The organism is Paenibacillus macquariensis (assembly GCF_900156375.1).
GTDB classification, from domain to species: Bacteria; Bacillota; Bacilli; order Paenibacillales; family Paenibacillaceae; genus Paenibacillus_AQ; species Paenibacillus_AQ macquariensis.
Genome location: NZ_FTNK01000008.1, coordinates 230,686 through 288,356, shown reverse-complemented (window position 1 = coordinate 288,356; position 57,671 = coordinate 230,686). Strand labels below are relative to the sequence as shown.

The window sequence follows — 57,671 nt, the reverse complement described above, 5'->3', positions numbered from 1 at the left end:
GTAATGAATTGGTCCATTTGAGAAGTTATTTAGAAATCCAGGAATTCCGTTTCGAGGATAGTTTTAAATATGAGATTCACATCCCAGAGCATCTGCTCGACTATTCTATTTTGAAGTTAACGCTGCAGCCTTTCGTCGAAAACTGCATTCAGCATGGATTTGAAGACATCGAATATATGGGCAATATACGTATTTATGCACAGGAAGAACATGATGCAATTGCTATATATATTGAGGATAATGGTATCGGGTTAACGAATGAACAACTGGCCAGCTTCCACTATAGCTTGGAATTAAACAGGTCTTATGAGAGCAATGATGTAGTCGATGGAGAACGAAGAGGATTAGGTCTAGGTAATGTAGCGGATCGTATCCGAATTAAATACGGTAGTCGTTACGGGATTTTTATTTGTAGTCAACAAAATATAGGCACTACAATTAAATGTGTTATACCGAGATACAGGGGTGAATAGTATGCAATTAACAGCTTTACTTGTGGATGATGAGCCGAATATTTTGCGGAATTTACAAAGTATCATCCCCTGGGAAGCCATGGGGATTGAAGTTATTGGCCTAGCTAAGAATGGTCAAAAAGCTTTGGATATCGCCAAGCAGTTAAGGCCGGATATTATCTTTAGCGACATTCGCATGCCTTCGATGGATGGGATTACTTTCCTCAAGTTCCTTCGTGAATTTAACGGAAATGCTGAAGTTATGATTATTACGGGCTATCAAAATTTCGAATATGCGCGTTCCCTACTTCAATTGGGTGTTTACGATTACATCCTCAAACCCATCGACTATGAAGAGTTGATCGACCTCACCGAGAAAATGGCTATAAAAGTTCGAGCCAAAAAACTCGAGCAAATGCTGCACAAGAAAACATGGAATAAGGTAATCACACTCGCCTATGAGAAAATTCTATATGATATCATCATGGACTACACCACGGTAGACACCAAGGTTCAAATATCCGAAGAATTAAATTTAGAAGACTACTCTTATGTTTGTCTACTTATCGATTGGGATCATTATTCACAAAAGTCGTTAGGCTGGGATGAGAAGGAGCGCAAGCTCTGGAATTTCGCCATCCGTAATGTACTTCAGGATGCGCTGGCCACAAACAACCTGAAATGCGTCGTTCTGCAAATGCGTGAAGGCGAATGGTGTGCTGTAATTGAGCAAGACAAAGAACAATCTCAAGTCGACTTCATCGAAACACAACAATGGACAGAATATATGCAAATCGAAGTGAGTAAAAACCTCCATTTACAAGTCAGCATTGTTATTTATCCGGATCCGGTTGCAGTAACCGATTTATCGCAAGTTTATAAGAAAATGCAACATATGCTGCAGTTAAGTCCAAATAGAGAAGACACGTTGCTCATTTATAATCCGATTACTGCTCAGAATGACTCCATATGGAATTTGATTGAAGAAATGGTCTCTAGCCTTAAACAGTTCGATGGACCAATGACAGAAACCGCCTTCGAAAAATTAATCGCCCAGTTAGCCACAATCTCCGAGCAATCTTTTATTCGTGCCGAACAAATTCTACATTTTTTGGTGCTCCACTTACTACGAGAGATGCGCGAAATCTATACCATCACGATTCAAGAAGAGGAAATCGTCTGGAAAAAGCTAGATCAAAACCTGGGTGTTCAGGGCTTCATTTCACTTATTCAGGGAATTATTGAGAACAGTATGCATTCTGCGTTTAAAAACAAAAAAAGCGATCTGCTTATGCATTCCGCCAATGACTACATCTGTCGTAATTTGGGATCTCATTTCGGTGTAGAGGAGATTTCCGAATATCTAGATATTAGCTGTGGCTATTTCAGTCTTTTATTTAAGCAGCATTATGGGAAGACATTCGTCGAATACTTATCGAAGCAGCGCATTGAAATGGCTCAATCAATGCTGCTATTAAGCGACAAAAACATCACACAGATCGGAATAGCTGTTGGCTATGCGGATAGACGTTATTTCACGAAAGTATTTCAGAAATATACAGGAGAAACCCCTTCAGAATATCGGGAAAAACGCAAGCAAGGCTGAAGCTTTCCCTATTAATCAGGATTCGACAACGGGGTTGGATACCCTTTAATAACAAAAAAAGAAGAGGTACATTATCCCCTTCTTCTAACATGACACAATTATGTTTGTTTGCTTACCTATTTGTACCCAACTGTTCATCAGAACCGTTATATCCTCTACTCTTATAGTCTACTATGGTGCTTTTATAACCGTCCCTTGTTCATAATCATCGACGTCCTTCCAATGAACGCGCAGCGATTTCGTAGTGAATAGTTCCGCACTATTGGCAACCTCGAAATGAAGATGCGCCTCGCTGGAATTACCCGAGTTTCCGCATTTGCCTAAGCGATCTCCCACATTCACTTCGTCGCCGACTTTGACGCTGATCGATCCTTTTTGCAAATGGGCGTAATAGCTGAACTCTCCATTACCATGATCGATAATGACATGGTTCCCAGCAATCTGCTCCTTATTCTCGGTACCGACAGGCTTATTGTCATGGATGTCATTGACGATTCTCACGACTTTTCCTGCTGCTGAAGCTAGAATCGGTTGTCCGAAGGCAAAATAGCTTTCATTCTTAGCAGGGTCGCCTTTATAGCTAAATCCATTCTTCACCATTATGAGGTCATACGCATACCTCTGCTGCTCAGCACCGTAATGATAATTGATTAGCTCATTCGATCCCCCCCAAGTGACAAACCATTCCCCTTGAAATGGAAGCTGAAATGTTGTTTGAGTACGCAACGCATCCGTCTGAGGATACTTTTTCATCTTATTAAATACGATGACCTCTATCTTGTTCTTACTGTCAAACTGAGCTTGAATCGTTTTTTCTCCTTTGGGGTCCGTCCAAGCATAGTAGTTGGTATTATTTAAGGGCACATGACTCACTCGTGTATAGGATGTGGCGTTCTTGTTGTAAAGGATGGCTTCTTTCTTGAAATCCTTAAACGAATAAACCTTCTTGTATTCGGCTCCGATTTGTCCATAAATACGTTCATATTTCTCTTGCTGTAGCAGTCTTAACAGTTGATCCGGCTTGAAGGAAGAAGTTGAGGATTGCGAATAATTTACTGCTTCTACTTTCGAGACAGAGCTTGATGACACTACCTCGGTCTTTGCGGGCGCATCCGAAGCCGAGGCTACAAGTGAGCCCACAGTTAGTGCTCCAACAAGGCTAAACATTACTAGATTTCTTTTGTTAATGATTTTGTTCATCGATTCTCTCTCCTTTATATTGGGTTCATAAATGAGTGTAAGCGATGAAGTTTAACCCTTACGAAACGAGATCTTACCATTGTATTAATCCGAAGATTGTAAATTAAGGCTCTGTTAAGGTAATGTTACGGCCACTGGAACAAAACACATGGTATATTGAATTCATACTATTGAATGGAGAGATATGGAAACGATGATTCAATCGAAGATTCTAATTGTGGATGATGAATCGTCCATTCTGAAACTACTGAGAACAGTGTTACATAAAGAAGGATTCTTATTCATCGATACAGCAAAAACCGGAGAACAGGCGATACTAGCCTGTCAATCGACGAAGTATGACCTCATCCTGTTGGACGTTATGTTGCCGAAGCAAAGCGGCTTCGAAATCTGTCCGTGGCTTCGAAAAACGACGGATGCCCCTATCCTATTCTTAACCGCTCGAATGGGTGATTTCGATAAATTGACTGGATTCGCCGTCGGTGGCGATGATTATATTACGAAGCCATTCAATCCTCTAGAAGTGATTGCCCGGGTTCGAGCGCATCTACGTCGGTATCACAATACTTCTACAATACCTAATATGAACCGGATCCACACTTTCAGGACGTTTCAAGTGGATGAATATGCCGGAGAGCTTCGAGTGCATGATCTGTCGGTCGATTGTCCGGCTCAGGTGTTTCAACTCCTCTTATTTTTGTGTCAGAATCCCAACCGAGTATTCAGTAAAAAACAGCTGTATGAGCATGTATGGGGTGAACAAAGTTTCAGTGACGACAATACCATCATGGTTCATATCCATCGTATTCGTGAGCGTATTGAACCCAATCCCAGTGAGCCGGTATATTTGATTACAGCGCGTGGCTTAGGTTACAAGCTTATACGAGAATCCAATGATTAATCCGATGAAAATCAAGAAAAGGTTTATCTTTCAATATATTAGGCAATTGCTGTTTGTCAGCTTCCTTCTATTGGTTCTGATGTTGGGTACATTTACTTTGAACGTGGTGAAGCTAGAGCGACTTGATCTAGAACTGGACTCCATTAATCCCGGTTTGCCTGTGCTCACAGACTCCATTACTGAACTTGATGGTACGATACAATTCGATACAAAGCTTCTTGCCCAAGTACGCGAACAAGGTGGCTGGCTGCAGGTCATCGATAAAGATGGAATGGCTATTACCGCCTACAATACTCCGGCTGATGTACCTGTACGTTATAATCCTGGTGAATTGATGAGTTATTGGAAAGCGGAGAAGGATTTCCCTTACGGGTTAAATGCATGGATTCAAGAGCTAAATGGACAAACTTACACACTCTTATATGGCGTGAAGAGTGATATTCCCAAGCTCAAATCAAATTTGTTGCAGCAAGTGACATGGAGAGCGGGAAAGATTGAAGTAAATGGGACCTTCAAACAGGAACTCAATGATATTCATGGATGGATCGAATTACTCGACATTAATGGGAGAGTACTCGGGGGTTACGGACAACAAAGCGAAGTGAAAGAAGAGCCAGATCATTATACCGTTCAAGATTTGATGCTACGTAACCACTACCCAGAACGCTATGGCATGCAATTATTTACGGTTTATGATAGCGCGTCTCGAAACACCTGGATTATTCATGCTCCGCTGCCCTCATCCGTGACTTCTTCACTGTATAGCGATCCGTATAAAGAAATGATTAGTGTATTTATCTGGAACGCTATTGGTTTACTTGTGATGATTCTGATTCTCTTCATACTTCTTGCTCTTTGGAACGGTCATCGGTTTGGTTCACCTATTCTACATATGATTGATTGGCTGCATCATTTGGCCAAGGGTGATTTAAGTGAACCGACCGGGCGTAACTCGAAGGGAATCCCTCTAAGCCGTAAAAGATCTGGACGTTTAAAAGAAAGATTCCGTGTACATGCCGAAATGATGGAATCCTTGGCACATTTAACAGGAACACTGAAAGAGAACGAGCATATTCGTAAGCAACTGGAGACAACAAGAGAAGAGTGGATTGCAGGCGTATCGCATGATATGAAGACACCGCTATCTTCCATATTGGGGTACGCACATTTAATGGAATCAAGAACGTACGAATGGTCGCAAGCAGAAATTCGTGAATTTGCAGCCATCATCCGTGAGAAATCATCTTATATGGATGAAATGATTAACGATTTAACCTTAACGTATCGATTGAAAAATGATGCTTTTGTATTTGAATTCATCCCGACAGACATGAATGAATTCATATATCAAACAATTGAAAAGTGGAAACAGCATCCTCCATTCGCTAACGTTTCGATTCATTATGGGGCTTCGGAAGCACCGATTATCTATCCGATAGATGCCAAATACTTCAGACGAATACTGGATAATCTGCTTGCAAATGCTGCCCTCCACAATCCTGAAGGTACGTTGATCAACGTATCCGTAGTTAAGAACAACGGTTCACAATTTGTACTCCAGATACAAGATAACGGGGTAGGCATCGATGAAGAAACGAAGGAGCTACTATTCGAGCGCTACTATCGCGGTACCAATACGGATGAATTCATGCAAGGTACTGGACTTGGTATGGCCATTTCCAAGCAGCTTGTGATCCAACATCGAGGACAGATCGAAATAGAGAGTCAACTGGGAATTGGCACGACAATTTCATTACTTTTTAGTATGACAGATGATAAAGCTCACCATGAAATTCGTTAGTAAAGTAATTATTATGCAGTAAAATTATCCTTATGAATCCGATCGTATCCATGCTAGACGCACGAAAAACCGAGGAGCCCATGTCATGGATGCCTCGGTTTTTTGAGTAGTGAAAATATGGTTAACCCTCACTAACAAGATACATCTCAATCTGTTGCAAGTTACAACGTAGGTTGCTTAATCCACCAATCTAATCAAGCTATATTTCTTCTTACCCTTACGAATAATGATGAACCGACCATCAAATGATTGGTCTGCAGACACTTCTGTGTTCACATCCACTACTTTCTCACCATTCATGGAAATAGCACCATTCGTAATGTCTTCTCTCGCCTGACGCTTAGATGGTTCGATACCTAGATCAACCAACCAGTCCACCAAATTCTTGGTTTCTTTGGTAGCTTCGAACGTAGGCATTTCTTTAAACCCTTGTTCGATTTCATCAGCTGTTAAGGATTTAATGTCTCCGCTGAATAAGGCCGCTGAGATTTTAATGGCTTGTGCTAAGGCATCTTCACTATGAACGAATTTCGTCATCTCTTCTGCAAGTACACGCTGTGCCTCACGTTTACCTGGGTCTGATGTAACCTTATTCTCTAATTCTGCAATTTCTTCTTGGTTCAAGAATGTGAAGTATTTCAAGTATTTAACTACATCACGATCATCTTGGTTCAACCAGAATTGGTAGAATTCATAAGGTGATGTCTTCTCAGGATCTAGCCAGATCGCACCGCCTGCAGATTTACCAAACTTCGTACCATCGGATTTCAACATTAGTGGAATGGTTAATCCGAATGCTGTCGCTTCTGGTCCTTCTTTTTTACGAATCAAGTCTAGGCCACTTGTGATGTTACCCCATTGATCCGATCCGCCAATCTGTAATTGAACACCTTCTTCAGCATATAGATGATGGAAGTCCATGGATTGAAGAATCTGGTATGTGAATTCAGTGAATGAAATCCCACTATCTAGACGACTCGATACAACATCTTTGGCAAGCATCGAATTGATACTGAAGTTCTTCCCGTAGTCACGTAAGAAATCGATAACGTTCAAAGAATGCGTCCAATCATAGTTGTTAACCATTTTCAGTTGAGCATCGTTATCTGTAACGAATAACTTCTTCATCTGCGTTGTTAATGCGTTCACATTGTCTTGTACTTGTTCTAATGTCTGTAATTGACGTTCGGATGAACGTCCACTTGGGTCCCCAATTGTTCCTGTCGCTCCACCAATTAAGATAACTGGTAAATGTCCGAAAGCTTGGAACCTTTTCATCATCATGAATGGAATTAAATGTCCAATATGCATACTATCCCCGGTTGGATCGACACCACAGTACAACGCAATCTTCTTCTTACTAACTAATTCACGTAATCCTTCGGCATCTGTCTGTTGGTTAATCGCATCGCGCCATTCTAACTCATCAATAATATTCATGTTACTCATGATCTTCCATCCCCTTTAAGTGTTAGTCTTGATTCATCCCCAATGCATACGCAAAAAACGCCCCTATGTCTACAATAGACATAGGGACGATTGAATAACCGTGTTACCACCCAAATTGCATAAATAGCGTTACAACACTACTATTCATACCACTCATAGCCATCATATCGTTGGCTAGTCCGCTTAGTGTTACCTAAGATACTCCAGAGTGTAATTCGCAAGACTGTTTGTGCTAGGTCACATCGACCCCTAGCTTTCTGATTAACAGTGACAGTGTGCTACTTATTCCTTCAACGTATACCGTTTATTAGATTAAAATCAGTATAGAGAATGAACCGTCCATTGTCAATTGATCATTTGCCGCAGCAAACCATCTCCCCTGCAAAGAATAAGATCCATCATGTATAGATACAATTATGCCGTGAGTTCTTCCTTAGCGGAAGCTTTCTTCTCTTTAGGAATCTGTAACACGAAATACAGAAGCGTAAGCACAAGGAAGATCGCTGCATAGCTAAGTAAATACATGATCTGTTCTCTCATTACGGTGTAGTCGGCGCTACCAATAATCGTTTTGAAGCCCACGATACTGTGCGTCATTGGAAGCCAAGGATTAATCTTCTGCATCCACTCCGGTAGTAGTTCCAATGGAAAGGTTCCCGCGCTTGAGGTTAGCTGGAAGATCATCAACACGATTGCTAGGAATCGGCCCGGATTATCCAACCAAGTCACCAGTGCCTGAACAATCAATGTGAAGGTTAGGCTCGTGATCAGCGTAAATAGGAAGAAGAACGGCGCACTGTGTACCTCTAGCTTCAGCACATATAATAAAACAACATCCGCAAGGATGGATTGAATAATACTTACCATTACAAAAGTTAGCGTACGACTCCAAAATCTTCCCATCGGCGATGCGCCAGGCACTGCAGATTGTCTCAGTGAGAAGACTGTCGTAAATACAAGTGCACCCATGAACAAGGCAAGCGATAAGAAATAAGGAGCGATACCTAGACCATAGTGGTCCAGTTTATAATCGGTCTTCTCTACCAGCTTCACTGGCTCGGCGAACATATTTACCATATCATCTCCGGATTTCACTTCAGAGGTTTCCGCTGCGGCGTCGTTCAGCTCTTGCGCAAGTTCACCACTGCCGTTGACGAGCTTATCCGAACCATCTTTCAGTTCGCCTGCCCCATCTGTCAGCTTCCCTGCACCTACTGCTAATCCGTCTACGCCCCCGTTAATCTTCGTAAGTCCTTGCCCTAGCTGTGTTGCGCCCTTATTCAACGACGCTGCGCCAGTCGCGAGCTTGTTTCCACCCGCTGCTGCATCATTCAACTTCTGGCCGAAGGCAGTCAAACCTGCGGTAAGCTGTGATCCACCATCCTTAAGCTGCGCGGCACCCTCATAGAGCTGTTGCTGGCCGTTATCCAGCTGGGTGCTACCTGCAAGCAGCTGCTGCTGGCCGGAGTGTAGCTGCACACTTCCGGCTGCTACTTGCTGGCTTGCAGATAGTAGTTGCTTGAGCTGCTCATTCTCCTGCAGTTCAGGAGCAGACGCCATGAATTGCTCAAGTCCTTTTGCTACCTGATCAGCCCCCGCGGCAAGCTTACTGCTGGCCGCTTCGGAAGAAGTTAGACCTTCCTTCAGTTGGCTACTGCCGTCCTTGGAAGATTTCAAGCCTTCCGCAAGCTTAGAAACCCCATTATGCGACTTCGTAGCGCCATCCTGAAGCTGCTTCTGCGCCGTAGTCAGCTGGCCTATTCCGTTTGCCAGATCTTTAGTACCCTGAGCGAGTGTTCCTGAGCCCTCATTCAGATTACTGGCTCCGTTATACAACAACTTCAAGCCGCTTTGGAGCTCAGTCGTACCGCTCGTAAGCTTGTTCAAATTGGTCTTCAGCGTAGTTAAACCATTCGTTAACTTACCTGCCCCATCCTTCAGTTCGTTCGCACCACTGCCAGCGTCCCCAAGTCCTTCGGATATCGTATCCACCTGTTCGAACATACTTCGTGTATACGCCTCTGTAATCTGAGAGGATAGCTTTGACTTCAGCTCCTTCATAGCCGTATTTCCGATCTGCCCAGCGACGAAATTGTAATTGCTGTTCGGCTCAAATATAATCTCGGCTTGCACCGGTTTCTCCTGCGTGAGCGTTGCCGCATTCTTCGAGAAATTAGCAGGAATCGTTATCGTCATATAATAGCGATTGTGGGACATACCATCTTTGGCTTCCGTCTCATCCACGAAATCCCACTTGAAATCATCATTACTCTTCAGTTCTTCCGTGAAGTCTTTGCCCACATCCATGGACTTATTCTCATAGACTGTACCTTTATCCAGATTAACCACGGCAACGGGTAGCTTGTCTGTATTGCCGTATGGGTCCCAAGAGCCTTCAACAAGAAAACCACTGTACAACATAGGTAGCGCAGCCACGCCGAGTAAAGTGAGCACTAACATCGGCTTGCTCAAGAGTATTTTCAGATCTTTCCAAAACACATGAATAGCTTTCATCGTTACACATCCTTTATTTATTCACTTTTGAATTCATGACCATATTCGTAAATCAGTCATATTTGACGAAAAAAAAATATCCCTTACAGCCTAGGATTATTCACAGCGCAGCTATGCGAGATCTCCATTCGAAATAAATAACATCATATGCTCTTTAATTCGACTCTCATCCAGCGACTCTTCCGATTTACCCCTTCGAGCTCTAAAGTGTGCCGATTTTACGTATTTCCCGCCCCAGCTTAACGAATAACTCATGGTCGGAGCGAAACTCCAGTATGGAGTCGAGCAGATTGAGTAGCTTGAGAGAGAATATATTATCTTCCACCACTGGACACTTGGTCCATCTTCATGGCATTATAGCCGAACTGCACAAAGGACGGCGTCGCAATCTGTAGGATTAACACTTCACGGGTGATGGTCATGATTCCAACCCCTTCCCGCCTAAACAACCATATAATTGACCAAAATACCATTTCGGTCAATTGACTATGTTCAAATTAACATATCCCAATTAAGAATACAATAATTTTAATTAAAATTTTATGTTTTGACGCTTATACAGCTTAATACCCTTTGGTTTGTTCAACAGAAAACATTAGACATATATTTATTCAAAAAGCACTCGTACAGAAAAATCGAGAAGGCTTCGATCATGGCTGGAACAACTGCGGGGGACTTGACAGGTGGTGCGTCTATGACACTACAGCAGGTCTCATCACTAGCAATAAAGAAGAACCCCGCCTTCATCTATATGAAGGCGGGGTTCTTGCATACTTATTTAATTCATGAATTGGATCGCTTATAGCACTTGCTTAAACATCACCGCGACTTGCGCCCGGGTAACAGCAACTTGTGCCCACGTGCTGATATTTAACCTCTTCACTCCAACCCTTCATCCCTTGTCATGACCACCGTGTTCATCGTACAATCAATCTATCTAGAACATAAAGGAGTTAACAAATATGAGCTTCCTCAAAGGTCTTGGTCAAATCACCGGTGAAGTTACAGGTAAAGTGATCGGCGGTAGCGTCCGCGTGGTTGGCGAGTTAACGGGTAGCCCTTTCGTGAAGGAAATCGGTAACAGTGTTGAGAAGGCCTCGATCATGGCTGGAACAACTGCAGGGAACTTGGCAAGTGGCGTCTATGACACTACAGCAGGTCTCATCACAAGCAATGAAGAACAGTCACGCAATGGAATGAAAGATATGGGTGGTGCTCTTTCTACAACGGCTAAAGGTGTAGTTGGTTCCGTGAAATATACCTACACCAATGGTAAAGAAGTTGTACAAGGATTATCCGAGGAGGATTATGATAAAGTTAAAAACGGTGCCAAAGGTCTAATCAAAGTGGCTGCTGTAGCGACTTTAGCTATTGGTGTATTGGACCTCGTAGATGGTGCAGATGGATTGGACGACTCTGACGCTATAGCGATGGATGTAGCTGATACAGACCCAGATATTCTATCTTGATTACAAATAAAAGTTGTTCGTGCTCACTATCCCCTAACATAGAAACCCGCCTTCATATAGATGAAGGCGGGTTTCTTGCATACTTATTCAATTCATGAATTGGATCGCTTGTAGCAATTGCTTAAACATCACCGCGGCTTGCGCTCGGGTAACAGGAGCTGTTGGTGAGAAGTTGCCATTACCATCCCCATTAATAATTCCGGCTTGGTGGGTTGCTTCCACAGCATCTTGTGCCCACGTGCTGATCTGGCTAGCATCCTTGAATGCGTCAACGTTACCTGAAGTATTCGATGCACGAAGTGACTTCCCTGATAATTCAGCAGCTTTAACGATCATGACTGCCATTTGTTCGCGGGTCATCGCTTGGTTAGGATGAAATCCTCCGTCTGTAAATCCAGTGATAATACCTGCTTTATACGCGGCGCCTACAGCCCCTGCGTACCAAGCTGACTTGGAAACATCGGAGAAGCTTACCGCTGCTACATTATCCTTAAGCGCAAATGCTATGGACATTAGCATGGTGAACTCTGCTCTTGTCATCGTTGCGTCAGGCGAGAACGTCTGAGCTGATGTTCCTTGAATGATTCTTTTACTTGCAAGCAACTCGATTTCCGACTTCGCCCAATGTTTGGAGATGTCAGCGAAAGTGCGTGACTGTGTATGTGCAACCACGTAGATACTATTGCTCTGGCTATACACAGTTACCTTACCACCCGCGAATGTTGCTGGCATCACAGATACCGTTCCATCTGCATTTATTCTAACAACCACTAATTCGTTCAGACTTTCATTCGATACATATGGAATGACTCTGGATACATAGCGATTGCCGAAATCATTGACCTCAACTTTCTTCCCATTCGCTTCTACTTGGAGAGTGAAGTCGACAGGAACACTTATGCCATTCAAACCAGCTGCTTTCAGACTCTCCTGAACGGCATTGCCCTTCTGTCCAGTCACTTGACTGACATGAAGAGTTACTGTGCTTGTTGCTGTAGGAACGCCAAGTTCCTTCGCTAACTTTGTGAAATCGATCGCCTGAATTGGAAGGCTATAGCTTGCCACGCCAGTATTAAACGTTAATACAGCATTCGGTCTCGCCTTCGATACTTCTTCCAATACTTTGAGCGGAAGTTGCATATTGATGTCTGTATCCTTGCTATTCGTGTTAGGCAGATTAAATACTAAGTTCTGCTCTTTGTTTCCAGTTGCTTGTAGTTCGGCTAATACGGCTTGAATCTTCGCAGCATCAATAACTACCGTATTCTTATTCTGTTCAGCAACCGTCGGTTCTTCCTTCGGCTTGGTCGTTGTCACCGGAACTGAGCCATTGTTTCCATTGTTTCCACTGTTTCCATCATTCCCGCCACCCGTTGCTCCTTGTCGGGTAACTCTGATGGTATATGTCTTGTTCGTCGTTGCGTCTTGCGCGCTCACAACCACGTCGATCACATTGATACCAGTACTCAAGGTTATGGATTTCGGTGTACCACTTGTATAAGTAACTCCCTTAATCTTGATTGTCGCCTTACTGTCTAATGCAGTTGCCGTCACATCAATCGATGCCACGTCTTTACTTACTGCTACGGTGTAGTTCAGCTTGTTCTCATCAAATTCAGGAGCTAAGCTTCCATTACTGATTGTTAATCCATTCAGAACCGCTACATCGATTAATTTACCATCGATCATGTCTTGTTTCATCAGCGTATAATCCGATTTCACCTGCTTATAATAATCTTCGCCAAGGTTGAGTAGTTCCGTCTGGAAATTGTTCCACGTCTGATCATCCTTATAGACTTGATCCAATATGCTTCTTTCAAACGTATCATCCTTGTTTTCAGCCGAGCGCGCGTGTGCAAAAGCATACGCCTTAGAGATATAACTCACATAATCCGCTAGATTTTCTTTGGTCTTGAATATACCCCCAGGTGCATCCTCATAATCACCTTTATATAGCGATATTTTATGAACGAAGAAAGCACCTCTTTTACTTTCAAAATAACCTAGGAACCCTTCTGCATCTAACGACATCTTCTCATATGCTGTCTTAACTTTAGCTCCGTCTCCCCCTGGGAAAGTACCATATGGGGTTGTTTGTGCCTCAGCTGCATTATCAAACATGTCCGGTTGGAATGCTTGTTTCACGTCAAGAATGATATCATCATCATGACTTACCGTCGGTCCTTCAATCAGCACATTGTACCTTTGGGAACCAATACTACCAAGCCCCTGATAGATACGAACAGCAACATCTTTTATCTTGAAATAATCCGCATTCTCCGCAAGTCTAGCATTTGCGAAATCCGGCGTTATTGTCCCAACATACTGTTGCCAATTCAATTCAACTTCTGCTCTCTCATCAGCCGTAGGTTTGCGGTACTTATCCGATTTCCCATCGACATTAAGTACACCTGTCGAATGTTTCTTGTCCGAAGTCGGTACCGTCCACTTGATTAAATGATCCAGTTGCGTCTTCTTCTCAAGCTTAGCCATCAATGTTTTGGTGAATCCGTCACGCATGTTGTTCATACTTAATTTTGAGACGTCAGTATTCTTATTATTGTTACCTACCAATGATTCCAGAGACTTCATATAATCTTCTAGCATTACTTTAGCAATATCTCTTATTTCAGCATCCGTTGCTGGTAGGTTCTCAGCGTCACGAGTCAAATACAAGCTGGACGTCATCCGTAGTAAATCCAGATAAAAGGGTGCGATATACGCTCCATCGTAGTCATTCAGATCAAACACAATTTTACCGAATTTATCGTCGTAATATCCCACATTCGCAACATGCGCATCTCCTTCGATCCACGTCTTCACGTTGGTGAGTTCTTTCCAACTCTTCGGAAGAGAAATGACACTTCCTAGATCCTGATAGTACATATAGGGAGATCCTCTGTAAAAGGCTGCTGAGGAACCCGCCATTCCATCTACACTATATTTATAACTTTTGTTATCCGGATTGTTATAGTACGCATTAGCTTCTTTAATTCGTTGCGTCAATGTTGCTTTCCGAACTTCATCAGCCTGCACTGGCTTCTTATACCGATCTAGCGTCACACCATCAATCGGATCAGAATCAAGAGAAGCCCCGGTTGTTACTGCTGAGGCTTTCAATGTAACTGTTAAAGGCATCGCCGCCGTCACAGGGGAGAGCGTTGCACCACTTATTGTAAATGTTACCGTGTTGGTTGCTGTGTCCCCAGAAGCTTGAATAGACAATCCACTTGGTAATCCAGTCATTGTATAATCTGTATCGAGCAGAGGTCCATTCTTCACCGTTCCCGTAGTTAAATGAATCGAAAGAGATCCGGTGGCTTTCGTAGGCTCCGTCATACTTAACGTATTGGATGTAACCTCACCCTTCACTTTAGGTGTATTACTGTATAAAGTAATACCGCTCACAGTACCCGAATCGTCATAAGAACGAAGTGTATTCGCAGATTTCTTAATCATGACACTCAATGGAACATCCGACTTCACATCAACAGTTGCCGTACCACCAAGTGTAAATGTGATTGTATTGTTCACCACATTTCCAAGCGCTCCAATTACATGGATGCCAGCTGGCAGTCCTGTAATAACATAATCATCGGCGGTGAGTGAACCTTCTTTCACTTCCCCTGTTGTTAGAGCTACAGTGAAATGATTATGAGTAGCACTTATCGTATTCAACGAATCCATCTGAACTCTGATACTATCATCCACACTTACCGACATAGGGGTAAGATAAGAGGCATTTCGAGGCACAATTAAGCTTGAAGAACCGGCTTGCTCGAAATCTTCTGTATTGTTGTGAGTATTCCAGCTGTTTCCATACAATTCCCCTGCACTACCCGCCATTGCGCTTGTCTTCGTCACTAAAGACGGATCAAGAGGATCTAATGCGTAACGTACGATTCCTTTTTGAGCCGAGTTCGCAGGAGCTGCACCCAAACCGTAGAAGCTCTTCGCCGCACCATATCCAACAAAATCAACAAATGAAGCGATCGCTTGCTTCGTCGGATTCACAACCGTTAATGGTGTTGCATCAGATACTAACGCTACTTTTCCATCTTTATTATCCAGATCTATCATTCCTATAGCATCTGGTGTCGGTAGTTCTTTACCTGTAAGAGCTGGCTTCCCTGACTCCTGAATTAAGTAATGACCTCTCGCCGAGATCGTTCCTGTTAGCGGAGTAACCTGCCACGAACTGTCGTCCGCTTTGGCTGAGCTTACTGCATACTGCACCGACCAATTCGTTACATCTACAGGTGCATCCGTAGGATTGTATAGCTCTATGAAATCATATTGATAGAGTGCATCTGCATTCTGGCTTCCACCACCATATATTTTACTGATAACGACTTGACTGGATAGGTTGAAATAGCCGTAGACGTTGTCTGTAACGCTAAGTGGCTCCAATATTTCCGTCTGGGCGATGTTGTCGTCTACACTTTCCGATGTATATGAAGGATCTTGAGGGATGAAGCTTGAGGCATCTGATTGCTCGACATTATCGCTATTGTTGTAGGTACCTTCCGCTGCATTAACCATCTTATTGTTCAATCCCAATACAGCTGCAAACGGATTTAATACGAGAGCGATAGTTAGCGACACCGTTATTTTCTTAGTCCAAGATCTTTTACTTACTAGATATGACATGCTCAACCTCCAATTGTAATAGTTATTCTAATCTTATGTTAAAAGTGTATTGGGAAGATTTACGCATTGTAAATTCTATTACAACTTCATCTTGATGATCACACATAAATAAGCCTCCCTCGAATATCGAGAGAGGCTTGTTGGTATTGCTCAACTATACCCTTTAGGATTGGGTCCATATTCATTATCTTCTACACTATCTAGACACGTGAATACAAATATTATAATGCCGCCAACAAGAGGAATAAAGCTAATGAAGTACCACCACCCACTTCTTCCGGTGTCATGTAGTCTACGAACCGTAACAGCTAAAGTCGGTAAAAGAATGAACAAAGAGTAAAGAGTTGTGAATAATGGCGTTAGATTTGTGATGAGCTGCAGCGTTAGAAGTACAATGGAAACGATGAAGCTAACTAGGGCAAACATCCAATATTCTGTGCGCCTAGCTCTGCCTTCAAATCCTACGTAATTCTTTAACACTTTCAAATACCATTCCATTTATGTTCACCCCCAATATAATCATATTATTAAGCTATCCGTAAATTGGTTCCCTACATCCATATCGACAATACGAATACATAATATTAGACTTATTGGAATTATATTGAATGTGAAGGAGCCTTTCATCCTTACAAAAAAAACCGAGAACTCCATTACAGGACTCCTCGGTTAATCAACCCATATTCTTCAGTTAGCATGCCTTCATCCCATCCACAGTCCAAATAAACCTTCCGTAATTCCAAGATTGTACATATAATACAGACCAAATACGATGCTCACTGTTCCTGTAATCGATGTTAGTGTCAGATTCACACTCATGTTATTTGCGCTAAGTACAAACGGAATACCTAGTATTGTTGTGAAAAATAACATACCCGCAATCGTGCCCAACCCGAAGCATAGGATATATATCGCTCCATCCCACACCGTGGATACAGTAGACATCGTGAGCAATACCATGGCAGCACTTCCCGCGAGTCCGTGGATCATTCCGATGATCAGTGACTTCATATAGGAAGCTTTGTTGCGCAGAACTGATAGATTTGGAGATTTGTGTTCATGTTTCTTGCGAATGAGCAGGAGACTGCTAATCCCAAGATAGACAAGCATAATCCCGACGGCAAACTCTAATGAACTGGCCCATGTATCCGAAATGGCATTTTTCGTTAAGATGAGCACTAATCCTACCAGAAATAACGTCGCCGTATGTCCAATTCCCCAGAATACACCCGCAAGCGTGGATCGGAACAAATTCTTACTTTGGCTAGCGATCGTCGATACAGCGATCACATGATCTGGTTCTATTGCATGCTTAATGCCTAGAATAAAACCTATTCCTAGTATAGATAATAAACCAAGTTCCATGAACACCCTCCTATTCCCCATCGGGGTTTGTACTTCATTCTTATGCATGGATACATGTTAGAATGACACAGGGCCTAATACTTACGAAATGACGTTACCTTTTTGCCGAACCATTGCTCACGAATAAGCTGCTGAACGCTTCTAAAGATCTTCTCGATCTCCTGTGTCGAATAGGCCAGCACCCGCAATGAAAATCCCGGAACCATCAATGTGGACAGACCTATATGTGCAGAAGACGTACAACATTTAAGTGAGTCACTCAATCTCTCTATCAACTCAGGGTCGGTTCGTTCTCCAATAACAATCATGGACCCTAAATGCGTATATCCCTCAAGCAGTCCGATACCCTCCATCGGATCATTCGCAGGACGTAATTGCAAGTGATCGAATACAACCAGCTTGTCTTCTAGATACACCTGCGTTTTGATCTGAAGTGTGTGATAACGGAACCATTTGCCGTCCGGTGACCAACCAGGAGTGATAATATCCCCGTAAATCATCGCCGATCCGGGGTTCATGTGCACGATTGTGTTTTGTAGATATTTAGCATGCTCATAGGCAATGATAGGATCAGGCATATACTCCAGATAACTACCCTTTTCCAGTACGATGTTCATTTCCTGCATGGCTGGACGGTTGATTGTCTTATAGATCTTCGTCGCTGACTGAGTCGTAAGTAACATTTGAGCTTGTTCACCAAGGTGAATCTCTAATTTATATCTATCGCCGCCTACATAACCTCCACCAAAACTCATGAGATAGAAACACGGTTGCTGCGGGTCGTCGAGATAGATAGCTGGGGTCACTTTCAATGCGCCTTGATGAAATACTTCTGAGGGGATCGTTGTTTCTTTCTTTCTCTGAACCGCGAGTCGTAGATACCCTGTCCAAGGTTCCATCTTACTTCAATCCTACTAACAATACATTGTCATCCATCCACTTCAGTACTTTATCTATTCCTGTATCATCTTTTAGATTCGTGAAAATATACGGTTTATTGCCTCGGAAGACGAGCGTATCTGCCTCCATGACCTCGAGACTGGCACCTACATACGGAGCAAGGTCGATTTTATTAATGATGAACAGATCTGATTTGATCATCCCTTGACCTCCCTTGCGAGGAATTTTCTCTCCTTGCGCCACATCGATAATATAAATGGAGAAATCGACGAGTTCGGGACTGAAGGTTGCGGCCAAATTATCGCCACCACTTTCTACAAATATGATCTCAAGATCCGAATGCCGGCTCTTCAAATCCTCAATTGCTGCAAAGTTCATCGAGGCATCTTCTCTGATTGCCGTATGGGGGCATCCCCCCGTCTCAACACCGATAATACGATCGGCAGGTAGTATCCCATTATGAATTAGAAATTTAGCATCTTCCTTCGTATAAATATCATTCGTAATCACAGCCATACTATGATCTTGATACATATGACGAGTCAATCTTTCTACAAGCAACGTCTTACCGGACCCCACCGGGCCACCTACTCCAATTCGAATGGGTTTCATGCTTATCCTCCTCACTTATTGACCACTCACGTTATGACATGAACAGTCGAAAATGTAATTGCTCGTGTCTCATCTGGGATAACTCAATACCAGGGGACACAATTCCGAAATCATCTTCACCTAATCCCTCTATCATTCTTTGCGCTTCTAACAAGTGATATTGAATGTCCTGTAATAGACGTTGACCATCCGTCTGGCCAAGCGGTATTCCGCGCACCCCATTTTGAACAAGACTTGAGATGCAGGAATATAAATGGGACACAATAGCGGTAGACTTCGGAATGTGAAGATGGTGAGCAATGATTGCGTACGTGATCGCCGGGTGTCCATACGACTGTTTGCCCCTAACCCTTTCCTGATACAACGCAAGTGTTGGAATGTCATACAGTTCCATACCCAACTGAATCATTCGCTCACCCATTCTATAGTTCCCTTCCCTCGTCTCCCGAGCAAAGCTTTGAACCGTTATCATCTGATCTAATGTCCAAATCTTATCTAACTCGCCCCTAGTCAGTGCTTCATATGTCAACTTGCAGGCTAGTCCATCAGAATGCACCAACTGACCCCTGACATAGATCTTCAACCATGCTGCAAAAGTTTGCTTATTCACTACTTTTTCATCCTGGATATACGTTTCTAGCCCGAATGAATGACTGAATGCTCCAATTGGGAAATTGGAATCACCCAGCTGTAACAAAGATAGCAGATAGCTATCCATGACTGTGTCCAACATGTCGAAACGGCTGGCTCACTTTCTTCTTCTCATGCGTATGAGGTATCCCAGAATGTGTTAACATCTCTTCAACCAAATAATCATATTGGACTAGCATCTGATCGCATTCAAACTGTGCAGGTAAATGACGGTTCCCGAGTTTATGGGCGATATCGCCCATTTCCTTCATACTTCGTGGGTGAATCACCAGAATATCTTCAGGAAGAACCTCAATCACAATGAGATTATCGTTATCCATATATAGAACGTCGCCATGGCTAAGATCGATGGGTTGGCGTAAGGAAATCCCTAATTCTCTACCATGATCTGTTACGACCCGTTGAATTCTCTTTACTAGATCATCACTTGGTAAGTACACTTTCTCAAGATGACGATTCTCTCTCTCTGTTGAATCCAGTTGTCCAATATGGGTTACAATTTGTTCAATAATCATGCCAAATCTCCTTAAAATAAGTAATATCGTTGGGCCATAGGAACAACGTCAGCAGGTTCACATGTGATATGTTCTCCATTCACTCTCACCTCAAATGTCTGCGGATCCACGGTTATCTCGGGTGTCTCGCCATTATGCTTCATATCTTTCTTCGTTAAATTGCGAATACCATAAACCGGTAGCACCTGTTTCTGTAAGCCCAACTGCTTATGTATACCGAGATCAAATGCAGCTTGGGAGACAAATGTGATCGAACTCTGCTGTAGCGCTTTACCAAAAGATGCAAACATCGGGCGATATAATACCGGTTGAGGCGTTGGAATCGCCGCATTCGCATCCCCCATCAAACTTTGAACCACCATTCCGCTTTTGATAATCATGTCTGGCTTCACACCAAAGAATGCAGGATCCCAGATCACAATATCTGCTATCTTCCCTACTTCGATAGAACCTACATAGGAAGAAATCCCATGAGCAATGGCAGGGTTGATCGTATATTTAGCAATATAGCGCTTGACCCGATTGTTGTCACCGACACCTTCATCACCTGGCAAATTGCCCCGTTGTTTCTTCATTTTATCCGCCGTCTGCCAAGTCCGAGTAATCACTTCGCCAATTCTCCCCATCGCTTGGGAATCAGAACTCATGATGCTAATTACGCCAAGATCGAGCAATATATCTTCTGCAGCAATGGTCTCTGCACGAATTCGTGAGTCGGCAAAGGCAATATCCTCTGGAACCTTCGGGTCAAGATGATGACATACCATCAGCATGTCCAGATGCTCATCAACTGTATTGACTGTATAGGGTCTTGTTGGATTCGTAGATGCGGGCAAGACATTGGGATACCCTGCTACTTTCAGCATGTCCGGAGCATGACCTCCACCTGCACCTTCCGTGTGGAATGTATGGATGTTACGTCCATTAATTGCATTTATCGTATCCTCAACAAACCCGAATTCGTTCAGCGAATCCGCATGAAGCGCTACCTGTACATCATATTTGTCCGCGACGATTAAAGCATGATCGATAACAGATGCGGTAGCTCCCCAATCCTCATGTACCTTTAAACCAATGGCCCCAGCGAGTACCTGTTCTATTAGCGGTTCTTCCGCTGATCCATTCCCCTTGCCAAGAAAGCCACAATTGATCGGAAGACCCTCAGCCGCTTCCAACATCCGATGAATATTCCATATTCCTGGTGTGCATGTCGTTGCCTTCGATCCTTCAGCGGGGCCTGTTCCCCCTCCAATCATTGTCGTAAGACCGGAAGTTAACGCCGTTTCCACTTGTGCTGGATTGATGAAGTGTACGTGGGTGTCCACGCCTCCAGCAGTAACTATCATTCCTTCTGCAGAAATCACTTCCGTTCCAGCACCTAAGATCAAATCCACACCATCCATGAGTAATGGATTTCCACTCTTGCCGATTCCTATGATTCTCCCATCAACAATACCTATATCCGCTTTGTAAATGCCGGTGTAATCGACGATGATCGCATTGGTAATCACGACATCTAAGGCTCCGTCTGCACGTGTCGCTAGCGGATGTTGTCCCATCCCATCTCGAATTGTTTTGCCTCCACCAAATTTGCACTCATCTCCATAATGTGTATAATCCTTCTCGATCTCGATAAATAGATCACTATCCGCAAGACGAATGGCATCACCTGTAGTGGGACCAAACAGGTCTGCATATTGCCTTCTCGTTAAGCGCAGACTCATCTCTAATACCTCCTTAGTCCAAGGACCCTTCTGTTTTGTTATTCAGTCCGTATACCCGTCGTTCCCCTCCAAAGGCTACAAGTTCTATTTCTTTGACATCACCTGGTTCAAAGCGGACCGATGCGCCCGAAGGTATATTAAGATGCATGCCAAATGTCTGATCCCTATCAAATTGAAGTGACGCGTTCACTTCATAAAAGTGATAGTGAGATCCTACCTGTACAGCCCGATCTCCCGTATTCAATGCTTGGGTAATCCGTGTCTCTCTTCCCACATTACAAACGATATCGTCCTCACGTAATATATACTCACCTGGAATCATCCGTTGTCTCCTTTATCTGAATTTAGATATGCTAACTTACTGGGTTGTGGACCGTGACTAATTTGGTTCCGTCAGGAAACGTAGCTTCTACTTGAATGTCATGAATCATTTCTGGGATACCTTCCATAACATCTTCACTCGTCAAGATTTCCCTACCTAATTTCATGAGCTCAGCTACCCTCCTTCCATCTCGGGCACCTTCAAGAATCTCATAGGTAATTAGCGCTATCGCTTCGGGATAATTTAATTTAAGGCCTCTTTCTTTCCGTCGTCTTGCCACGTCGGCTGCCACGACGATCAATAACTTCTCTTGTTCTCGAGGTGATAGTCTCACTCTGATCCTCCTTCTCTTATCGAGGCGTACGCTTCTCATTGTCATCCAATCTACTATGTCGTTACCATTCCCCATTGTGTGGATAAAAATCCCACGTAAGACACTTCCTACCCACTCTTATTTGCCAATAGCTCAGGTAGTATCTGTTCTGTCGTAATAAAGAGCCATGTCACGAGAACAAAGGGTAACGTTAAGGAGGTCAGCCCATAGGGGTTAAGCCATGTCGTTATACCGGCTGTAACCGGTACCGTGAGAATCACAGCAATCATTCCCCTCAGGAGTTCTAAACGGCGACCTGTACTATAAATACCTGATACCGCCAGTATGGTTAACACACCATTAAACCCATAGAGACCTAGATTAAGCGATGTGATTTCTGCTCCTAACCCATAGGCTGTCAACCATGCCAGAACTGTCCCTATCACCGCATAAAGTGCTAATCTCCAACCCGCCCAACAAACTCCGATCAGAATCAGTATGCTTGACCACATATTATCCTGAAAATACACTTGTCCTATCCCATCAATTAGCCCATTCAGCCATTGGATATTCTCTCCCTGGTCCAAATTCAGATGGGTGAGATCCTGTGGCACCAATTCTGGACTCAAATGAAACGTCTTTAAATGGTAAGAAGAGAGTACTGTGGTCCATGTCAGCATGATGTAGGGCAAAGTAAGCACTGGAACCACCGTGCTACTTAGTATATACATCATAGCCGCAGTAATAAGTGTGACTACCGCTGCCCCAACCAGAGCGATTACCCACTGGAGTTCGCCCCCTAAGAACAGAAATAAGGCGATTCCCGCCAATACGGAATTATATCCAAATATGCCCTGATTCACGGCGTCTTTGTCCTTCCCACCAACATAACCAATCCAAGTCCCAATCATTGCCGACAACAACGCCACAATTCCTAACGATATATCAGATATCATTATCGCCACTAATATGATCAATCCGGTGATGGGATTGTCTATCAATATCACTTGAGAGATCCCTTTTAGAGTTGCGGAAATAAATAAACTCTTATTCGTATGGGTTCCCCCTTTTCAAAGTGGTGTGTTAGATTCCCCTAAGTGACTTATTTCATCCATAGTTACGATTTCCATATCTGTTATTATTTATCCATTAAAATAACAACTCCAATAAAACACCATTTGGAATAGATAACTTCCTATCTCTTTCTTTGATATAATGAAGACTAGTTATATGAATGGTAACTATTATTTATGGAAATTAGGTGTGAGAATATGAAAGAAAAGAGCATTATTTTTTTCGATATCGATGGTACCCTTCTAGATGAACATAAAGAACTTCCAAAGACGGCTGAACAAGCGATCTATTCTCTGAAAGAACTCGGACATGAAGTTGCAATCGCAACGGGCCGGGCTCCATTTATGTTTGAAGACCTTCGTAAACAACTTGAAATTGATACCTATGTTAGTTATAACGGTCAATATGTCGTGCTGCGTGGAGAAGTGATCTATACGAACCCTCTGGACCGTGAAAGTCTGCATGATTTAACCCAAGAAGCGCTCCTTCATGATCATGCGGTCGTCTACATGGACCATGAAGATATGAGAGCGAATGTGCCAAATGATGAGTACGTGGCCAAAACAATCAACACGTTCAAATCCAAAGTTATCCCTGCTCATGATCCTTTGTATTATAAGGAGCGGAACATCTATCAATCCCTACTGATGTGCCGGCCGGAGGAAGAAGTCCTATATGAAAAGCTATTTCATGCCTTTCATTTCGTGCGCTGGCATCTCAATGCCGTTGACGTCGTTCCGGCTGGAGGCTGTAAAGCTAAAGGTATCCGGCATATTACGGACAAGCTGGGTATTGCGTCAGAATGTCAATATGCTTTCGGGGATGCATTAAATGACGTAGAGATGTTATCTTCAATCCCTAATAGTGTAGCTATGGGGAATGGGATGCCTGAGGCGAAGAAAGCTGCGAAATATGTGACGAAGTCCGTCGAGGAAGATGGTATACTGCACGGATTACGAATGCTCGGATTACTAAATTAAGTTAACCAAAAAGGCTACCCTATCCGTCACTTTGGAGGATATGTAGCCTTTTTGGTTTGCGTAAAACCTTCATAATAGCTGTTTCAATTCGTTTCTATATTGTTTGATCTTCAGAGCAGTCGGAATTGAGATATGATAACGTTTGTTTCGCATATTCTGTTTCAATGTCCTTAATACGGGATAAGGAACCAACAGCAACGTATGCAATACATGTAGTTCTCCTTTACTTATAGGACGTTTACTGTTGTAATACTCTATCGTTCGCAACATGTCATGACCATGCCAAGCCATATTCCGATGTAAAATATGCGATAAATCCTCCATGCGTACATGTAATGACGTATTATCAAAATCAATCATATGCATAGAACCCACTCGATCTAGCATAAGATTCGGATAATTATAATCCCCATGCGCAAATGCCAAGTGAGACTCTTCATCAGCGATGGCTTTTACCACTGTTGCGTTGTCTATATCATTTAATGCCTCATTACACAGTGTCGTCATTAACTTCAGCTTCGGGTTGTCCGCAAGGAAATTACGATCTAATGTTATTTGTTCTTTCAACTGGTTGTATCTTATTCTTTCTACCGGAATAGATGGAGCATTAAACCCCTCCGCTACGGAATGGAATTTAGCAAGCAGTCGAATCCCTTTTTTGAAATGATCACTCCTGTGGAATCGTGGATGTTCGCCCTTAACCCAGTTCGTCAACATGTAGTGGATACCCTCTCTAGTAATCCAATAAGCGTGGCTTGATGTATAGAGTACCTTGGGCGCAAACCTGAAATCGTTTTGAGACAAATGAGCGAATACTTGTGTAATGAAATGCATCTCCGCTTCTGTTACATTGTAACTTTTTAAACATAGGACCCCATGATTTCTTGTAGATATTTGATATACATCGCGTACCTTAACCTTTTTTAAAATATGAATCCCATACTGTTGTTCAAGATCAGAAGTTAGACTCATTACATATCACCTCAATATAAAATAGATAGGATTACTACCACTAGTGCCTACTCCGCTTTCGCCCATTCATCCAGATGACGTATGGCATTCAAACGATCGTGCCAAGTTTCTCCCAGTAGTGTTAGTCCCTTATGGCTTCTCCCTGAACCAATTCTTCGGGCTACATGCCAAGCTTCCCTTGGAAGTCGAAAAAGAGCACTGATCAGTAAACGTTCAGATGACTTTAAAGGGCTAATCGATTCGTATCCATGTAAAAAGGCATCCATAAGAACCGGCTTATAATACGTTGTGTTGGAAAGAGTCTTCGCCACTTCATAGTACTTCGACCCCGTCCTTAGACAATCCCAGTCAATGAGGACAAGTCCTCTAGAATGAATCACAATATTCGGGATGGTAACGTCCCCATGAATCAGTGCAGGGTGCTGTCGTTCCTTCACAAGAATACGTTTTACACGTGGATCATCGATGATTCTCCAAGCATCATTGGTCAAATGGACACAACTTTCACCATATATATCGAACCATTTCGTAGGCGTTGTCTTCTTTCTTTGGACATTCTGCAATTGTACGCGAAACAAATGTCCCTCACGTTTAAATTCCTTTATTCTCTGGAGTGTATAGGAAGCGGTTGGGGGCTGTTGCACTTTACGAAGTTTATGGAGATGGGCAAGTGCTTTACCTAACGATTCATAGTCGTGGACATCATCAATCTTTCTACCCTTAATCCATTCGGTCATATAATAGGCATTTCCACGAAAGTTCACTGAATACCTTCCTGTTCTGGTCTTTAGCCATCGTGGAGTGTATGGGTATTTCGATGCTGTTAACCTACGGACATAGGAAAAGAACTTCGCTTGAGGTAATGTCGCACCTTGGCATTTAGCATTTAGCGCTTTAACCAGAGATTTACCTTTGTTGGTTTTAGCACAATATACTGCATTTTTTTTGTATAGAGAATCATGAGTTGTGAGATGGATCAGATGTAATCCATATCGCCTCGTAATGGACTTTAATTTAGCCTTCTCGTATCGACTCGGCATGCCATACTCCCCCCATATCGATTCAATAATAAAACTTATTGACAGTTTATTCTTGCACCACGTGTGAAGTGTCTATTTAAGCAGCCAAATGTTGATTGACGAAATATCAAGCCAAGTGCAACAGGACTTGATAATCCGTCTGTTATGAACGCAATAAAAAAGACACCTGCTACTTACGCAAGTGCCTTCTGATTGTGAAATTAACTGAAGGTTTTCCCGTTAAATGAAATTTCTTATTACAACTGTACGATTACTTCTATTTCTACCAAAGCATCTTTCGGTAAGCGTGCTACCTGTACTGCACTACGAGCCGGATAAGGTTCTGCAAAATACCCACTATATATTTCGTTCACGACTAGGAAATCGTTCATATCTTTTAGAAAGACCGTCGATTTCACAACTTGGTTCATGTTACCACCTGACGCTTCTACAATTGCCTTTACATGGTTCAGAGATAGCTTTGTCTGCTCCTCAACTGTTTCAGGAAATAATCCTGTAGCTGGATCCATACCAAGCTGTCCTGAAGTGAAGAGTAACTGCCCCACTTTTACTCCCTGTGAATAGGGTCCAATCGCTTGAGGTGCACCATTGGTTTGGATAATTTCTTTATTGTTAGTCATAGTATATCTCCTCTACCCTTGATAGGGTTATTATTTATTTGAAACTTTCTGCTCTGAATCATACTCTTTCAACATTTCTTGTTGTTGTTCTGGCGTCAACTTCGCGATACCAAATCCTGTGAACCCCCAAATTGTGGCGAATATAATACCTGTCCAACAAAATACTGCCCAAGGCAAGTAGTCTAATGTCGCGACACCGAGCGTTCCTGCCATATAAGCACCGGCAGCAGTCCATGGTAAGATAGGCTCGATAATGGATGCAGAATCTTCGATCGTTCTAGATAAATTCTTAGGGTGTAGCCCTCTACGAATATATGATTCACGTAGCATTTCTCCAGGCATTAGAATTGAAATCTGACCATTACTCGTAATTCCGATCATCGACATCCCCACAAGAATGGTTGTTACGATCAACGAACCGGTGGAATGAACCAATCTCATCAACTTATTAATAATAAGATCTAATGATTTCGTTACGGAAATTGTTCCTGCAAACACTATGGCACTGAAACAGATTAGTAGTGTACTCATCATCGAGTTCATACCCCCGCGGTTGAGCAACCGAGGAATATCTGGAATGACAGTCGCAAGATCGAACCCAGCCACATTCACCATGGATAGATTAAATCCGCCTACTGCAGACACCATAACATCTTGAATCGAGAATCCTTGAAATATCATGCCATTAATCATGGCTACGATAGATGAAATGAGCATAACAGGGATCGTAGGTTTCTTCGTAAGAGATCCGAATAAGATAATAAGGATAGGAAGAAGTAGCAATAGGTTCCAACTAAATATTGAATTTAACGTGCTCATAATTGTTCCGACTTTTTCAGGAATTTCTACGCCCGCACTTCCCATGTTCAAGCCCGTGATAGCGTATACAATTCCGGCAACAATAAACGATGGAAGTGTCGTATATAGCAAGTGGCCTATATGCTCGTACAAATTCACTCCTGTAGCTAATGAAGCGATATTCGTCGTATCCGACAACGGAGAAAGTTTATCTCCAAAGTAAGCACCCGCAACAACTGCCCCAGCTACAGCACCTAGATTAGCATCCATCCCTGCTGCAACACCCATGAAAGCCACACCGATTGTACCTGCAGCTCCCCATGAAGTACCAGTACAGATTGATACAATCGAAGTAACTAAGAACGCTGTTATGATGAGAAATTGAGGATCAATAATTTTCAATCCATAATATATCATCATTGGGATCGTCCCCCCAACCATCCAAGTACCAATCATGAATCCGACGGTTATCAAGATGAGAATAGCGGGCATCGTCTTAGCAATCTTTTCTGATATCGATCCAAGAATAGCGTCATACGAGTGACCCAACTTAATCGCGACGATCCCTGCGACAATGGCTGACATAATGATTAACGGTTCTGGAGGAAGTTCAAACAATACATATCCCAAGCTCAATAATACGATCATCGTAAAAACAGGTACTAATGCTAATAGTAGCGTCGGAGGCTTTATGGCCTTCTGCTGTTGTTGCTTGTCTTGTTTATTTCCCATGATGTTCACCTCGGAATAGTATCGTATGAATGCATTGCTGTTCTTTATTGCATACTTTGATAGGTTACTGCCATACGTTGTAGAGCTTCTTCAAGAGTCACCCGTGACGTTGCTACATTCAAACGAATAAAACCTTCACCTTGAGTACCAAAAGATGTACCGAAACTAACACTAACTTTAGATTCATCGAGTATCCACCGTTTCAATTTCTCATCTTTCTTATCGAAGGAAGTACAATCAATCCATAGCAGATAGGTTCCTTCCGGTTCCACAACATGTAGCTCTGGAAAATGCTTGGCAAAGAATTGCTTCACGAAGTGAATATTGCCTTCAATATATGATTTCACTTCTTCCAACCATCCGTCACAAGCTGTATAGGCCGTTTCACATATCGGCACTGCGAAGAAAGTCGGGTTGTGGATGCCTGCTTCAATCAGACCTTTCTTGAATTTCGCCCGTAGATTCTCATTAGGAATGATAATGTTGGCAATTTCCAAGCTTGCTAGATTAAATGTCTTACTTGGAGAAGTACAAATAATGCTTCGCTGCGCGATTCGCTCGGATAATTTCGCAATCACAGTATGTTCATGACCGGACCGAATAAAATCAGCATGAATGTCATCCGATACAATTAGAACATCGTAGAGCGTACACAAGTCTGCTAGTCGGGCTAATTCCAGGCTATTCCACACTCGTCCGGTTGGGTTATGCGGCGAACATAGCAGAAGCAACTTAATACCCTTTTTCATATGGCGCTCCATATCATCGAAATCCATTTCATAACGACCATTCCGATAGATCAATGGACTCTCAACATATTCACGGTCATTTTCTGTGATTGCCTTGGCTATTGGTTGATAGGCCGGCGTGTGCATGAGCACTCGATCACCGATATCCGTAAACTTTTGCAAAATAATTGAAAAGGCTTGCACAATTCGCGGGCTAAACACGATCCACTCCTGAGGAATATCCCAAGTATAGGCTCGCTTCATCCATCCCTGTACGGCCTCAAAATAAGGGGGATATAATTCCGTGTAGCCGAATATGCCGTGTTGCGCCATTCGAACTGCCTCATCAACAATGGCTTGTGGAGCACGTAAGTCCATATCTGCTACGGACAACGGGATAACCTCCTGGCCATACTCTGCGACTAATCCATCCCATTTGACACAATTTGTCCAGAATCGGTTGATGACCTCATCAAAATTAGTGCTCATGACTTCTCCTCCTACTCAATCTTTAACTTTTTGCAAGTAACGATAAACCGTTGGTTCGGACATATTACACGCCTTCGCAACTTGTCCCACACCGCCCTTTAACAGGAAAACACCTTCGTCGTTGAATTCTTTAATCAATTCCATCTTCTCTTGGGCAGATAATCGATCAGGCGATACTGTTGTTCTGGACATCACCGTTTCTATCATGTGTACTAATAAATCATCCATATTCCCTTGCAAGTATTCAGATACAGGCTTTTCATCAGTAATAACAGCCGGTACTTTCGAGTTGGAAGGGAATGGTCCTCCACCTACTAGCAAATCCTGAATCCATTGAGCTGCGATATCCAAATGGGTTACGTCGATGTTCAAACACATCATTCCGACCAATACACCGCTTTCATCCTTAATAAAATAAGTCGATGAGCGAAATGTCTGACCGAGTGAACCCTTACCTTTATAGTTCGTAATAAACTGTTGCTCGTGATATGCGCCTCCTTTAAGGAGTTTCAATACAAGGTCCGTCGAGCCGTCCCCCACTTTTCTTCCACTAATGTGACCGTTTTCAATATGAACTATCGAACGTTCTGGATTACTAATATCATGCACAACAACCTCGCATTTGGGTCCGACTATCGATGCTATGAAAGAAGCCATTGGAAAATGCTTCTCCAGAAGATGTAAATTGTTAGATTCCATGTGACACCTCCAGATTCTCTAAACTATGAATAAAGTGTTTACTTCGTAATATTTATGATAATTTATTATCTTGATAACATATTATCATCATTAGAAAGCGGTTACAAGTGTTCTTTTATAATAAATTATTATCTCGATAAAATATAATCACTTTTGAGGAGCATTTAGTATTCTTCTATTTTCATTCTAAAAAGGCATCCCTCATTTGTATGAGAGACGCCTTTTGGTATGAAAACACTATGATTTCAAGCGGAGCATGAACCTGTCCTACGCTGTTGTAACTTGTCCATCTTCACGAGCAAGACGCACGATCGCACGAAGAGCAGCTTGAATCTCACGCTCTACGGCTAAGCCAACCGCATCCGTATGTGGATCATATACTTCTGAAAGTTCCGCATCAGCAAATCCATCAATCGCTAGAATTGCACCTGCACGAGCACCACGAAGTGTACTCACGATGTACAATGCTGCGATTTCCATCTCAACTGCAATCGCTCCAGCCTGCTTGTATTGCTTATGAGGAATTTCAACTACACCATTGAAGAAAGCATCTACCGCTACCGTGATTCCTTTGGCAACGACACCAGAAGTGGCACTTGCAGCTTCAAATAGGGCATTAACTACCTGACTATCCCCAACAGCCGGGAAACCTTCAGGTACCAATTGTCGTGTTAGCCCCTCTGTACGAACAGCAGCGATACTGACCACAAGACTACCTGCTGGAATATCCTGTGAGTAAGAACCCGCTGTTCCTACTCGAATCAACGTGTTCACGCCTGCGCGAATCAATTCCTCGAAACATACAGCAGCGCCAGCTGAACCGACACCATGACTAACCACGGCCATCTTCACGCCTTCATACTCGCCTGTAAATGTCCGATATTCACGGCTGAAAGCAAGCTCTCTTGTTCCTTCTAATTTCCCTGCGATCATCTCAGCTCGCTTCGGATCACCACATACAATCGCATACGGTGGAATGTCCTCCGAATTCACTTGCAGTATTGACATTAACATCTTAATCGAACTCCTTTCGTGTCCACTCATCTTCGGGTATTGGTATATCTTCTCCTGAGAACCGTTGTTCTAAGAATGGATCTGCGGTATTATGAAATCCGTTTCTTTCCCAGAAACCTTCGCGGTCTTCCTTCATAAATTCAATCCCTCGTATCCATTTCGCACTCTTCCAGAAATATAAGTGTGGAACAACGAGGCGTAGTGGCCAACCATGTTTCAACGTCAAAGGTTTACTATCAAAGTCAAAAGCTAGCAGAATATCATTTCTCATCAAATCCACTAGGGGAACATTCGTGTCATAATCAGGGTCCGCATGAATCATGACGGACTTCGCTTCAGGCTTGACCTTCAACTCCTTCAACAAATCCGTAAAAAGAACCCCATCCCAAGGTGCATCGAACTTCGACCAACGTGTCACACAGTGAATATCAGACACGACACGCGATTGCTTCATATTCTTCAGTTCATCGTAAGTAAAGGTTCGTTCTTCCTCGACTTCCCCGAACACACGAAGATTCCAAGTGGCTAGATCATAAACAGGTACTTCTCCCTCGTGCAGAATCGGAAACTTCTCCGTTAAGGACTGTCCGGGAGGCAGTCGATGCTGTAGTGAACTATCTATGGGTTGTTGATTCTTAGGCGCTTTGGCCCCTTTCAGACGATCTGCCTTTCCATGCATAAGGTATCCTCCTTAAAGCTGTTATATCTTAACGAGAGCTTCCGCCCGCTTTGCTAGCATCTTGCAAATAGCTACGATCTTTGAAGAAGAACATGGCAATCAGTGTCACGATATAAGGTAACATGTTTGTGAAATGTGACGGAATCGCAAGCCCTTGTAACCGAATACCGAATGCGTCCATAAATCCAAACAATAGACTGGAAGCCATGACTCCAAGAGGGTTAGCCTGTCCAAGCATCGTAGCAACAAGCGCTATGAATCCGCGTCCAGCCGTCATTCCTTCTGTGAACATGGTGACTTGTCCAAGAGACAACTGAGCTCCTGCCAAACCACATAGTACGCCACAAGCCAGTACAGCAGTATATTGATGCTTACGCACCTTAATACCGATACTTTGAGCTGCTACCGGATTCTCACCCACCGAACGAAGTCGGAACCCTGATACCGTCTTAAACAAGTAAAATTGTAGAACGCCCATGAGTATAAAGGCTAGATATACAAGCGGACTTTGTCCGGAGATCACTTCCCCAATCCAAGGGATGTCCTTAATGACTGGGATATCCCATTTAGGTAGTCCGACCATTGTGCTATCGTAGTAGGCTCCTTTTACATTAAAGATGGCTCGTAATAGAAAGGTCGTCATCCCTGTAGCTAGAAAGTTCAATGATATCCCGACAACGATCGGATTCGCCCTTAGATTAATACTCAAATATCCGAAGATAAGCGAGAAGAACATCACGCACAGCACTGCAAACAATACAGCTAACCATACATTACCGAAAAGGTAGTTACCTACAATCCCCGAGAATGCTCCTACAAGGACGAATCCTTCAAGTGCTACGTTGAACAGGCCTACTCTAGAACAAAGTGCCCCGCCTAGTGCAGCTAATAGAATGGGTGTGACCACGCGTAGCGTGGAACTGAATAGAGCGGCATCAAGTAGTTGTTCCATTCTTTTGTTTCCCCTTTCTACGTTTCCAGAATGTATACCCTATTCTTGCAGATACGAACAACGTGAGTACAGCTTGGATAACACTTGCCACTTCCAATGGCACATCGGTATTACGCTCAACACCCATGGCTCCAGTCTGTAGTGCTGAGAGCAGAATCGCAGCTAATGCCGTTCCGAGGGGATGTGAATTTGCAAGCAACGTTGCCATAATCCCACTCCATGCATAGTTGGCTGAAGTCAATGAACCATCTAGGAAGCGGTACTGGGTACCGAGCACTTCTCCCGCTCCAGCAAGACCCGCAAATCCACCACTAACAAGCATTGCAATCATCATCATTCTTCCCCGGCGTACGCCACCATAAGAAGCGAAGAGCGGATTACTGCCTAACATTCTAATTTCATAACCCATAGTTGTCTTCTTCATGAAGAAGTGTAATAACACAGCGGCCACAATGGCAATAATAAAGCCCGCATGAAGCCCCATGCCTTGAAATAACTTCGGTAACCACACACTCTGCTCAATCATCTCAGACTGTGCCATAGCCGCAGAGCCTGTCTTATCCATAAATGGGTAAGCGACCATATACCCTGCAAACAGTGTTGCAATATAGTTCAACAATAACGTTGTAATGAGTAGGTTCATTCCAAACTTCGCATCCAACCAACCTGCGAAAAAGGACCACAGTCCACCCGTAATAATACCCGCGATGATCGAGGCTAGTAGAACTACCCAACCTGGCCCTGGGAAATACAAGGCCGTAAGCGCAGCAGATAATCCTCCGAGAACCATCTGTCCGTCGGCTCCCATATTAAAGAATCCAGCACGAAAGGCAAGTGCTACACCTAGCCCAGCCAAGATAATTGGCGTCGATCTAGCTAACGTATTGGTAAGAAAGTAGAAGCTACCAAATGCGCCCTTCCACATTTCCATATACGTCTCAGTGACAGATCCACCCACGACTAGAATCGCGATAGCCCCAGCAATTAGTCCGATCACTACAGCGATTAAAGGCTGGATCAATCCACGTAAGTTTTGTTTAATAATACTCATGCCTGTCGATTCCCCCCTGACATCAGCAGACTGATTTTCTCTTCAGTTGCATCCTTCGCAGATAATTCTCCTGCAATTTCACCTTCATACATAACGACAATTCGATCAGATAACTGCAGAATTTCAGTCAATTCGGAGGATACGAGTAGAACGCCCACCCCAGCATCTCTTTTACGAATCAACTCGGTGTGAATGGTCTCCATAGCACCAATATCTACCCCACGTGTCGGTTCAGCCGCAATAATGAAATGAGAATCGTGTGCAAATTCGCGCGCTGCGATCAGCTTCTGTAGATTACCACCGGATAAGTTCTGGATCTTATTATCAAGCGAACCTGCTTTAATACCGAACTGTCGGATCCATTCACTTACCTTAGCACGTGCTTCTTTACCCTTGACCAATCCTTTACGTTGAAGCGTGTGATGATGACCCATCAGCCCATTATCGAGCACCGTCGCATCCTTAGCCGCTCCCCAGAGGTAACGGTCTTCAGGAATATGAGCAAGTCCTTGTTCACGGATATCACGTACAGCCATCCCTTTGATATCCACGCCAGCGAGTTGAACGGTTCCATCATCCACTGGACGAAGACCAGAAATAGCCTGTATGAGTTCAGATTGACCATTACCAGATATTCCGGCAATACCAACAACCTCACCACCTCTAACCTGGAGATGGATATCCTTCAGAAGAGCTTTCCCCTTCCCCTTCGGTCCACGTATGCCAAGTCCTTTCACTTCGAGAACAGCTTCACCAAGCTCTACTTGCTGTTTCTCAAGTGAGACGAGCTCTCTTCCTACCATCAGCCTAGATAATTGCTCCGCATCTGTATCCGTCGCTGCAAGTGTTCCCGTTAATCGACCATCACGTAACACAGTAATTCGATCCGCAACTTCCATGACCTCATGAAGTTTATGCGTGATTATAATGAAACTCTTACCCTGAAGAGCTAATGATTTAATATTTGCAAGCAGTTCTTTGACTTCCAGTGGCGTCAAAGCTCCTGTTGGTTCATCCAAAATAATGATATCTGCACCCTGATATAGCACCTTCAGAATCTCAACTCGTTGTTGCATACCCATCGGACATTCCGATACAACAGCCCATGGATCAACAGGCATCCCATATTGCTGTCCCAACTTCTCCACAAGTGCTGCCGCTTGTTTACGGTCAAATACCCCACCTGCTGTTGGCTCTCGTCCGATCACGATATTCTCTGCAACTGTGAAAGAAGGAAATAGCATGAAATGCTGATGTACCATTCCAATGCCGCTCGCCATGGCACTCGCAGGATTAGCGAAAGATACGACTTTCCCCTTCACCTTGACCGACCCTGATGATGGCTGCTCCATCCCATACAGAATACGCATTAGCGTCGTTTTCCCTGCGCCATTCTCACCAACAAGTGCATGAACTTCACCTTCACCTAGATCAAAGTTCACAGCCTGATTAGCGGTAACGTTACCATAATGCTTTGTTATATTCTCCATCTGCAACAGCATAACGTGCTCCCCCTTCTATCCCCGATTGATTCTATCCGTAACAACCAAAACCGGCCCCTTATTGGCAGCCGGTAATGAATTATCCTACATTACTGATTCTAAACTATGGTTGCATTGGATCTTTAATTGTAATTGTACCTGCAATAATATCATCTTTAATCTTCTTCACTTTATCAATGTTCTCTTGACCAATAAACGGGTTAAGCGTAGATTTACTCTCGCGAGTAACAAAAGTCAACCCAACGCCATCTTCTTTCAAGCCATAGTCAACAGCACCGTATTTGAAAGTACCATTAACAAATTCTTTTACCGTCTCGTAAGTCACGATATCTGTTGATTTAAGTATCGACAATACGATATGTTCTGGATCAATAACTGTACGGTCCACATCTACTCCTGAAGTAAAGAAGCCTTTTTCCTTCGCTGCTTCAAATACGCCTAGGTCTCCTGTCGCTGCTGCTCCAGCAATGAAGTCAGCCCCTTTACCTAACTGAACCAACGCCAATTCCTTCGCTTTAGCTGGATCGTTAAATCCACCTACATAGTTCACAAAGAATTCTGCTGTTGGATTTGTTGATTTCAATCCTTCACTAAATCCTTCTGTATATTTCTTAATCAAAGGAATGTCTACTGCTGCTACCATTCCTACCTTATTTGTTTTCGTTGACAATCCTGCTGTTGCTCCTAGTAGATAAGATGCTTCATACTCACGGAAACCTATGCTACGAATATTCGGTAGATCTACCGTTGTATCTACAATTGCGAAAGCTTTATTTGGATTCTCTGCTGCAACCTTCTTCAAAGCGTCTTCCGCTTGAAACGTTGCTGTAATGATCAAATCATAGTTCTCAGCGACAGCTGCACGTAGATTCTGTTCAAATGCTGCTGGATCAGTTGATTCGATTGTTTTAATGTCGGCACCGAATTCTGTACCAGCCTTTTTAAAACCTTCGTCCATTTGTACAAAAAATGGGTTGACTCCTATTTTTTCAGGTAAAACCAATGCAATTTTTTTCGCTTTTGCTTCATTTTCTGACTTTCCACCTGATTGTTCGTCTTTTGCACTATTATTTCCACATGCAGCTAGCATAACTGTGATCAAAACCATTAATAATACGAACGATAAACTTCTTTTCATATGAAATAGTCCCCTTTTAGCCGTTTGAATTCATCGTATAAGAATCGTCGAAATTTGTCAATACAAAATGGAACTCGTCGAACGTTAATCAGTCGAATATTTTCCCCTTTCATGAACACACAAAAAAGCATGCAGTCCAATATCTCACAATACTGGAACTACATGCTTCTGTTATCCATTGAAATGGATTTTATCCGTTATACACTATTTATTCATTCCAAGTCCTAAAGGCCCTTAAACAACTGCTTCAATAGATCTACTAATTTATCTGTTTGCGTAGAAGAATCTACTGGCGTTGCTGGTACTAGCGGTGTCGCAGGTACTCCTGACGTTGCAGGAGTTGTTGGCGTTGCTGGTACTTCAGACGTTGCTGGAGTTGTTGGAGTTGCTGGTACTGTTGATTCAATTGGTGTAGTACTCGTCTTGCTCAAATCAAGGGAGAAGATTCCAAATCCTTTGTCATCTGTTTTATTCAAATATTTGATGTTACTTGTCAACTTAGCAAATGCTTCCGCTTTTGGAGAAGAAGTAAACGTAACCTTCACATCACCGTTAATCGGTGCGATCGACCAGTTGTTATCAATAGAAGGATTAATCTCTTTATTCGCAGAGATATAATCCATCAGGATCTGACGGTTCTCATCTGGACTATCAATGATATAAGTACTTCCTTTGACACCTGGGAAGTTACCACCGCCGCTTGCACGGTAGTTATTTGTAACAATAACGAATTCTTGATCCGGATTCACGGCTTTACCTTCATATTGAAGGTTAAGGATTCGACTCGATGTAGCTGCATTCACAGTGCCATCTGCTTTATATTTCGCTGGTTGTGTTACATCTACTTGATACGTTACGCCATCAATAACGTCAAAGTTATATACAGCGAATGAAGAATTCAATAAAGATTGCTCTTCTTTAATTGTAGGATCGATCTGATTGAATTTGCCTGCTGACATTTCCAACCACTCTTTAACAACAGAACCTTTTACAAGAATAGCTTTAAGCGTGTTGTCATACAGATAAAGATCGCCGGCACTCTTAATCGCTAATGGACCTTTTGCAATATCCGTATATTCTTCTACGCCGTTACGTCCCGCTTTAAAAGGAGCTCCGACGGATAGGATTGGTGTTGACGCATATTTAGGAAGGTTTTTCTTAATATAGTCACTTACATAAGCTTTCTGCGCGTTCGTTACAATCTGAACGGAAGGATCATCTTGTACGAGTGCAAAATAACTATGAATAGGTGAAGTTGTCGTTCCAATAGCACTGTTCGCGTATTTAATCGTAGCTTCGTGATCAGCCGTTACCGCATCTACAATGGCTTGATCCGGTTCTACCATCGATGTCTTAGCTACAGCATCATAGATAGCTCTTGTTGACGATTGCGTAGATTTCACAGCCCATTTGCCATCGTGTTTCTCTAGTGATAGATCGATCAACCCTAAGTTTGCACCACCGTAACCTGCTTGAACGGCTGCTACGCCATTAATTGTTCCTTTGGCATTATCTACGCCTGGATACAATTTACCAGTGCTATCTTTGAAAAGGTTGTCCAACGCCTTCTCAGTTACAGCAGGGAATACTTTGTGCGTATGTGAGAACGTAATAGCATCAATGCCAGGAACTTTACTTAAAGGTAGAATAGCATCTTCTGCATTTACATTCGCCTCTGCATTACCATTAAATCCTGAGTGAGACATTACGATAATAAGGTCTGCACCTTTAGCCTTCATCTCAGGTACGAATTTCACAGCTGTAGCTACGATGTCTTTGGTAATCACTTTGCCTTCAAGACTCGCTTTATCCCATTCCGTGATTTGCGGAGTTACTAGACCCAACACGCCAAGTTTGAGTGTCTGTTCTTTGCCTGCTTCATCTATGAATGTTTTGGTAAGAATCTGATACGGCTTGAACCGATTTACATCATTAGCTGGATTCTTATCTTTATCATCTACATACACGTTTGCATTAATGTAAGGGAAATTAGCACCCTTGATCGCATTATCTAAGTAATCCAGACCATAGTTAAACTCATGATTACCAAATGTTGCTACATCATATCCCATCAGATTCATAGCTTTATATACGGTGTGAACTTCACCTTTCTTAATTGGAGCTATAAGTGCTTTGTATGTTCCAAGCGGCGTTCCTTGAATTAAGTCCCCATTATCTACTAATAGTGTATTAGGGTTCTCTTTCCGTGCTTCTTTAACGATTGTGGCTGTTCGTGCAAGTCCTACTGTAGGTGCAACAGCACTTTTATAATAATCATAAGACATCACGTTCGTGTGAATATCTGTCGTCTCCATAATTCTTAACTGAAGAGATGAGCTGTCTGATTCCGCTGCCGAAACAAAAGTACCTCCGATGGGTACAAGCAACACACTTAATGCCAATGATGATGCCATGATTTTATGAATCTTATTTCTCACAATCTTTTTCATCAACTATTCCATTCCCCTCATTGTTATACTATGTAACTCTGACTGTTACCCTTCTATAATAAAGTAGACAAAGGAAAAAATACACAGTTTTTTAGGAACTCTCACTTCGCTTTATCCCAAGAAAACCAAGGGATAAACCTTTCTTTTCTACTTCACCGCGATACATTCACCTCCATTATTTCGCTCGACCCTTCCTCTTTCATAGGTATCTTTTGGGTTTACTACATGTTTCTTGTATAATGTGCATACTAAACGTATTTCTAAGGAGTTACATCATGTCTAACAGAAAATGGAATATGAGTATTGTGGTTCTATTTGTTCTATTTGCTACGTTAATGCTAAGTTTTTTGTTCTCTACACTACGTATTCGAGAATTAATTCAACCACTAAAGTCCATCTTTAAGAATGATTCTCTTACTCGTCATATCGTGTTAATCTCCCAGGAGTTAGACAACCCCTATTGGCGTTCTATAGAACAAGGAGCCCGTGAGGCATCTCAGAAATATGGTATTACTCTCGAATACATTGGACCATTTCGCATCAATCCTAATGAACAAATGATTCTATTAGAGAAAGCCATCGCTTCCAAAGCGGACGCTGTCTTGATTCAAGGAATCAATGACCCCATCTATCGTTCGTTAATTGATAAAGCCATGGACCAAGGTATCCCTGTTATCACGCTAGATACCGATGAACCCGGAAGCCGAAGATTATCTTATGTAGGTACAGATAACTTCGAAGCAGGTAAAAGAATGGGAAATCTTGTCGTTCAAGCAACGGGAACACAAGCAAGTCATATTGGTGTGTTGATGGGCAATGAGTTGTCCTTTAATCAACAACAACGTTTACAAGGCTTTCGTTACGTCATCGACCAATATAAAGACCTTACGATTGTCGAAGTCAGATCATCTAATATATCTCGGCTCCAAGCTGCTGAGCAAGCAGAGGACATCCTAAGCAATCATCCCGAAGTTCGCTATATGGTTGGTCTGAGCTCACTCGATGGACTGGGCATCTTAGAAGCCGTTCAACGTGTCCCATTGCAAGATAATCATATATTTGCATTTGATGATTTGGACGAGACGAAGGCAGCGATTGCACAATGTCAGATCGAATCGACCCTTGTGCAACAACCGATCCGAATGGGTTATGACGCCATATCGCTCGTCCATGAATATTTCCAGGGCAATATTCTACAAAATCAGCATTTCACAGCAATTACTGTACTTGATCGAAGTACATCCGATGTTAAAGATGGAGTCCGTTGCCCATGACAATTCGTAAAAAGTTGCTCCTCTTTATTCCATTATTAGTCCTTCTCGTCAATTCAGTCACCTTCTTTCTATTTGAAAGTGGAAAAACAGTTCAACAAAGCTACGATATTATGATGGAACGAATACTCATGTATAAGCAATCCTCCCAGAGTGCAGAGCTTAACCTTAGGTTGCTTTATCGTGAAATGATCCATACTGAAGATAGTAACGTTAATGAACTTGAACAAGAGCAGAACAACTTAGCGCAACTTCGTGCTATTCTTTCGAGTATGACGAGTCCCTCACTTGCACCTTCAGATATGACAAGTTATGTCCATATGCTGGAGACACTTATGGAACAGATACAAGCTTCCATTGCAGCAAGCGAAGCACAAACACCTCGCATTGCATTTGCACACTACGAGGATGCAGAGCAAACAACAGGATTTATTCGTGCGGAAGCGCAAGCACTTGTTGATGCAGAGATTAGCTTCTATCAACCCATTTATCGAGAAATCCAACAAGAGAATACACGAATGAATACTTTAAGTTCGGCTATCTTTGTTATCAATACACTGTTAAGTATTGTCCTCGCCTATTGGATCTCACGAAGCATCACCATTCCGGTCAGTCAGCTTGTCGGCATGGCGAGAAGGATCTCGAAAGGTGATCTGCATGTACAACCTCTTACCACACGATCTCATGATGAGCTTGGTATATTGTCAGGTGCCTTTGAGCAAATGACGAGTGATCTATTGGTGTTTATCGAGAAGGATAAAGCAAATATAGAACAAGAGAAATTACTGAAAGAATTGGAGTTACAAGCATTACAGAATCAGATGAATCCACACTTTCTTTTTAACACATTAAATGTTCTGTCTAGATTGGCATTACTCGAAGGTGCCGAGAAGACAAGCGATCTCATCGTATCCATGTCGAATCTTCTACGCTATAATCTGCGGAATTTAGACCAGCCCGTGACACTACAAGATGAGGTAGCCATGGTACAAGAATATTTCACGATTCAGCAAGCTCGCTTTAGAGATCGTATTTCATTCGAGTTAGACATTGATGAATCGACATTACACGTAGCGATCCCTGCATTAACCCTTCAACCTATCGTTGAGAATTCTTTCATGCATGGCATTCAAGGAATGGAGCAAGGAGCTCTGATCCGTCTGGAGATAGGTAAAGTTCCAGAGGGTGTGCTTGTTACGTTATCAGACAATGGCATCGGAATGAGTGAAATTACAAGGCAGTCTTTACTTCAGATGGAAACTGGACTACAGAAGGAACATTCTACAGGTCTTGGTACCAGAAACGTATTCAAGCGCCTACAGTTATTCTATGGACAAGAGAGTCTTGTGAATATTCATAGCGCACCAAGGCAAGGAACAATCATTACCATCCTAATTCCCCCTAGAAAGGAGGAAGAACTCCATCATGTATCGGATATTGATCGCAGATGATGAAGCATTAGAACGTGAAGGACTCGAATGGATTATTCAGCGTATGATGCCAGATACGTTTCAGGTGATTCATGCCGATAATGGTCGAACGGCCATTGAACGAGCGGAAGAACATCGACCGCATATCGTGATGATGGATATCAATATGCCGGGTATCCAAGGCTTGACTGCCATCAGGGAGATTAAAGAGCAGCTGCCTGATACCAAGTTCGTCTTAGTTACAGCCTACGATTATTTTGCTTATGCCAAAGAGGCGCTATCGCTTGGTGTAAAGGAATACCTTCTGAAGCCTGCAAAACGTGAACAAATCGTTAGCGTGCTCGAAGATCTCATCTTAGAACTGAAACAAGAGAAAAAAAGACGCAATGATGAGCTAGCACTCAAGCATAAATTATCGCAGTTATTACCGTTGGTGGAGAATGAACTCTCCTTCATGTTCATGGTCGATCAGACCTTGGACGCAAACGCCGAACAGTTATCGGAGTGGCTCGATTTCTCTCTCGAGCAAGGGTGTGCCATTGTCGTCGCCTTCCCAGAGCATACTGACTCTCTCACGCAGCAGAAAATATACGATATCATCCGGGGGTTCGCCAAAACTAGTGAAGCGAGTTGTATCGTAAGTTCTTTAATCGAACGTCATATGGCCATTTTCTTAGGAAAAGATCCTCGTATTTCGGAAGATCTATGGAAAGACGAGACCAAACGGTTCGGAGAGAAACTTGCTAGCTTAAGCGAACGTCAGCTTCAAAGTAACGTGTCCATCGGCATTGGAACCCTTGGAAGTAGAGCGCAAGGGTTTCGCAAATCTTATTTCGAAGCCGTATTTGCTTCTACTTACGACGACCATCATGGTAACGTGTGCCACTTCGACGAACTGAAGCATGGCGTTGCCCATCCTCTCAACGAATCAGAGGGCCTGTCCTTCGATATTGAATCGGGGCATAGATCCTATGTCATATCCGCCTTACACCAGATTCGGGAAGAACGTGAGAAACAAACGTTGACCGTCCTCGACAGAGCTCAGGGATACATACAAGAAAGGTTTACAGAGGATTTATCTCTTGAAGAAGTCGCGGATTTCGTCCATCTCAACGCCCACTATTTCAGCAAAATATTCAAGCAACAAACAGGCAGCACATTTATTGACTATGTAACCAAAATACGGATCGATACTGCCAAAATTCTCATGAGCTCAGAGCATTTAAGCCTCAAGGAAGTATGCTACAAGGTAGGTTACAACGATCCCAATTATTTCAGCCGTGTATTTAAAAAGGTTACCGGAATCACAGCAAGTGAATTCCGTAGTCAGACCAAATCGTAAAAGTCCATGTCCTTGAACATGGACTTTTTTGTGTTCTTGAGACCCATTTGTGCTAGTTCTTCATTATAAAAAGCTCCTAAATGGATAGCCTGAATTAAATGCGGGAAAAACACAGATAAGTGAAGGGATTTGTTTCCGTAAACACAGGTTACGCGTGATACAATGAGTTCGTTTTTAATGGATCATTTGTGGGTAATTTGTAGGTATTAAGAGAGGGGTCACATACGTTGGATGGGATAATTGAGAAAGAACATAAACACGTTAGCATGAAATTTGTTATTCTAGTGTCTATTGTATCCGCTTTAGGTGGATTATTATTTGGTTTTGATACAGCAGTTGTGTCGGGTGCCATTGGTTTTATGGAGGAACATTTCCATTTAAGTCAGCTACAAGTAGGTTGGGCCGTATCCAGTCTAATTATTGGTTGTATTGTCGGAGCTGCATTCTCAGGGGTATTGAGCGATAAATTTGGTCGTAAAAAAATCCTAATCACCGCAGCTATTCTTTTCATTATCGGATCCCTCGGTTCTGGGCTCGCAGATACGTTCACTCTTTATGTTATTGCTCGTATCATAGGTGGCCTTGGTATTGGGATTACCTCTACCCTATGTCCACTTTATAATGCCGAAATTGCGCCCGCTAAATATCGCGGTCGTCTAGTCGCATTGAACCAGCTTGCCACTGTAACCGGTATATTCTTAACTTATTTCGTTAACTTGTGGATTACGAATTCTGGAGACGCTGCTTGGGGCATAAGCACCGCTTGGCGTTGGATGTTCGGCGTAGGTGCCATTCCAGGATTACTATTTCTAGTTCTACTATTCTTCGTTCCTGAAAGCCCAAGATGGTTGATTAAGCAAGGAAGACCGGCCGAGGCATTACCTATTCTGCTTCGTATACACGGTGAAGCATTAGCGAAGAAAGAAGTCGTCGATATTAAGAAGTCATTCGAGCAGGAAAGCGGATCGATCCGCCAACTATTCAAACCAGGACTACGCATGGCTCTCATCGTTGGTGTTGTAATCGCAGTTCTACAACAGATTACAGGAATCAACGCGGTCATGTATTATGCACCAGAAATATTTAAAGCAACAGGTGCGGGTACCAACACTGCGTTAACCCAGACGATTCTTGTTGGGTTGGTCAATTTCTTATTCACGATTCTAGCTATATGGTTGATCGATAAAGTTGGACGTAAAGCACTCCTATTAGTAGGTTCAGGATCGATGATGATCTGTCTGATCGTCATCGGGGCTGCATTCCAAACAGGCAATACCTCAGGACCTTGGATTCTGATCTTCATATTGCTATATGTTGCTTCGTTCGCAATATCGCTAGGACCCGTCGTATGGGTTATTATGTCCGAGATCTTCCCTAACCGAATTCGTGGTAAAGCTACCGCCATTGCTTCCATGGCATTATGGGTAGCTGATTATATCGTATCGCAATCCTTCCCACCGATGCTTGGATCTATCGGGCCTGGGATTACGTTCTGGATCTTCGGAGCCATGTCCTTGATTACATTCCTCTTCACTTGGCGTGTTATTCCAGAGACGAAAGGTAAGACGTTGGAGGAAATTGAATTATTATGGACAGCACCAAACAACCGTAAGACTCTTTAAGAGTCTTACGGTTTTCTTTTTTTAATAGACACCAAAAATCTACATAACGTAATCCTTATTTAGAATTATTATAAAAAAGTATTGATTATATTCTGAAAGTTGTTATCATATAGATATGAAAGATTGTTTAAGCCTACGTGACCGGCGTTAACAATCCAAGCTTTTATAAACTATCCTATGAGGTGATTCTATTATTATGACTAACAATAATCTTACAACCAGTTGGGGCGCTCCAGTAGGAGATAACCAGAACTCATTGACAGCAGGTCCGCGTGGTCCCGTATTAATTCAAGATGTGCATCTCCTAGAGAAATTAGCGCATTTCAATAGAGAACGTGTTCCAGAACGTGTTGTTCATGCCAAAGGTGCAGGAGCTCACGGTTACTTCGAGGTTACGAATGACTTATCTAAATATACGAAAGCAGCATTTCTTAATTCAGTAGGAAAACGTACTCCGATGTTTGCTCGTTTCTCCACCGTTGCCGGTGAACTTGGTTCTTCTGATACGGTACGTGACCCACGGGGTTTCGCTCTGAAATTCTACACAGAAGAAGGTAACTATGACTTGGTGGGTAACAACACACCCGTATTCTTCATCCGTGACGCTATTAAATTCCCTGACTTCATTCATACGCAGAAACGTCATCCACAGACACATCTGAAAAGTCCAAATGCCGTATGGGATTTCTGGTCTTTGTCTCCTGAGTCTTTGCACCAAGTATCGATTCTTATGTCCGATCGTGGTATCCCAGCAACACTAAGACATATGCACGGATTCGGAAGTCATACGTTTAAGTGGGTTAACGCTGAAGGTCAAGCGGTATGGGTGAAATATCACTTCAAGACAGAACAAGGTATCCAGAACCTAGACACTGAGCTTGCTGCGAAGCTTGCTGCGGATAATCCTGATTACCATACAGAGGATTTATTCAATGCCATAGACCAAGGTGATTTCCCAGTCTGGAAGCTACATGTTCAAATTATGCCACTAGCAGATGCGAATACGTATCGTTTCGATCCATTCGATGTTACAAAAGTCTGGTCCCAGAAAGACTATCCACTTATCGAAGTAGGTCGGATGGTTCTCGATCGTAACCCTGACAACTATTTCGCTGAAGTTGAACAAGCGACATTCTCTCCAGGCTCATTCGTACCGGGTGTAGAGGCTTCTCCAGATAAAATGCTTCAAGGTCGCCTGTTCGCATACGGAGATGCTCATCGTTATCGCGTGGGAGCGAATCATAATGCATTGCCTATCAACTGCCCGCATGCTGCGAAAGTAAACAATAATCAACGTGATGGGCTCATGCGTCCCGATAACAATGGCGGAAGTTCTGTGTATTATGAACCGAATAGCTACGGTGGTGCTACAGAATCACCTAAACATCAACCTGTAGCCTTTGAAGTATCCGGTCAAGCAGATAGCGTTGCCTATGATGAAGCTGATCATTACTCGCAAGCCGGGGACTTGTATCGTCTGTTGAGTAAAGATGAACGTACTCGTCTCGTTCAGAACATTGTTGGTGCCATGACACCTGTAGATAAAGACGAGATTAAGCTTCGTCAAATCGCTCACTTCTATAAAGCGGATCCAGAGTATGGACAGCGCGTAGCGGATGGACTTGGATTGTACGTACCAGAAGTGTAAGTTACAGCACTCATACGTTAACTAAAAAAAAGCGGCTATTCCATAGTAGATTTCTCTACTGACGGAATAGCCGCTTTTTTTCTTATATCGCGATACTATAAATTTCTATGCTCACATGAGCGCGAACAATTATTCAAATGCAGGCACCGCAATTTCATCGTAGTTATCCTTGAAGAATTGTTTCACTTCAGGACTTGTCATTCTCTTTGCTAACTTCTTAATTGGTTCTGAATCCACGTTATCTTTACGCGCTACTAACGTAATAACGAAATCAGAATCATCACCTTCAGTAATCAAAGCATCCTTCTTAGGTGTCAAATTAAGTGGCTTAGCATACGCTGGCGTCATGGCAACAAGATCTACATCATCTATCGTACGTGCCAACATTAACAAATCAACTTCTTTGAATTTGAAATTCTTCTTATTCTCGATAATGTCTGCTTGTGTTGCCTTGATACCCACGCCTTCAGTTAGCTTGATCAAGCCACCCTTTTCAAACATAACGAGTGAACGTCCGATATTTGAAGGGTCATTTGCCATCGCAATCGTTGCTCCAACAGGTAGATCCTCGATCTTCTTATATTTCTTGGAGTATGCACCATAAATGGCGTTATAGATGGGCTGCACAGCTACAAGTTCACTACCATTAGCCTCATTGTACTGGTTCATATAGGGAACATGCTGAAAAAAGTTAGCGTCAACTTCCTTATTGGCTAAAGCATTGTTAGGTTGAACGTTATCTGTAAGCACGACGATTTCTAGATTAATGCCATCTTCCTTCAACATTGGCTTCACGATATCTAATACCTCTGTCATAGGCGGGATCAGCGTAGCTACTTTCAATGTCACTTCTTTTGTTGTGCTTACCTCTGCTTTGTTCTTGTTCTGTCCGCATCCAGCAATCACTAGCATGAATACGACCATTGTAATGATCATCATTTGTTTGTTTCTTTTCATCTGAATTACCTCCGTTGTCTATTTGCTTATCTTTTATCTAATACCCTCGCCATAAAGCTACCCGTATACTGGATCGTCTGCACCAGAATGAGCATGATGATAATCGTAAATATCATGATTTCCGTCTCGAACCTCTGATATCCATAACGGATAGCGAAATCACCAATTCCACCCCCACCTACGATTCCCATCACGGTTGAATAAGAAATGAAACTAATCGTAGACGTGGTCAATCCTAACATAAGACCTGAACGTGCTTCCACATACAGAAATTTGACGATCAATTGTAATGTCGATGCCCCCATCGACGAGGCCGCTTCTGTAACGCCTTTGGGAACCTCTAAGAGGGACTGCTCCACTAATCTGGCGTAATAGGCAATTGCCATGATGGATAAGGGTACCGAGGCTGCAAGCGTGCCTAAGGCTGTGCCTACGACGAATCGCGTAAATGGAATCAAGAAGACTACGAGTAGCAGAAATGGAAATGACCGAACAACGTTAACAAGTATATTCATCACAGCGAACAAGACGCGATTCTCAAATAATTGTCCTTTGCCACTCAAATATAATAATGTTCCAACCGGAAGACCCAACGCTATGGCCGCAATAATCGAAATGCCTACCATGGTAAACGTCTCACCGATCGCATGCCATATCTCAGACTGGTATTGCATAATAGAGTCAACCATGAGTGTCCCTCACTTTATCGCGTGACAGTCCCACAGTTATTCTGGATATGTCCTCAGACGAAATGGTATTCCCCTGTTCCGCTTTGAACGTGTTGATCAAACCACCATTCTCCATCATCGATACCGTCGTGCACATGTTAGTCACCACATTCATTTCATGAGTTACGATAACGACCGTAACGCCAAAAGTACGATTAATATGCTTCAACACATCGAGGATACCTACTGTCGTCTGTGGATCTAAGGAAGATGTCGGCTCGTCACACAATAATACCTTCGGATGATTCACAAGCGCTCTAGCGATAGCAACTCGTTGTTGTTGCCCTCCGCTTAATCGGGATGGATATTCCTCTGCCTTATCCGCAATCCCCATAAAGTCTAAGTATTCTCGAACTCTCTCTGCACGCTCTTTCTTCCCTAACCCTGCCATTTCAAGCGGCATTGCGACATTACCACTTACCGTTCGATTGTTAACCAGATTGAAAGACTGAAAGATCATTCCCATCGATCTGCGAGCTTCCCGAAGGTGCTTATCCGTCATGGAAGTTAGATCATTCCCATCTACGATAACCGTACCCTCGTCTGGTCTTTCCAACAGATTGATCATTCTCAAGAGCGTTGATTTCCCCGCACCACTGCTTCCGATGATGCCATGTATCTCTCCCGCTCCCACTTCGAGTGATACCGCATCAACCGCTTGGAAACGACTGTTCGATGTAACATACGTCTTACTCACTTGATGTAATGAGATCATCAAGATTCCCCTCCTTCTGTAGGGATTCATTCATTTAGTCATTAATCACACAATTCATGAACGAATATATAGCCTTTGTAAATCTAGACAAGAATAAGGCCCGCTAGACATAACGTCTGAGCGAGCAGTCATAACCACAATTAGTAATCAGATTTCTATCACGGTTCTAGGCAATGACATGCAGAAATTAGTATACCATAAATTTAATTAATAGAATTCCAGGAAATAATTGAAATTTTCTCTGCATCTTTTTTGCTTAGTCATAAAACAACACTTATTTTCTATTAGTATATAGCTCACATTCTGAATTAATTCCTACGTTCAGAGAATATGCACCGCTGACAATTACGGAGTTCTCAATAACCAACTTTATATCCCACTGCATTCTATTTATACATCTAAATTCTATCTGACATATGATCTCAACCAACCTATCAACTTTACCGAAACAATCTATTTCTCATATATCGTACATAATAATTTCGCCGCCACTCATATTATTCATTAACGGTTTTTTATTGGAACGCAACATATCCTCTTTTATTTTATAACCTATTCTTGTAGCAACTCCCTAATTTTGATATAATCCATTCGAATATTTAGAAATTAAGGGATGTGACATGATTCGTGTTAAAAGAATTTAAAGCTTTCGCGCTCAAAGGAAATGTAATGGATCTTGCTGTTGCAGTCATTATCGGAGCTGCCTTCGGAAAAATCGTGACTTCCTTGGTTAATGACCTACTTATGCCATTGATTGGCTTACTTCTGGGAGGTAAGAACTTTTCTGGATTGGAACTTCCATTAGGTGATGCCGTTTTGAAATATGGCCTATTCATCCAAACGGTTATTGATTTCATTATTATCTCTTTCTCTATCTTCCTATTTATTAAATTGTTGAGCCAATTTAAACGCAAAGAAGAGGTGCAACCTTCTGAGCCCCCAGCTCCTTCTAATGAAGAAGTATTACTAACTGAAATTCGAGACTTGTTGAAACAACAGAGTCAAGGTACGGATAATTAGATTATCTAACTCTATGAGGATGATTCGTTCTAGGCCGATTCTAATTCGGTCTAGAACGAATCATCCTCATTTGCAAAAACAAACGCAATTTAGTCCGATAAGTCTAATCCAAATCTACAACTCTCTCATATATTGTTATCATCTCATAATAAGGAGTGATAGCAATGCAAGGGAATTTCTTCAATAACGGTGTTCGCCTCTCTATGTTCACTGGAGCGAACTATACAGGCAGACGTCTCACATTTAGACGCGGAGGCGTAGCTGTTAGGAATCTAGGCGTATTTCGATTCAATAACGTGCTCACTAGCTTCAGACTTAGAAATGTATTATTTCCTTCAGCCGTAACACTTGTGCTGTTCTCTCGTAACAACTTTCAAGGTTCATTTCGCATATTTAGTGGGAGAACAAATGTCGCTAACTTAAGCCGGTTCAACTTTAACAATGTGACATCTTCATTTATTCTCGTAGGTACTAGACTCACTGAACGTCAAGTCCTCGAAATTCAACGTACGGGTAACCTACCTTGTGATATGTTAGATGTCACACAGTAATCGATTTCGTTGGATTCAATATTCTGAAATTCAAAAATTCTGGAATAGCCATTTAGGCCGTTCCAGAATTTTTTCTAAAATCCTTTATTTTGCGTATCATATTTGTTCTATCCTCGAACTACTGAAGATCCTTCAAACCTATAAGTGTCCGTATAACATGATCGACAACCTCAGGAACATCCTCCATTTGGTCCTCATTTATTTTACGTTGGAACCTTACCTCAATCGTATTCGTAAAGAGCATACGCTCTTGTCCGTACACATAACTTAATGTTTGTGACGGGGTTACCGAAGACTCCCAGATCTGAGGAAGCAACTGGGCGATTTGATCACACTGTGTCTCCACGTTCTCCATCTCCATAACAAATCGCAAACGTAACGTACATGCCGGATTCTCTCCAGGTAGATCAAGTATTTCAGCCGCTAAATCTTGGAGTGACGCCTCTAGTGCAATCTCAGCCGAAATCTCCCTATATTCAGCTAGTACGAACTGAATAGCGAATTCTCGTGACATGACCGACATTTCCATTCTGTCCATCCGATTTGTTATATGGATTGTTCCATCTAGATTATCCAAATCGTACAACGTATTCTCAAAGGCAACCTTTAAATTCTCATATACCGTAGGATCATACATATTAGGTTAGATCCGCCGGATACTGAAGTCCGATCTGACGTCTTGCGTCCTCCATCACTTGCGCAACCGCTAATGATGTTGCTAAAGAATTGATAGATCCATCACGCTCACCATTCGCAAGCAATCTAATAAATTCCTGAATTTCGTAATACATCGATTCATGTAGTTGAGGTTGAGATATATCTTCAATCGTACCGTCTCTATAGTGAATTTTCACATCGTATGGCTGACTTATTTTATCAATAACCATCGTGCCATTCTCCCCTTGAATCTCAGCAGGCAAATAGGAATCAGTAATCTTAGAATGCATCACTACTGCATCCATATCCTTGTATTTCATCACCATACTTCCTTCGCCATCTACGCCTGAGGATAACATCACACCCACAGCATGAACATTATCTGGCTTACCAAATAACGCTACCATCGGATAAAGACAGTAGATACCTAAGTCCATTAATGATCCGTTAGAATAGGTAGGATTGAAGGCATTCAGAACATTCCCCTGCTTATAAGCATCATATCGTGAGGAATATTGACAGTAACTTGCAAAATAACGCCGAACCTGACCTATTTTATATAAATTGTCCTTCATAATCTTGAAGTTAGGCATAAGTGTAGATTTCAGAGCTTCCATTAACAGCACATCGTTATCCTTCGCTACGTTCATCATTTCTTGCATTTCCGTGGCATTGGAGGCCATTGGTTTCTCACATAGGACGTGCTTTCCATGATTCATACACAGTATTGCTTGCTCCGCATGGAATGAATTGGGGCTGGCAATATACACGGCATCAAATTGATCACTCGAAGCCATTTCCTCTAGATCGGTGAATACCTTTGGATTATTATATTTAGCAGCAAAAGCATTACCCTTCTCTTCCGTACGGGAGTATACTGCCGTCAGAAGGAATTGATCTGTCTCCTGCGCTGCTTGAAGGAATCGTTCTGTAATCCAGTTCGTCCCAATAATAGCGAATCGTATCATAATTTAAGTTCATTCCTCTCTTGTGATCTTTGTAATATACATTCTCTCATTATCGATTCTTCATGTCCAATTTCAAATCTTATAAACTCATTATTGAAAATGTGAATGGAATCCTGAAAATATAAAGGAAAACCAGGAAATATGTCGAATTATTGTGTAAATTACATATGTGATCGAAATCATGATCTCAGTAGATTAGATATAGAAAATTGCAGCTTAGGAAGGTAGAAACCATGAAGAAACTCATTCATTTAAAAGTCTCATCCAAAATTTTAGGTTTATTGGTGTTAGCATTACTACTATTGTGCCTTATAGGATTTTTGGCGTTTTCGAATATTTCAAAAATCAATAACAATGCAAACCTTCTATACAATGAAAAAATGCAGCCTATTGATCTCACACATCAATTAATCACAAATCATGTACTCATTGGTTCGAATCAACTTGAGTTAATGCTGACGAACAATTCGACGGTTAGACAAAAGATTAATTCGAATTCTGACATAATTATTGAGAACAACCTCGCCTTAATGAGTGAACTTGAGCGCATTGGATTAACCTCAGAGTTAGAAGAAAAATACACTTTTTTCAAAGAATTAATCCATCAAAGCGATGAAGAGTTCAAAATAATGCTTACGCTATTGGAAAACGATAAAATCCAAGAAGCCCTTGCTCAGTATGATGTATATTTAAAACCTCTTAGAGACCAAATAATCAGTACTCTCACTGAAATCAATACAATGACTCAGATCGACTCTCTAGCATTAAATGAGAGCAATCAAAAAGTTGCAAACACCAGCAAGAGAAACACAATATTTATTTTTTTGGCAGCTTTATTCATGTGTAGTATAGGTGGTTTCATCATCTCAAGATCAATTACCAGACCCTTATCTGACATCTCTTCCTTAATGGTAAAAGCTCAAGCCGGTGATTTAAGCGTGCAAGGTCTCTATCAATCCAAGGACGAAATTGGCGTACTAACATCCAAATTCAACGAAATGATCATAGGCCTTAGAGGCGTCATGACGAATATAAGTATGAACGCTGACCTACTTTCCGCAAGTTCTCAACAATTACTAACTAACGCCCAACAAAGTAGTGAAGCCAATGAACAGATTACGCTCGAAATTCAAGAAATCACTGAAGGATCGGATATCCAGTTAAGTACATCTCAAGAATGTGTTACGGCTATGGAAGAAGTCTCCTTAGGAATTCAGCGTGTTGCCAAATCAGCTTCACAAGTATCTGATATATCTCAGTTCGCAACACAAAAAGCCCACGAAGGCAGTATTAAAATACAACATGTAAGTCAACAAATGGACTCTATACTACAAACCTCTCAGGAGTCTACAATGGTTATTAAACAGCTCGAACAGCAGTCCAGCGAAATCGGGAATATTGTTAGTATGATTAAAGACATCTCCGGTCAAATTAATCTTCTAGCCTTAAATGCCTCTATTGAAGCAGCTAGAGCAGGAGAACATGGCCGAGGGTTCGCGGTTGTCGCCAGTGAGGTGAGAAAGCTCGCGGAGCAATCTAATCGCTCCTCTGGACAAATTTCTTCGATTATTGTGGATATTCAAGCTTCGACTAATCGAGCCGTTACCATCATGGAAAAAGAAAGTAAAGAAGTTCACGTGGGTCTACTTGGAATGGGTGAGGCCAAGGAATCCTTCCATAGTATCGTCAATTCTGTTAATGAAGTGAGCCAACAACTGGAAGAAGTCTCTGCAGCCTCTCAACAAATATCAGCCAGTGCAGAGGAAGTAATGGCTTCTCTTCATCAGATGCAGCAAATTTCGAATAATAATTACGACAGAACGCAGAATGTTGCTGCTGCTTCTGAAGAACAACTCGCAACCATGAATGATGTTAATTCGGCCGTTCATACCTTGTCTGACATGGCGCAAGAACTTCAGGAACAATCATCTAAGTTTAAGATGTAATATAATGTCGATCAACTGTAATATTCCTGCAATCTAATTTTCATCTACCATTAATGTAACGAAGGTACAATGAAGTTACCCCTTTTAGATGATATATAAATATAAGACCCACAGCCCGTTGCTGTGGGTTCCTTTTTTTTGTTACACGTTAAACAAAAAAATAAACCCAAGTGAATGTCCACTTGGGTTTACTTAAACCATCCTTTTTCCTTAAAACGTGTGATGGCTTCGATTCGGTTAGTCACGTCGAGCTTATCGAGAATAACGGAAATGTAATTACGTACGGTCCCCGTCGTTATATACAACGTTGCAGCAATTTCCTTCGTATTCTTACCGTCAGCAATCATTTGTAGAACTTCTTTCTCCCGTTCTGTTAACGGACTTTCTTGACTATACGCGCCATCTACAAGCTCTGGTGCATAGATACGTCGCCCCGCCATTACGCTGCGAATGCAACTCGCAAGCTCCTCACTTGGGCTGTCTTTCAACATATAGCTACTTACACCCGCTCTTAGCGCACGTTCGAAATATCCAGGTCGAGCAAACGTAGTTAGAATGATGACTTTGCAGTTAAATGCCTTCAATTCTTCCGCTGCATCCAGACCACTCTTCGCCGGCATCTCAATGTCCATGATACAAATATCGGGTTGGTGAAGGTGAACCATAGCTACGGCTTCCTCACCATTACTTGCTCTTCCAACCACCGTCATATCATCTTCCAAATCAAGCAGGGAAGCAAGAGCACCCAGCAGCATCCGCTGGTCTTCAGCAATGACAATACGAATCATAAACCCGTCTCCCTTTCCGGTTGCTTGACATTGTTCGGTACCGTAATAACAAGTTGTGTTCCATTATTTGATAAGATTTCAAGGGTTCCATTCACAAATTCAAGCCGTTCCATCATACCCCTCAGTCCATTTCCACTAAAGCAATGGTTCTCTTCATCCATACCGATTCCGACACCGTTATCCCGTACTTGGATAACCAGATCTGTTTGCGATGATTCAATACTAATGGTACATGAGGTAGCTTCACTATGTTTCACTACATTGGTGACAGCTTCCTTAAGGCACATACTAAGTACATTTTCCGTAAGTAATGAGGTATATCTCAATTTCGGATCACCATCAATGCTGCACTCAATTTCAGCCGCCTTTAGAATCTGACTGACACGATAGATCTCGTCTTCAACTCTTGTTCCTCGCATTTCAGTAACCATTTCGCGGACTTCCTTTAACGCACTTCTTGCCGTTTGACGAACATCATTAATTTCAACTTGGGCTTGCGTCATATTCTTTGTCATTAATTTGCTAGCTAGATCGCTCTTTAATCCAATAAGAGAAAGTTTCTGCCCCAATGTATCATGCAAATCACGCGCAATTCTCTGCCTCTCCTCTAGCTTTACGAGTTCAGAGATTCGTTTGTTCGCATCCTCAAGTTGACCTTGTAACTTATCGCTTTTATTTCGATTATAGGTATTAACAGGTAGCAGAATGACCCCAATGAGACACATAACGATGAATGGAAATTGTGTAATGAACAGAGGATTTTGCGAGATAAATCCATAATTAATGCTTATAAACGTCGTGACAAGGTGAATGCAATACAGTGTAATGAATCCCCCTTTACTTTGTATATTACCGATAAAAAGAGCTAAGAAGATAGCAAAATAAACATAACCAAAGAGCAAGGTCATGCCTATTGAGATGAGTATCTGTACGCTTGTCCAAAAGTATACTTGCCACCCTTTCGTTACAGACGACAACACGTAGCAGCCCAGAAATACGATAGTCATAATAATGCCTGAAGCTACCTGATAAGGAGAAGACGCGCGAAATATGAAATAAAAAGGGAGGATACAAAAGACGACCCACACATAAGGACTTAGTCCTGTACTCTTATGGAAAATTTGATACCATTTCTGCATGGTCGTCTCACCCTCTTTTTATATGACACTTGGATTGAATATTTTCTATTCTAGTTTAGTTTACCATACTTGATTATTTTTTTTGTAAACTAGGCTGAGTAACTTTCAATTTATCTGCTAAGGAATTCATATTACGCATTCTACGTTTCATCTCACCAAACCCAATAAAGGTTTTATTCTCTTCATCCCACAGACGGAAGTTAAGTGATTTCAGACTCGTGCTAAGTGTAATCGTAGTCGCATGATGAAGAGGTGGTGTTGCATTATGAGCCTCTTCCAAATGATAGTTCGGCACCTTCGGACTCAAATGATGAACGTGATGGAACCCAATGTTACCTGTGAACCATTGAAGAACCTTAGGAAGTTTGTAATACGAGCTACCATCTACTGCGGCTTTTACATAATCCCATTCATCTTCATTCTCAAAGTAGGAATCTTCGAACTGATGTTGAACATAGAACAACCAAATGCCAAGGCATCCTGATACGAAGAACACCGGACCTTGAACCAGTACAAATGCCTGCCAGCCAATAGCCCAGATCAACAATGAATAGATCACTACAAGTGAAATATTTACTACGTAAGTGTTAATACGTTCTTTACGTTTGGCACCTTTACGATTAAAGCGATATTGAAACAAGAATACACTAATTGGACCCAGTCCAAACATCACTAACGGATTACGATAGAAACGATATGCCAATCGACGCATCTTAGACGCCTCTAAATATTCATCTATGGTAAGGAGCCACATATCTCCTGTACCCCGTTTATCTAGATTACTACTTGTTGCATGATGCATAGAATGCGTATATTTCCACTGTTCGTAAGGAACCAAAGCTACAATACCTGTAATTGTTCCAACGATTTTATTGGCTAGTTTATTTTTGAAGAAAGATTGATGGGTACAATCATGGAAAATAATAAAGGTCCTTATTACAAACCCAGAGGTGACAATCGCAAGCGCTAACGTCAACCAGTAGGATACGGAAAGACTCAGATATGCTCCATACCACAGTACCACTAAAGGTCCTAATGTATTTATAAGCTGTCGAACACTTGACTTCATCTCGGTTTTTTCAAAAGGCGCTATCTTTTTCCGTAAGTTGACTTGTTTAGCCTCGGCCATCTTGTGTTTTCCTCCTCAGATACCACGCTTTTAGGAACTTTTCAGAACGTAAGCGTAGTTTACTCTCATTATTATAATGAAGTTACTCCGACCGTTGTAGTCATAAACGTCAAGTCGTGAGTATGACAAACGTCATGTTTGCTGTAAATTTATTGAAAAATCCAATTTTTTTATGCGAATTATTCACCTCTCGTTATTGTAGATTAACTTATTATGTTCTATACAACAAAACGCGAAGAACCTCCCCCAGCTCAAATGGATCGTGGGGAGGTTCTTCACAACTTTATAGTACTTTAGTGAATTTTGTTGAGTAAATTCATCATAGCTTGAGCACTTTCTGCACGACTCGTGTCCGCTTGAGGAACGAATTTATTCTTGCTTTGTCCATTCAGCAATCC

Annotated in this window: 52 protein-coding genes and 1 other annotated feature (2 of these 53 only partly in view); of the genes, 15 read left to right on the top strand and 37 right to left on the bottom strand. The window is 42.3% G+C overall.

The annotated features are described in order from the left end of the window. Positions 1-473, top strand: partial view of a cache domain-containing sensor histidine kinase gene (locus tag BW961_RS16375; RefSeq protein ID WP_068579727.1) — the 3' portion only. 1,330 nt of this gene lie to the left of the window's left edge; only the last 473 of its 1,803 coding nucleotides appear in the window; its start codon lies off the left edge, out of view; its stop codon occupies positions 471-473. 1 nt (position 474) lies between these two features. Further along, entirely contained in the window at positions 475-2,058 is a 1,584-nt protein-coding gene (locus tag BW961_RS16370) for a response regulator (RefSeq protein ID WP_068579726.1), read from the top strand. A 171-nt stretch (positions 2,059-2,229) separates the two neighbouring features. Here the strand turns inward: BW961_RS16370 and BW961_RS16365 are convergent, their stop codons facing one another. Further along, entirely contained in the window at positions 2,230-3,258 is a 1,029-nt protein-coding gene (locus BW961_RS16365; RefSeq protein ID WP_068579724.1) for a M23 family metallopeptidase, read from the bottom strand. 193 nt (positions 3,259-3,451) lie between these two features. Here BW961_RS16365 and BW961_RS16360 point away from each other — a divergent pair, with 193 nt between their 5' ends. Continuing rightward, a complete protein-coding gene (locus BW961_RS16360; protein WP_068579764.1) occupies positions 3,452-4,159 on the top strand; it encodes a response regulator transcription factor in 708 nt (235 codons plus the stop codon). Further along, entirely contained in the window at positions 4,152-5,960 is a 1,809-nt protein-coding gene (locus tag BW961_RS16355) for a sensor histidine kinase (protein WP_082867283.1), read from the top strand. The genes BW961_RS16360 and BW961_RS16355 overlap by 8 nt, the downstream gene beginning before the upstream one ends. A 177-nt stretch (positions 5,961-6,137) precedes the next feature. Here the strand turns inward: BW961_RS16355 and tyrS are convergent, their stop codons facing one another. From tyrS to BW961_RS30615, 3 genes are all read right to left on the bottom strand, one after another. Beyond that, positions 6,138-7,400, bottom strand: a complete 1,263-nt coding sequence (gene tyrS / locus BW961_RS16350; protein ID WP_068579761.1) for a tyrosine--tRNA ligase — start codon at positions 7,398-7,400, stop codon at positions 6,138-6,140. Between the two features lie 88 nt (positions 7,401-7,488). Continuing rightward, positions 7,489-7,712: a binding site (T-box leader), on the bottom strand. 111 nt (positions 7,713-7,823) lie between these two features. After that, positions 7,824-9,923 carry a YhgE/Pip domain-containing protein gene (locus BW961_RS16345; protein WP_068579723.1) on the bottom strand — a complete coding sequence of 700 codons (2,100 nt, stop codon included), beginning with the start codon at positions 9,921-9,923 and terminating at the stop codon, positions 7,824-7,826. Between the two features lie 111 nt (positions 9,924-10,034). After that, entirely contained in the window at positions 10,035-10,178 is a 144-nt protein-coding gene (locus tag BW961_RS30615) for a hypothetical protein (RefSeq protein ID WP_156510086.1), read from the bottom strand. A 397-nt stretch (positions 10,179-10,575) separates the two neighbouring features. Between BW961_RS30615 and BW961_RS30610 the strand changes: the two genes are divergently transcribed. Both BW961_RS30610 and BW961_RS16340 read left to right on the top strand, forming a co-directional pair. Continuing rightward, the gene (locus tag BW961_RS30610) at positions 10,576-10,728 is read left to right on the top strand and encodes a hypothetical protein (RefSeq protein ID WP_156510085.1); all 153 of its coding nucleotides are present in this window, start codon (positions 10,576-10,578) and stop codon (positions 10,726-10,728) included. 157 nt (positions 10,729-10,885) lie between these two features. After that, the gene (locus tag BW961_RS16340) at positions 10,886-11,392 is read left to right on the top strand and encodes a hypothetical protein (RefSeq protein WP_068579722.1); all 507 of its coding nucleotides are present in this window, start codon (positions 10,886-10,888) and stop codon (positions 11,390-11,392) included. An 87-nt stretch (positions 11,393-11,479) separates the two neighbouring features. Here the strand turns inward: BW961_RS16340 and BW961_RS16335 are convergent, their stop codons facing one another. The 11 genes from BW961_RS16335 to BW961_RS16285 form a co-directional block, all read right to left on the bottom strand. Next, positions 11,480-16,042 (bottom strand): DUF2252 family protein, encoded by a 4,563-nt coding sequence (locus BW961_RS16335; protein WP_068579721.1) that lies wholly within the window; start codon positions 16,040-16,042, stop codon positions 11,480-11,482. Positions 16,043-16,192: 150 nt separating this feature from the next. Beyond that, positions 16,193-16,540, bottom strand: coding sequence for a DUF805 domain-containing protein (locus tag BW961_RS16330; protein ID WP_068579719.1), 348 nt, complete (start codon positions 16,538-16,540; stop codon positions 16,193-16,195). A 204-nt stretch (positions 16,541-16,744) separates the two neighbouring features. Beyond that, positions 16,745-17,407 carry a HoxN/HupN/NixA family nickel/cobalt transporter gene (locus tag BW961_RS16325; protein WP_068579717.1) on the bottom strand — a complete coding sequence of 221 codons (663 nt, stop codon included), beginning with the start codon at positions 17,405-17,407 and terminating at the stop codon, positions 16,745-16,747. Positions 17,408-17,481: 74 nt separating this feature from the next. Next, positions 17,482-18,306: an urease accessory protein UreD gene (locus tag BW961_RS16320; protein WP_068579711.1), complete on the bottom strand. Its 825-nt coding sequence runs from the start codon at positions 18,304-18,306 to the stop codon at positions 17,482-17,484. 1 nt (position 18,307) lies between these two features. Further along, positions 18,308-18,919, bottom strand: coding sequence for an urease accessory protein UreG (gene ureG / locus BW961_RS16315; protein WP_068579709.1), 612 nt, complete (start codon positions 18,917-18,919; stop codon positions 18,308-18,310). 31 nt (positions 18,920-18,950) lie between these two features. Then, positions 18,951-19,637, bottom strand: a complete 687-nt coding sequence (locus tag BW961_RS16310; protein ID WP_068579708.1) for an urease accessory protein UreF — start codon at positions 19,635-19,637, stop codon at positions 18,951-18,953. Next, entirely contained in the window at positions 19,630-20,085 is a 456-nt protein-coding gene (ureE, locus tag BW961_RS16305; RefSeq protein WP_068579707.1) for an urease accessory protein UreE, read from the bottom strand. The genes BW961_RS16310 and ureE overlap by 8 nt, the downstream gene beginning before the upstream one ends. Before the next feature lie 11 nt (positions 20,086-20,096). Then, positions 20,097-21,809, bottom strand: coding sequence for an urease subunit alpha (ureC, locus tag BW961_RS16300; RefSeq protein ID WP_068579706.1), 1,713 nt, complete (start codon positions 21,807-21,809; stop codon positions 20,097-20,099). A 13-nt stretch (positions 21,810-21,822) separates the two neighbouring features. Continuing rightward, positions 21,823-22,131 (bottom strand): urease subunit beta, encoded by a 309-nt coding sequence (gene ureB, locus BW961_RS16295; RefSeq protein WP_068579705.1) that lies wholly within the window; start codon positions 22,129-22,131, stop codon positions 21,823-21,825. A 31-nt stretch (positions 22,132-22,162) separates the two neighbouring features. Next, a complete protein-coding gene (locus BW961_RS16290) occupies positions 22,163-22,465 on the bottom strand; it encodes an urease subunit gamma (protein WP_068579702.1) in 303 nt (100 codons plus the stop codon). 107 nt (positions 22,466-22,572) lie between these two features. After that, positions 22,573-23,481, bottom strand: a complete 909-nt coding sequence (locus BW961_RS16285; RefSeq protein ID WP_076576903.1) for an urea transporter — start codon at positions 23,479-23,481, stop codon at positions 22,573-22,575. Between the two features lie 234 nt (positions 23,482-23,715). Here BW961_RS16285 and BW961_RS16280 point away from each other — a divergent pair, with 234 nt between their 5' ends. After that, complete coding sequence (locus BW961_RS16280) at positions 23,716-24,498, top strand: Cof-type HAD-IIB family hydrolase (RefSeq protein ID WP_068579700.1); 783 nt, start codon at positions 23,716-23,718, stop codon at positions 24,496-24,498. 69 nt (positions 24,499-24,567) lie between these two features. On the opposite strand, the gene BW961_RS16275 is transcribed toward BW961_RS16280, so the two are convergent. From BW961_RS16275 to BW961_RS16215, 13 genes are all read right to left on the bottom strand, one after another. Then, entirely contained in the window at positions 24,568-25,470 is a 903-nt protein-coding gene (locus BW961_RS16275; RefSeq protein ID WP_068579699.1) for an aminoglycoside phosphotransferase family protein, read from the bottom strand. A gap of 47 nt (positions 25,471-25,517) precedes the next feature. Then, positions 25,518-26,510: an aminoglycoside phosphotransferase family protein gene (locus BW961_RS16270; protein WP_068579698.1), complete on the bottom strand. Its 993-nt coding sequence runs from the start codon at positions 26,508-26,510 to the stop codon at positions 25,518-25,520. Positions 26,511-26,746: 236 nt separating this feature from the next. Then, positions 26,747-27,130 carry a RidA family protein gene (locus tag BW961_RS16265; protein WP_068579696.1) on the bottom strand — a complete coding sequence of 128 codons (384 nt, stop codon included), beginning with the start codon at positions 27,128-27,130 and terminating at the stop codon, positions 26,747-26,749. A 30-nt stretch (positions 27,131-27,160) separates the two neighbouring features. Continuing rightward, the gene (gene nhaC / locus BW961_RS16260) at positions 27,161-28,660 is read right to left on the bottom strand and encodes a Na+/H+ antiporter NhaC (RefSeq protein WP_068579695.1); all 1,500 of its coding nucleotides are present in this window, start codon (positions 28,658-28,660) and stop codon (positions 27,161-27,163) included. Positions 28,661-28,704: 44 nt separating this feature from the next. After that, positions 28,705-29,877 carry a MalY/PatB family protein gene (locus BW961_RS16255; RefSeq protein WP_068579691.1) on the bottom strand — a complete coding sequence of 391 codons (1,173 nt, stop codon included), beginning with the start codon at positions 29,875-29,877 and terminating at the stop codon, positions 28,705-28,707. Between the two features lie 15 nt (positions 29,878-29,892). Continuing rightward, positions 29,893-30,576, bottom strand: a complete 684-nt coding sequence (locus BW961_RS16250; RefSeq protein ID WP_068579688.1) for a helix-turn-helix transcriptional regulator — start codon at positions 30,574-30,576, stop codon at positions 29,893-29,895. 267 nt (positions 30,577-30,843) lie between these two features. Beyond that, entirely contained in the window at positions 30,844-31,590 is a 747-nt protein-coding gene (locus tag BW961_RS16245) for a nucleoside phosphorylase (RefSeq protein ID WP_068579685.1), read from the bottom strand. 1 nt (position 31,591) lies between these two features. Next, complete coding sequence (locus BW961_RS16240; protein WP_068579682.1) at positions 31,592-32,269, bottom strand: sulfite oxidase-like oxidoreductase; 678 nt, start codon at positions 32,267-32,269, stop codon at positions 31,592-31,594. 28 nt (positions 32,270-32,297) lie between these two features. After that, positions 32,298-33,221, bottom strand: coding sequence for an ABC transporter permease (locus tag BW961_RS16235; RefSeq protein ID WP_068579678.1), 924 nt, complete (start codon positions 33,219-33,221; stop codon positions 32,298-32,300). Next, positions 33,205-34,272, bottom strand: a complete 1,068-nt coding sequence (locus BW961_RS16230) for an ABC transporter permease (protein WP_068579675.1) — start codon at positions 34,270-34,272, stop codon at positions 33,205-33,207. Before BW961_RS16230 ends, BW961_RS16235 begins: the two co-directional genes overlap by 17 nt. Beyond that, positions 34,269-35,774, bottom strand: coding sequence for an ABC transporter ATP-binding protein (locus tag BW961_RS16225; RefSeq protein WP_068579673.1), 1,506 nt, complete (start codon positions 35,772-35,774; stop codon positions 34,269-34,271). Before BW961_RS16225 ends, BW961_RS16230 begins: the two co-directional genes overlap by 4 nt. Before the next feature lie 103 nt (positions 35,775-35,877). Further along, positions 35,878-36,912: a BMP family lipoprotein gene (locus BW961_RS16220; protein ID WP_068579671.1), complete on the bottom strand. Its 1,035-nt coding sequence runs from the start codon at positions 36,910-36,912 to the stop codon at positions 35,878-35,880. Between the two features lie 224 nt (positions 36,913-37,136). After that, complete coding sequence (locus BW961_RS16215; protein WP_076576899.1) at positions 37,137-39,362, bottom strand: bifunctional 2',3'-cyclic-nucleotide 2'-phosphodiesterase/3'-nucleotidase; 2,226 nt, start codon at positions 39,360-39,362, stop codon at positions 37,137-37,139. Positions 39,363-39,637: 275 nt separating this feature from the next. Between BW961_RS16215 and BW961_RS16210 the strand changes: the two genes are divergently transcribed. From BW961_RS16210 to katA, 5 genes are all read left to right on the top strand, one after another. Further along, a complete protein-coding gene (locus BW961_RS16210) occupies positions 39,638-40,636 on the top strand; it encodes a sugar-binding protein (protein WP_068579665.1) in 999 nt (332 codons plus the stop codon). Further along, on the top strand, positions 40,633-42,084 hold the full coding sequence (locus BW961_RS16205) for a sensor histidine kinase (protein ID WP_068579661.1): 1,452 nt from the start codon (positions 40,633-40,635) through the stop codon (positions 42,082-42,084). Before BW961_RS16210 ends, BW961_RS16205 begins: the two co-directional genes overlap by 4 nt. Next, positions 42,059-43,405 (top strand): response regulator, encoded by a 1,347-nt coding sequence (locus BW961_RS16200; protein WP_068579658.1) that lies wholly within the window; start codon positions 42,059-42,061, stop codon positions 43,403-43,405. The genes BW961_RS16205 and BW961_RS16200 overlap by 26 nt, the downstream gene beginning before the upstream one ends. A 227-nt stretch (positions 43,406-43,632) precedes the next feature. Further along, on the top strand, positions 43,633-45,027 hold the full coding sequence (locus BW961_RS16195) for a sugar porter family MFS transporter (protein ID WP_068579656.1): 1,395 nt from the start codon (positions 43,633-43,635) through the stop codon (positions 45,025-45,027). A gap of 196 nt (positions 45,028-45,223) precedes the next feature. After that, positions 45,224-46,675: a catalase KatA gene (gene katA, locus BW961_RS16190; RefSeq protein WP_068579653.1), complete on the top strand. Its 1,452-nt coding sequence runs from the start codon at positions 45,224-45,226 to the stop codon at positions 46,673-46,675. 129 nt (positions 46,676-46,804) lie between these two features. Here katA and BW961_RS16185 read toward each other — a convergent pair whose 3' ends face one another. Genes BW961_RS16185 through BW961_RS16175 form a run of 3 tightly spaced genes read right to left on the bottom strand, consistent with a single transcriptional unit; the run spans position 46,805 to position 49,075 of the window. Further along, on the bottom strand, positions 46,805-47,632 hold the full coding sequence (locus BW961_RS16185) for a MetQ/NlpA family ABC transporter substrate-binding protein (RefSeq protein ID WP_068579650.1): 828 nt from the start codon (positions 47,630-47,632) through the stop codon (positions 46,805-46,807). A 26-nt stretch (positions 47,633-47,658) separates the two neighbouring features. Continuing rightward, the gene (locus BW961_RS16180) at positions 47,659-48,321 is read right to left on the bottom strand and encodes a methionine ABC transporter permease (RefSeq protein WP_068579647.1); all 663 of its coding nucleotides are present in this window, start codon (positions 48,319-48,321) and stop codon (positions 47,659-47,661) included. Then, positions 48,314-49,075, bottom strand: a complete 762-nt coding sequence (locus tag BW961_RS16175; RefSeq protein ID WP_068579644.1) for a methionine ABC transporter ATP-binding protein — start codon at positions 49,073-49,075, stop codon at positions 48,314-48,316. Before BW961_RS16175 ends, BW961_RS16180 begins: the two co-directional genes overlap by 8 nt. A 627-nt stretch (positions 49,076-49,702) precedes the next feature. Here BW961_RS16175 and mscL point away from each other — a divergent pair. Next, a complete protein-coding gene (gene mscL / locus BW961_RS16170) occupies positions 49,703-50,095 on the top strand; it encodes a large conductance mechanosensitive channel protein MscL (protein WP_076576896.1) in 393 nt (130 codons plus the stop codon). A gap of 164 nt (positions 50,096-50,259) precedes the next feature. Beyond that, on the top strand, positions 50,260-50,646 hold the full coding sequence (locus tag BW961_RS16165; RefSeq protein WP_068579642.1) for a hypothetical protein: 387 nt from the start codon (positions 50,260-50,262) through the stop codon (positions 50,644-50,646). 118 nt (positions 50,647-50,764) lie between these two features. On the opposite strand, the gene BW961_RS16160 is transcribed toward BW961_RS16165, so the two are convergent. Then, positions 50,765-51,283, bottom strand: coding sequence for a hypothetical protein (locus tag BW961_RS16160; RefSeq protein WP_068579640.1), 519 nt, complete (start codon positions 51,281-51,283; stop codon positions 50,765-50,767). Between the two features lies 1 nt (position 51,284). Beyond that, the gene (locus BW961_RS16155; RefSeq protein ID WP_156510084.1) at positions 51,285-52,271 is read right to left on the bottom strand and encodes a Gfo/Idh/MocA family protein; all 987 of its coding nucleotides are present in this window, start codon (positions 52,269-52,271) and stop codon (positions 51,285-51,287) included. A gap of 233 nt (positions 52,272-52,504) precedes the next feature. Between BW961_RS16155 and BW961_RS16150 the strand changes: the two genes are divergently transcribed. Beyond that, positions 52,505-54,217 (top strand): methyl-accepting chemotaxis protein, encoded by a 1,713-nt coding sequence (locus BW961_RS16150; protein WP_068579636.1) that lies wholly within the window; start codon positions 52,505-52,507, stop codon positions 54,215-54,217. A 188-nt stretch (positions 54,218-54,405) separates the two neighbouring features. Here BW961_RS16150 and BW961_RS16145 read toward each other — a convergent pair whose 3' ends face one another. The 4 genes from BW961_RS16145 to BW961_RS16130 form a co-directional block, all read right to left on the bottom strand. Beyond that, complete coding sequence (locus BW961_RS16145) at positions 54,406-55,005, bottom strand: response regulator transcription factor (protein ID WP_068579633.1); 600 nt, start codon at positions 55,003-55,005, stop codon at positions 54,406-54,408. Beyond that, entirely contained in the window at positions 55,002-56,144 is a 1,143-nt protein-coding gene (locus tag BW961_RS16140; protein ID WP_068579630.1) for a sensor histidine kinase, read from the bottom strand. The genes BW961_RS16145 and BW961_RS16140 overlap by 4 nt, the downstream gene beginning before the upstream one ends. A 73-nt stretch (positions 56,145-56,217) precedes the next feature. After that, positions 56,218-57,273, bottom strand: a complete 1,056-nt coding sequence (desA, locus tag BW961_RS16135) for a Delta(5) desaturase DesA (protein ID WP_068579626.1) — start codon at positions 57,271-57,273, stop codon at positions 56,218-56,220. Positions 57,274-57,566: 293 nt separating this feature from the next. Continuing rightward, positions 57,567-57,671, bottom strand: partial view of a pullulanase gene (locus BW961_RS16130; RefSeq protein ID WP_068579623.1) — the 3' end only. 4,338 nt of this gene lie beyond the right edge of the window; 105 of the gene's 4,443 nt are visible here — the last part of the coding sequence; its start codon lies off the right edge, out of view; its stop codon occupies positions 57,567-57,569.

Bases quoted from the DNA above. Each gene is read 5' to 3' on its own strand.
- BW961_RS16370 (WP_068579726.1), top strand. From the start codon at position 475: ATGCAATTAACAGCTTTACTTGTGGATGATGAGCCGAATATTTTGCGG.
- BW961_RS16365 (WP_068579724.1), bottom strand. From the start codon at position 3,258: ATGAACAAAATCATTAACAAAAGAAATCTAGTAATGTTTAGCCTTGTT.
- BW961_RS16360 (WP_068579764.1), top strand. From the start codon at position 3,452: ATGATTCAATCGAAGATTCTAATTGTGGATGATGAATCGTCCATTCTG.
- BW961_RS16355 (WP_082867283.1), top strand. From the start codon at position 4,152: ATGATTAATCCGATGAAAATCAAGAAAAGGTTTATCTTTCAATATATT.
- tyrS (WP_068579761.1), bottom strand. From the start codon at position 7,400: ATGAATATTATTGATGAGTTAGAATGGCGCGATGCGATTAACCAACAG.
- BW961_RS16345 (WP_068579723.1), bottom strand. From the start codon at position 9,923: ATGAAAGCTATTCATGTGTTTTGGAAAGATCTGAAAATACTCTTGAGC.
- BW961_RS30615 (WP_156510086.1), bottom strand. From the start codon at position 10,178: ATGAGTTATTCGTTAAGCTGGGGCGGGAAATACGTAAAATCGGCACAC.
- BW961_RS30610 (WP_156510085.1), top strand. From the start codon at position 10,576: ATGGCTGGAACAACTGCGGGGGACTTGACAGGTGGTGCGTCTATGACA.
- BW961_RS16340 (WP_068579722.1), top strand. From the start codon at position 10,886: ATGAGCTTCCTCAAAGGTCTTGGTCAAATCACCGGTGAAGTTACAGGT.
- BW961_RS16335 (WP_068579721.1), bottom strand. From the start codon at position 16,042: ATGTCATATCTAGTAAGTAAAAGATCTTGGACTAAGAAAATAACGGTG.
- BW961_RS16330 (WP_068579719.1), bottom strand. From the start codon at position 16,540: ATGGAATGGTATTTGAAAGTGTTAAAGAATTACGTAGGATTTGAAGGC.
- BW961_RS16325 (WP_068579717.1), bottom strand. From the start codon at position 17,407: ATGGAACTTGGTTTATTATCTATACTAGGAATAGGTTTTATTCTAGGC.
- BW961_RS16320 (WP_068579711.1), bottom strand. From the start codon at position 18,306: ATGGAACCTTGGACAGGGTATCTACGACTCGCGGTTCAGAGAAAGAAA.
- ureG (WP_068579709.1), bottom strand. From the start codon at position 18,919: ATGAAACCCATTCGAATTGGAGTAGGTGGCCCGGTGGGGTCCGGTAAG.
- BW961_RS16310 (WP_068579708.1), bottom strand. From the start codon at position 19,637: ATGGATAGCTATCTGCTATCTTTGTTACAGCTGGGTGATTCCAATTTC.
- ureE (WP_068579707.1), bottom strand. From the start codon at position 20,085: ATGATTATTGAACAAATTGTAACCCATATTGGACAACTGGATTCAACA.
- ureC (WP_068579706.1), bottom strand. From the start codon at position 21,809: ATGAGTCTGCGCTTAACGAGAAGGCAATATGCAGACCTGTTTGGTCCC.
- ureB (WP_068579705.1), bottom strand. From the start codon at position 22,131: ATGATTCCAGGTGAGTATATATTACGTGAGGACGATATCGTTTGTAAT.
- BW961_RS16280 (WP_068579700.1), top strand. From the start codon at position 23,716: ATGAAAGAAAAGAGCATTATTTTTTTCGATATCGATGGTACCCTTCTA.
- BW961_RS16275 (WP_068579699.1), bottom strand. From the start codon at position 25,470: ATGAGTCTAACTTCTGATCTTGAACAACAGTATGGGATTCATATTTTA.
- BW961_RS16270 (WP_068579698.1), bottom strand. From the start codon at position 26,510: ATGCCGAGTCGATACGAGAAGGCTAAATTAAAGTCCATTACGAGGCGA.
- BW961_RS16265 (WP_068579696.1), bottom strand. From the start codon at position 27,130: ATGACTAACAATAAAGAAATTATCCAAACCAATGGTGCACCTCAAGCG.
- nhaC (WP_068579695.1), bottom strand. From the start codon at position 28,660: ATGGGAAATAAACAAGACAAGCAACAACAGCAGAAGGCCATAAAGCCT.
- BW961_RS16255 (WP_068579691.1), bottom strand. From the start codon at position 29,877: ATGAGCACTAATTTTGATGAGGTCATCAACCGATTCTGGACAAATTGT.
- BW961_RS16250 (WP_068579688.1), bottom strand. From the start codon at position 30,576: ATGGAATCTAACAATTTACATCTTCTGGAGAAGCATTTTCCAATGGCT.
- BW961_RS16245 (WP_068579685.1), bottom strand. From the start codon at position 31,590: ATGTTAATGTCAATACTGCAAGTGAATTCGGAGGACATTCCACCGTAT.
- BW961_RS16240 (WP_068579682.1), bottom strand. From the start codon at position 32,269: ATGCATGGAAAGGCAGATCGTCTGAAAGGGGCCAAAGCGCCTAAGAAT.
- BW961_RS16235 (WP_068579678.1), bottom strand. From the start codon at position 33,221: ATGGAACAACTACTTGATGCCGCTCTATTCAGTTCCACGCTACGCGTG.
- BW961_RS16230 (WP_068579675.1), bottom strand. From the start codon at position 34,272: ATGAGTATTATTAAACAAAACTTACGTGGATTGATCCAGCCTTTAATC.
- BW961_RS16225 (WP_068579673.1), bottom strand. From the start codon at position 35,774: ATGCTGTTGCAGATGGAGAATATAACAAAGCATTATGGTAACGTTACC.
- BW961_RS16220 (WP_068579671.1), bottom strand. From the start codon at position 36,912: ATGAAAAGAAGTTTATCGTTCGTATTATTAATGGTTTTGATCACAGTT.
- BW961_RS16215 (WP_076576899.1), bottom strand. From the start codon at position 39,362: ATGAAAAAGATTGTGAGAAATAAGATTCATAAAATCATGGCATCATCA.
- BW961_RS16210 (WP_068579665.1), top strand. From the start codon at position 39,638: ATGTCTAACAGAAAATGGAATATGAGTATTGTGGTTCTATTTGTTCTA.
- BW961_RS16205 (WP_068579661.1), top strand. From the start codon at position 40,633: ATGACAATTCGTAAAAAGTTGCTCCTCTTTATTCCATTATTAGTCCTT.
- BW961_RS16200 (WP_068579658.1), top strand. From the start codon at position 42,059: ATGTATCGGATATTGATCGCAGATGATGAAGCATTAGAACGTGAAGGA.
- katA (WP_068579653.1), top strand. From the start codon at position 45,224: ATGACTAACAATAATCTTACAACCAGTTGGGGCGCTCCAGTAGGAGAT.
- BW961_RS16185 (WP_068579650.1), bottom strand. From the start codon at position 47,632: ATGAAAAGAAACAAACAAATGATGATCATTACAATGGTCGTATTCATG.
- BW961_RS16180 (WP_068579647.1), bottom strand. From the start codon at position 48,321: ATGGTTGACTCTATTATGCAATACCAGTCTGAGATATGGCATGCGATC.
- BW961_RS16175 (WP_068579644.1), bottom strand. From the start codon at position 49,075: ATGATCTCATTACATCAAGTGAGTAAGACGTATGTTACATCGAACAGT.
- BW961_RS16165 (WP_068579642.1), top strand. From the start codon at position 50,260: ATGCAAGGGAATTTCTTCAATAACGGTGTTCGCCTCTCTATGTTCACT.
- BW961_RS16160 (WP_068579640.1), bottom strand. From the start codon at position 51,283: ATGTATGATCCTACGGTATATGAGAATTTAAAGGTTGCCTTTGAGAAT.
- BW961_RS16155 (WP_156510084.1), bottom strand. From the start codon at position 52,271: ATGATACGATTCGCTATTATTGGGACGAACTGGATTACAGAACGATTC.
- BW961_RS16150 (WP_068579636.1), top strand. From the start codon at position 52,505: ATGAAGAAACTCATTCATTTAAAAGTCTCATCCAAAATTTTAGGTTTA.
- BW961_RS16145 (WP_068579633.1), bottom strand. From the start codon at position 55,005: ATGATTCGTATTGTCATTGCTGAAGACCAGCGGATGCTGCTGGGTGCT.
- BW961_RS16140 (WP_068579630.1), bottom strand. From the start codon at position 56,144: ATGCAGAAATGGTATCAAATTTTCCATAAGAGTACAGGACTAAGTCCT.
- desA (WP_068579626.1), bottom strand. From the start codon at position 57,273: ATGGCCGAGGCTAAACAAGTCAACTTACGGAAAAAGATAGCGCCTTTT.